Origin of the sequence: Pseudomonas sp. PDM02, assembly GCF_014852285.1 — a bacterium.
In the GTDB taxonomy this organism is placed as follows: domain Bacteria; phylum Pseudomonadota; class Gammaproteobacteria; order Pseudomonadales; family Pseudomonadaceae; genus Aquipseudomonas; species Aquipseudomonas migulae.
Genome location: NZ_JACVBL010000005.1, coordinates 54,846 through 111,723 on the forward strand (window position 1 = coordinate 54,846; position 56,878 = coordinate 111,723).

At 59.5% G+C, this 56,878-nt stretch carries 52 protein-coding genes, 1 other RNA gene and 1 pseudogene (2 of these 54 only partly in view); 34 read left to right on the forward strand and 20 right to left on the reverse strand.

Annotated elements, in window-relative coordinates; translation table 11 throughout:
* Nucleotides 1–1,262, reverse strand: the 5' portion of a protein-coding gene (gene glpT, locus IB245_RS10335) for a glycerol-3-phosphate transporter (protein WP_008024279.1). 88 nt of this gene lie to the left of the window's left edge; only the first 1,262 of its 1,350 coding nucleotides appear in the window; the start codon lies at nt 1,260–1,262; the stop codon falls past the left edge of the window.
* Nucleotides 1,263–1,646: 384 nt separating this feature from the next.
* Entirely contained in the window at nt 1,647–2,624 is a 978-nt protein-coding gene (locus IB245_RS10340; RefSeq protein ID WP_192227497.1) for an NADPH:quinone oxidoreductase family protein, read from the reverse strand.
* A 150-nt stretch (nt 2,625–2,774) separates the two neighbouring features.
* Between IB245_RS10340 and IB245_RS10345 the strand changes: the two genes are divergently transcribed.
* Nucleotides 2,775–3,185, forward strand: coding sequence for a flagellar basal body-associated protein FliL (locus tag IB245_RS10345; RefSeq protein ID WP_192227498.1), 411 nt, complete (start codon nt 2,775–2,777; stop codon nt 3,183–3,185).
* A 108-nt stretch (nt 3,186–3,293) separates the two neighbouring features.
* Here IB245_RS10345 and IB245_RS10350 read toward each other — a convergent pair whose 3' ends face one another.
* A complete protein-coding gene (locus IB245_RS10350; RefSeq protein ID WP_008024269.1) occupies nt 3,294–3,743 on the reverse strand; it encodes an EVE domain-containing protein in 450 nt (149 codons plus the stop codon).
* A 201-nt stretch (nt 3,744–3,944) separates the two neighbouring features.
* Between IB245_RS10350 and IB245_RS10355 the strand changes: the two genes are divergently transcribed.
* Entirely contained in the window at nt 3,945–4,097 is a 153-nt protein-coding gene (locus tag IB245_RS10355; RefSeq protein ID WP_008024268.1) for a hypothetical protein, read from the forward strand.
* A gap of 35 nt (nt 4,098–4,132) precedes the next feature.
* Here IB245_RS10355 and IB245_RS10360 read toward each other — a convergent pair whose 3' ends face one another.
* The 4 genes from IB245_RS10360 to IB245_RS10375 form a co-directional block, all read right to left on the reverse strand.
* Nucleotides 4,133–4,738, reverse strand: coding sequence for a 5-formyltetrahydrofolate cyclo-ligase (locus tag IB245_RS10360; protein WP_008024267.1), 606 nt, complete (start codon nt 4,736–4,738; stop codon nt 4,133–4,135).
* 86 nt (nt 4,739–4,824) lie between these two features.
* Nucleotides 4,825–5,003, reverse strand: a non-coding RNA gene (ssrS, locus tag IB245_RS10365) — 6S RNA.
* 30 nt (nt 5,004–5,033) lie between these two features.
* Nucleotides 5,034–5,351: a cell division protein ZapA gene (locus tag IB245_RS10370; RefSeq protein WP_008024266.1), complete on the reverse strand. Its 318-nt coding sequence runs from the start codon at nt 5,349–5,351 to the stop codon at nt 5,034–5,036.
* Nucleotides 5,348–5,557, reverse strand: a complete 210-nt coding sequence (locus tag IB245_RS10375; protein ID WP_003177365.1) for a TIGR02449 family protein — start codon at nt 5,555–5,557, stop codon at nt 5,348–5,350. The genes IB245_RS10370 and IB245_RS10375 overlap by 4 nt, the downstream gene beginning before the upstream one ends.
* A 130-nt stretch (nt 5,558–5,687) precedes the next feature.
* Between IB245_RS10375 and IB245_RS10380 the strand changes: the two genes are divergently transcribed.
* The 9 genes from IB245_RS10380 (at nt 5,688) to gcvH (ending at nt 15,224) form a co-directional block, all read left to right on the forward strand.
* The gene (locus IB245_RS10380) at nt 5,688–6,248 is read left to right on the forward strand and encodes a YecA family protein (RefSeq protein WP_192227499.1); all 561 of its coding nucleotides are present in this window, start codon (nt 5,688–5,690) and stop codon (nt 6,246–6,248) included.
* 27 nt (nt 6,249–6,275) lie between these two features.
* Nucleotides 6,276–7,610, forward strand: a complete 1,335-nt coding sequence (gene pepP / locus IB245_RS10385) for a Xaa-Pro aminopeptidase (protein WP_192227500.1) — start codon at nt 6,276–6,278, stop codon at nt 7,608–7,610.
* Nucleotides 7,607–8,794 carry a 2-octaprenyl-6-methoxyphenyl hydroxylase gene (gene ubiH, locus IB245_RS10390; RefSeq protein WP_008024259.1) on the forward strand — a complete coding sequence of 396 codons (1,188 nt, stop codon included), beginning with the start codon at nt 7,607–7,609 and terminating at the stop codon, nt 8,792–8,794. Before pepP ends, ubiH begins: the two co-directional genes overlap by 4 nt.
* Nucleotides 8,787–9,272: a DUF4442 domain-containing protein gene (locus tag IB245_RS10395; protein WP_008040698.1), complete on the forward strand. Its 486-nt coding sequence runs from the start codon at nt 8,787–8,789 to the stop codon at nt 9,270–9,272. The genes ubiH and IB245_RS10395 overlap by 8 nt, the downstream gene beginning before the upstream one ends.
* A 9-nt stretch (nt 9,273–9,281) precedes the next feature.
* Entirely contained in the window at nt 9,282–10,499 is a 1,218-nt protein-coding gene (locus tag IB245_RS10400) for a 2-octaprenyl-3-methyl-6-methoxy-1,4-benzoquinol hydroxylase (protein ID WP_192227638.1), read from the forward strand.
* A 243-nt stretch (nt 10,500–10,742) separates the two neighbouring features.
* Nucleotides 10,743–11,747: an extracellular solute-binding protein gene (locus IB245_RS10405; RefSeq protein ID WP_192227501.1), complete on the forward strand. Its 1,005-nt coding sequence runs from the start codon at nt 10,743–10,745 to the stop codon at nt 11,745–11,747.
* A gap of 187 nt (nt 11,748–11,934) precedes the next feature.
* Complete coding sequence (locus IB245_RS10410; RefSeq protein ID WP_008024249.1) at nt 11,935–13,551, forward strand: ABC transporter permease; 1,617 nt, start codon at nt 11,935–11,937, stop codon at nt 13,549–13,551.
* Between the two features lie 156 nt (nt 13,552–13,707).
* Complete coding sequence (gcvT, locus tag IB245_RS10415) at nt 13,708–14,790, forward strand: glycine cleavage system aminomethyltransferase GcvT (RefSeq protein WP_192227502.1); 1,083 nt, start codon at nt 13,708–13,710, stop codon at nt 14,788–14,790.
* Nucleotides 14,791–14,840: 50 nt separating this feature from the next.
* Nucleotides 14,841–15,224 (forward strand): glycine cleavage system protein GcvH, encoded by a 384-nt coding sequence (gcvH, locus tag IB245_RS10420; RefSeq protein ID WP_008040704.1) that lies wholly within the window; start codon nt 14,841–14,843, stop codon nt 15,222–15,224.
* A gap of 114 nt (nt 15,225–15,338) precedes the next feature.
* On the opposite strand, the gene IB245_RS10425 is transcribed toward gcvH, so the two are convergent.
* Entirely contained in the window at nt 15,339–16,034 is a 696-nt protein-coding gene (locus IB245_RS10425) for a hypothetical protein (RefSeq protein WP_008040705.1), read from the reverse strand.
* Nucleotides 16,035–16,207: 173 nt separating this feature from the next.
* A complete protein-coding gene (locus IB245_RS10430) occupies nt 16,208–16,897 on the reverse strand; it encodes a hypothetical protein (RefSeq protein WP_008040706.1) in 690 nt (229 codons plus the stop codon).
* A 439-nt stretch (nt 16,898–17,336) separates the two neighbouring features.
* On the opposite strand from IB245_RS10430, the gene gcvP reads away from it, so the two are divergent.
* Nucleotides 17,337–20,210 carry an aminomethyl-transferring glycine dehydrogenase gene (gene gcvP, locus IB245_RS10435; RefSeq protein ID WP_192227503.1) on the forward strand — a complete coding sequence of 958 codons (2,874 nt, stop codon included), beginning with the start codon at nt 17,337–17,339 and terminating at the stop codon, nt 20,208–20,210.
* Between the two features lie 172 nt (nt 20,211–20,382).
* Here gcvP and IB245_RS10440 read toward each other — a convergent pair whose 3' ends face one another.
* From IB245_RS10440 to IB245_RS10450, 3 genes are all read right to left on the reverse strand, one after another.
* Nucleotides 20,383–20,703, reverse strand: a complete 321-nt coding sequence (locus tag IB245_RS10440; RefSeq protein WP_192227504.1) for a DUF2388 domain-containing protein — start codon at nt 20,701–20,703, stop codon at nt 20,383–20,385.
* Between the two features lie 75 nt (nt 20,704–20,778).
* Nucleotides 20,779–22,563: a GspE/PulE family protein gene (locus IB245_RS10445; protein ID WP_192227505.1), complete on the reverse strand. Its 1,785-nt coding sequence runs from the start codon at nt 22,561–22,563 to the stop codon at nt 20,779–20,781.
* Between the two features lie 90 nt (nt 22,564–22,653).
* A complete protein-coding gene (locus IB245_RS10450; RefSeq protein WP_192227506.1) occupies nt 22,654–22,992 on the reverse strand; it encodes a hypothetical protein in 339 nt (112 codons plus the stop codon).
* 126 nt (nt 22,993–23,118) lie between these two features.
* Here IB245_RS10450 and IB245_RS10455 point away from each other — a divergent pair, with 126 nt between their 5' ends.
* Complete coding sequence (locus IB245_RS10455) at nt 23,119–23,583, forward strand: Lrp/AsnC family transcriptional regulator (RefSeq protein ID WP_057398760.1); 465 nt, start codon at nt 23,119–23,121, stop codon at nt 23,581–23,583.
* A 99-nt stretch (nt 23,584–23,682) separates the two neighbouring features.
* Here the strand turns inward: IB245_RS10455 and IB245_RS10460 are convergent, their stop codons facing one another.
* On the reverse strand, nt 23,683–25,050 hold the full coding sequence (locus IB245_RS10460) for an inorganic triphosphatase (protein ID WP_192227507.1): 1,368 nt from the start codon (nt 25,048–25,050) through the stop codon (nt 23,683–23,685).
* 156 nt (nt 25,051–25,206) lie between these two features.
* Between IB245_RS10460 and argE the strand changes: the two genes are divergently transcribed.
* Nucleotides 25,207–26,367 carry an acetylornithine deacetylase gene (gene argE, locus IB245_RS10465; RefSeq protein ID WP_192227508.1) on the forward strand — a complete coding sequence of 387 codons (1,161 nt, stop codon included), beginning with the start codon at nt 25,207–25,209 and terminating at the stop codon, nt 26,365–26,367.
* A 228-nt stretch (nt 26,368–26,595) separates the two neighbouring features.
* Nucleotides 26,596–27,894 (forward strand): amino-acid N-acetyltransferase, encoded by a 1,299-nt coding sequence (gene argA / locus IB245_RS10470; RefSeq protein WP_008026003.1) that lies wholly within the window; start codon nt 26,596–26,598, stop codon nt 27,892–27,894.
* 114 nt (nt 27,895–28,008) lie between these two features.
* Here argA and tauA read toward each other — a convergent pair whose 3' ends face one another.
* The gene (tauA, locus tag IB245_RS10475) at nt 28,009–28,998 is read right to left on the reverse strand and encodes a taurine ABC transporter substrate-binding protein (protein WP_192227509.1); all 990 of its coding nucleotides are present in this window, start codon (nt 28,996–28,998) and stop codon (nt 28,009–28,011) included.
* 361 nt (nt 28,999–29,359) lie between these two features.
* Between tauA and IB245_RS10480 the strand changes: the two genes are divergently transcribed.
* The 9 genes from IB245_RS10480 to IB245_RS10520 all read left to right on the forward strand — a co-directional run bounded on the left by IB245_RS10480 (nt 29,360) and on the right by IB245_RS10520 (nt 38,467).
* Nucleotides 29,360–30,694 (forward strand): OprD family outer membrane porin, encoded by a 1,335-nt coding sequence (locus IB245_RS10480; RefSeq protein ID WP_008040737.1) that lies wholly within the window; start codon nt 29,360–29,362, stop codon nt 30,692–30,694.
* A 373-nt stretch (nt 30,695–31,067) separates the two neighbouring features.
* The gene (locus tag IB245_RS10485; protein WP_192227510.1) at nt 31,068–32,429 is read left to right on the forward strand and encodes an OprD family porin; all 1,362 of its coding nucleotides are present in this window, start codon (nt 31,068–31,070) and stop codon (nt 32,427–32,429) included.
* Between the two features lie 294 nt (nt 32,430–32,723).
* Nucleotides 32,724–33,362, forward strand: coding sequence for a peroxiredoxin (locus IB245_RS10490; protein WP_192227511.1), 639 nt, complete (start codon nt 32,724–32,726; stop codon nt 33,360–33,362).
* Nucleotides 33,363–33,672: 310 nt separating this feature from the next.
* Entirely contained in the window at nt 33,673–34,266 is a 594-nt protein-coding gene (gene ssuE / locus IB245_RS10495) for an NADPH-dependent FMN reductase (RefSeq protein ID WP_008026012.1), read from the forward strand.
* 218 nt (nt 34,267–34,484) lie between these two features.
* Nucleotides 34,485–35,450 (forward strand): sulfonate ABC transporter substrate-binding protein, encoded by a 966-nt coding sequence (locus IB245_RS10500; protein WP_008026015.1) that lies wholly within the window; start codon nt 34,485–34,487, stop codon nt 35,448–35,450.
* Between the two features lie 25 nt (nt 35,451–35,475).
* Nucleotides 35,476–36,624: an FMNH2-dependent alkanesulfonate monooxygenase gene (gene ssuD, locus IB245_RS10505; protein ID WP_008026018.1), complete on the forward strand. Its 1,149-nt coding sequence runs from the start codon at nt 35,476–35,478 to the stop codon at nt 36,622–36,624.
* 8 nt (nt 36,625–36,632) lie between these two features.
* Nucleotides 36,633–37,415 (forward strand): aliphatic sulfonate ABC transporter permease SsuC, encoded by a 783-nt coding sequence (gene ssuC, locus IB245_RS10510; RefSeq protein WP_192227512.1) that lies wholly within the window; start codon nt 36,633–36,635, stop codon nt 37,413–37,415.
* Entirely contained in the window at nt 37,412–38,218 is an 807-nt protein-coding gene (gene ssuB / locus IB245_RS10515; RefSeq protein ID WP_008040746.1) for an aliphatic sulfonates ABC transporter ATP-binding protein, read from the forward strand. Before ssuC ends, ssuB begins: the two co-directional genes overlap by 4 nt.
* A 33-nt stretch (nt 38,219–38,251) precedes the next feature.
* On the forward strand, nt 38,252–38,467 hold the full coding sequence (locus IB245_RS10520; protein WP_003229256.1) for a TOBE domain-containing protein: 216 nt from the start codon (nt 38,252–38,254) through the stop codon (nt 38,465–38,467).
* A gap of 188 nt (nt 38,468–38,655) precedes the next feature.
* On the opposite strand, the gene IB245_RS10525 is transcribed toward IB245_RS10520, so the two are convergent.
* Complete coding sequence (locus IB245_RS10525; protein ID WP_008040751.1) at nt 38,656–39,294, reverse strand: TetR/AcrR family transcriptional regulator; 639 nt, start codon at nt 39,292–39,294, stop codon at nt 38,656–38,658.
* Nucleotides 39,295–39,495: 201 nt separating this feature from the next.
* On the reverse strand, nt 39,496–40,872 hold the full coding sequence (locus IB245_RS10530; protein ID WP_008026026.1) for a glutamine synthetase family protein: 1,377 nt from the start codon (nt 40,870–40,872) through the stop codon (nt 39,496–39,498).
* A 278-nt stretch (nt 40,873–41,150) separates the two neighbouring features.
* Between IB245_RS10530 and IB245_RS10535 the strand changes: the two are divergent.
* The 8 genes and pseudogenes from IB245_RS10535 to IB245_RS10570 form a co-directional block, all read left to right on the forward strand.
* Nucleotides 41,151–41,468, forward strand: a pseudogene (locus tag IB245_RS10535) (gamma-glutamyl-gamma-aminobutyrate hydrolase family protein); the annotation flags it as partial.
* Between the two features lie 100 nt (nt 41,469–41,568).
* On the forward strand, nt 41,569–42,927 hold the full coding sequence (locus IB245_RS10540) for a glutamine synthetase family protein (RefSeq protein WP_008026030.1): 1,359 nt from the start codon (nt 41,569–41,571) through the stop codon (nt 42,925–42,927).
* A gap of 58 nt (nt 42,928–42,985) precedes the next feature.
* Nucleotides 42,986–44,350 carry an aspartate aminotransferase family protein gene (locus tag IB245_RS10545; protein ID WP_008026032.1) on the forward strand — a complete coding sequence of 455 codons (1,365 nt, stop codon included), beginning with the start codon at nt 42,986–42,988 and terminating at the stop codon, nt 44,348–44,350.
* 170 nt (nt 44,351–44,520) lie between these two features.
* Complete coding sequence (locus tag IB245_RS10550) at nt 44,521–45,633, forward strand: polyamine ABC transporter substrate-binding protein (protein ID WP_008026034.1); 1,113 nt, start codon at nt 44,521–44,523, stop codon at nt 45,631–45,633.
* Nucleotides 45,634–45,877: 244 nt separating this feature from the next.
* Nucleotides 45,878–46,975, forward strand: a complete 1,098-nt coding sequence (locus IB245_RS10555; protein WP_008026036.1) for a polyamine ABC transporter substrate-binding protein — start codon at nt 45,878–45,880, stop codon at nt 46,973–46,975.
* A gap of 71 nt (nt 46,976–47,046) precedes the next feature.
* Complete coding sequence (locus IB245_RS10560; protein ID WP_192227513.1) at nt 47,047–48,189, forward strand: ABC transporter ATP-binding protein; 1,143 nt, start codon at nt 47,047–47,049, stop codon at nt 48,187–48,189.
* Between the two features lie 35 nt (nt 48,190–48,224).
* A complete protein-coding gene (locus IB245_RS10565; RefSeq protein WP_177318183.1) occupies nt 48,225–49,106 on the forward strand; it encodes an ABC transporter permease subunit in 882 nt (293 codons plus the stop codon).
* Entirely contained in the window at nt 49,103–49,996 is an 894-nt protein-coding gene (locus IB245_RS10570; protein ID WP_008026042.1) for an ABC transporter permease subunit, read from the forward strand. Before IB245_RS10565 ends, IB245_RS10570 begins: the two co-directional genes overlap by 4 nt.
* Before the next feature lie 124 nt (nt 49,997–50,120).
* Here IB245_RS10570 and IB245_RS10575 read toward each other — a convergent pair whose 3' ends face one another.
* Nucleotides 50,121–50,762 (reverse strand): HD domain-containing protein, encoded by a 642-nt coding sequence (locus IB245_RS10575; RefSeq protein WP_192227514.1) that lies wholly within the window; start codon nt 50,760–50,762, stop codon nt 50,121–50,123.
* A gap of 304 nt (nt 50,763–51,066) precedes the next feature.
* Here IB245_RS10575 and IB245_RS10580 point away from each other — a divergent pair, with 304 nt between their 5' ends.
* Nucleotides 51,067–52,032 carry a GlxA family transcriptional regulator gene (locus IB245_RS10580; RefSeq protein ID WP_008040757.1) on the forward strand — a complete coding sequence of 322 codons (966 nt, stop codon included), beginning with the start codon at nt 51,067–51,069 and terminating at the stop codon, nt 52,030–52,032.
* 117 nt (nt 52,033–52,149) lie between these two features.
* On the opposite strand, the gene IB245_RS10585 is transcribed toward IB245_RS10580, so the two are convergent.
* Together IB245_RS10585 and IB245_RS10590 are read right to left on the reverse strand one after the other, a co-directional pair.
* Entirely contained in the window at nt 52,150–54,561 is a 2,412-nt protein-coding gene (locus IB245_RS10585) for a penicillin acylase family protein (RefSeq protein WP_192227515.1), read from the reverse strand.
* A 107-nt stretch (nt 54,562–54,668) separates the two neighbouring features.
* Nucleotides 54,669–55,250 carry a DUF6436 domain-containing protein gene (locus tag IB245_RS10590; protein WP_192227516.1) on the reverse strand — a complete coding sequence of 194 codons (582 nt, stop codon included), beginning with the start codon at nt 55,248–55,250 and terminating at the stop codon, nt 54,669–54,671.
* A gap of 97 nt (nt 55,251–55,347) precedes the next feature.
* On the opposite strand from IB245_RS10590, the gene IB245_RS10595 reads away from it, so the two are divergent.
* Nucleotides 55,348–56,295 carry an alpha/beta hydrolase gene (locus tag IB245_RS10595; protein WP_008026053.1) on the forward strand — a complete coding sequence of 316 codons (948 nt, stop codon included), beginning with the start codon at nt 55,348–55,350 and terminating at the stop codon, nt 56,293–56,295.
* Between the two features lie 119 nt (nt 56,296–56,414).
* On the opposite strand, the gene IB245_RS10600 is transcribed toward IB245_RS10595, so the two are convergent.
* Nucleotides 56,415–56,878, reverse strand: partial view of a DUF2059 domain-containing protein gene (locus IB245_RS10600; RefSeq protein WP_192227517.1) — the 3' portion only. It continues 289 nt past the right edge of the window; only the last 464 of its 753 coding nucleotides appear in the window; its start codon lies beyond the right edge, outside the window; the stop codon is at nt 56,415–56,417.

Sequence of the window (56,878 nt, forward strand, 5' to 3'; positions counted from 1 at the left end):
ATCAGCAAGACGAAACCGCCGTCCCAGCCGAAATGGTCCACGGTGTAGCCCATGGCTGCACTGGCCGCGACTGAACCACCCAGGTAACCGAACAGACCCGTGAAGCCCGCTGCCGTACCGGCGGCTTTCTTCGGCGCCAGTTCCAGCGCTTGCAAACCGATCAGCATCACCGGGCCGTAGATCAGGAAGCCAATCGAGATCAGCGCGATCATGTCGACCGTCGGGTTGCCGGCCGGGTTGAGCCAGTAAACCAGCGTCGCCACGGTCACCAACGCCATGAACACCATGCCGGTCAGGCCACGGTTGCCGCGGAAGATCTTGTCCGACATCCAGCCGCACAGAAGCGTCCCGGGAATACCTGCCCACTCGTAAAGGAAATAGGCCCACGAGGTTTTATCCACGCTGAAACCTTTGGCTTCCTTGAGGTAGGTCGGTGCCCAGTCCAGCACGCCGTAACGCAGCAGGTAGACAAAGACGTTAGCCATGGCGATGTACCAGAGCATTTTGTTGCGCAGCACGTATTTGACGAAGATTTCCTTGGCACTGAATTCTTCTTCGTGACTGGCGTCGTAGCCTTCCGGGTAGTCGTTCTTGTACTTCTCGATCGGCGGCAGGCCAACCGATTGCGGCGTGTCGCGCATGGTAGCGAAGGCAAACACCGCCACGGCCATGGCCACTGCCGCAGGCACGTAAAACGCCGCGTGCCAGTCATTGAACAGGCCCATGCCGAGCAGGAACAGCGGGCCGATCAAACCACCGCCCACGTTGTGCGCCACGTTCCACAAGGACACCACGCCCCCGCGTTCCTTCTGCGACCACCAGTGGACCATGGTCCGGCCACTCGGCGGCCACCCCATGCCCTGCGCCCATCCATTGATAAACAGCAGGATGAACATGATGGTCACGCTGGACGTGGCCCAGGGCGCAAAACCGAAAATGAACATCACGCCAGCCGAAACCAGCAAGCCGAACGGCAGGAAAAAGCGTGGGTTGGAACGGTCGGAAACAATGCCCATCAGGAACTTGGACAAGCCGTAGGCGATAGCAATCGCCGACAACGCCAGGCCCAGCTCACCGCGGGTATAGCCCTCTTCGATCAGATAGGGCATGGCCAGGGAGAAGTTTTTGCGCAGCAGGTAGTAACCCGCATAGCCGATGAATATGCCGGCGAAGATCTGCCAGCGATGCCGTCGGTAGGCGCTGTCTATTTTTTCTTCAGGCAATGGAGCCTGATGTGCGGCAGGACGAAAGAAAGCAAACATTCAAGAGCTCCAGATTTCTTGTTTTGACTGCGGATGCGAATGTTACAGTTTCGTTACCGAAAATAGCACTGGTTCACATCGACCAAACAGCGGAAATGTTGGAGATTGCATGTTCTTTTACGAACATGTCGCTCAGGTATAAGTGAAGGGCGCTGTGGGAATTGTTACCTCGCAACCTTTTATGACGCAGCGATGCCCGGCGTAGGGCGGGACTTTGGGAAATGAATACGCATCAAGCGACGCGGTACGTGCATTTTCTTCCGAAGGAAATTCGCGAGTTGCTTTGACGAAAAGTATGGAACGCAGCCTTTCTGCTAGTCACGTAATCGAAAAAGCCAGAACAACCTAATCAGTTGTCCTGGCCTTTTTGTATCCTGCGGCGATTCAGCGAACCTGCACCACCACTTTCCCGACCGCCTTGCGCTGGCCAAGATCATTGATCGCCTGTGCCGCGTTGCTCAGCGGGTACACCTGCGACACCAGCGGCTTCAACTTGCCCTCGGCGAACCAGCCAAACAATTGCTGGAAGTTCGCCGCGTTGTCTTGCGGTTGGCGTTGGGCGAAGGAGCCCCAGAACACGCCGACCACAGCCGCACCCTTGAGCAGTGCGAGGTTGACCGGCAATTCCGGAATGCGGCCGCTGGCAAAACCGACCACCAGCAAACGGCCGTTCCAGGCGATGGCGCGGATGGCCTGGTCGAACAGGTCACCACCGACAGGGTCGTAGATCACGTCCGCACCCTGGCCATCGGTCAGGCGTTTGATTTCGTCCTTGAGGCTGGTTTCGGTGTAGTTGATCAGTTCATCGGCGCCGGCAGCCTTGGCCACGGCCAGTTTTTCGGCGCTGCTGGCGGCGGCGATCACGCGGGCGCCCATGGCTTTGCCGATTTCCACGGCGGCCAGGCCGACACCGCCGGAAGCACCGAGCACCAGCAAGGTTTCACCCGGTTGCAGGTTGCCGCGCTGCTTGAGCGCGTGCATCGAGGTGCCGTAAGTCATGCTGAACGCGGCAGCGGTGTTGAAGTCCATGGAGGCCGGGATCGGCAGCACGTTGTAGCCTGGCACCGCGACCTGTTCGGCGAAGCTGCCCCAGCCGGTCAGCGCCATGACCCGATCGCCGACTTTCAGGTGGCTGACCTTTTCGCCCACTGCGCTGACCACGCCAGCCGCTTCGCCGCCCGGCGAAAACGGGAAGGGCGGCTTGAACTGGTATTTGCCCTCGATGATCAGCGTGTCCGGGAAATTCACCCCGGCGGCGTGCACGTCCAGCAGGATTTCATTCTTCTTCGCGACAGGACTGGCGACGTCTTCCAGCACCAGCGATTCGGCAGGGCCGAAGGCTTTGCACAGCACGGCTTTCATCAGGGCTATTCCTTTGGGAGTGATGGCCGATAAGTGTAGGTGTGTGAGTCGACGGGTCAACGAGCATGCCCCGCCCTGATAGTCAGCCATAAGCTTGTGCTTGCGCGGCGGGTCGTTATGCTAGGCCGCAAACCGGATAAGGAGCGAATTGTGAAAGCGTGGATCATGTTGTTGCTGGCCCTGTCTCTGCCTGTGGCAGCAGTGGCTGAAGAAGCCGCCAAAGAAGGTGAAGCCCCGAAAGTCAGCTACCTCACCCTGAGCCCGCCATTCGTGGGCAACTACGGGTTGGATGGCACGGCGAAGTTGAAGGTCTTCAAGGCTGACGTGGCGTTGCGGGTCACCGGTGATGAGGCGGCCAAACAGGTGAAGGCCAATGAACCGTTGATTCGCAATCAACTGGTGGCGTTGTTCACCCAGCAAACCACCGAGGCGATGAACAGCATCGAGGGGAAGGAAAAGCTGCGTCAGGAAGCGTTGAAGCAGACCCAGCAGATCATGAGCGATGAAACCGGCAAACCGGTGGTTGAGGATTTGTTGTTCAACAACCTGATTATCCAGTAATGCTGGATTTGTAGGAGCCGGCTTGCTGGCGATAGCGGTTTAACATTCAACATCCATATTGATTGTTACATCGCTATCGCCAGCAAGCCGGCTCCTACAAAAAGCGTGTCAGCGCAGTGCAATCACCGCCGCCCACTGTTCGGCCGTCACCGGCATCACCGACAACCGCGAACCCTTCTGCACCAGCGGCATCTCCGCCAACGCCGTCTGCTGCTTCAAATAATCCAGCTTCAACACCCTGGAAAACGTCTCCACATGCGCGACATCAATCGCGCTCCAGGCGTTTTTCTCGGCGCTGGCCTTCGGGTCGTAATAATGGCTCTCCGGCTCCAGCGCCGTCGGGTCTGGATACGCCGCTTCGACAATCTTCCCGATCCCGGCAATCCCCGGCTCCGGGCAGCTGGAGTGATAGAAGAAGAACTCGTCGCCGACCGCCATCGCCCGCAAAAAGTTACGCGCCTGATAGTTGCGAACCCCATCCCAGCGCGCTTTGCCGAGCTTCTCCAGACCTTTGATCGAGAGCTCGTCGGGCTCGGATTTCATCAGCCAATAGGCCATGGTTTTTGCTCCTTGCGAGTCAGGTGGACAAGTTGTCGGGCGTTTTTATGACAAACCGACGGTCGGTTGACGCCAGCGTTTGCGTGTCGGTTCACGTTGTCGCAAAATGCCGGCCTTCTAAGCTTGACGCTGCTGCACGGCCTACACCTACAACGGAAACCGCTGCTGTCATCGTATTGATGTGCCTTTGGGGGGCAATCGATGAAACGCAAACCGGATTTACTATGGATTTTGGTTATTTTGTTCGGCCTTGGCGTCGTGACCACTGGCTATGCCCAAAGCTTGTGGAGCAACAAGACCGATGCGCCGATTGAAATCGCGCAGCAACAACAGCCGTCAGCCTTCAAGCGCTGAACCTGTCTTTTCGACGCCGCTGATTCGAGTGGCGTCTAGTCTGCGAAATACCACGCCTTGTCTGTAACCGTTCCTTGCAACGGCACATCCCAGCTCGCCTGAGCCAGTCTTCCGACCTTCTGACATTCATGGGCCAGCCCCAATAGCGTCGGCTTGCGCCAGTTTTTCCGCCGCGCCAGATACGCCAGGCTCCGGTCGTAGAAACCACCACCCATGCCGAGTCGGCCACCGACATCGTCGAAACCCACGAGCGGCAACAGCACCAGATCGAGCGCCCAGACTTTGCGTTGTCGGGCGAGGTTGTGTCTGGGTTCGAGAATACGGAAGCGATTGGGTTGGAGCTTTTCGCCGGGGCGAATCCGCTGGAACACCATTTTGGTTCGCGGCCAGGCACTGAGCACCGGCAGGTAAGTCGCCTTGCCCCGACGTTGTGCGGCGCGCAGCAACAGGCGCGGATCGATTTCACCGTCGGTGGGTAAATAGAGCGAGATGTGTTTGGCGCGGCGAAACAACGGCTGCTGGGCCAATTGCTTGTACAGCCCGCGAGCGGCCTGGCGCTGCTGACTGGCTGTCAGTGCGCGGCGGGCCTTGCGCAGCATGCGTCGAAGTTGCGGGCGGGGCAGCAGCGCAGGTTCGGTCATGGATTCGGGCTTCGGCAGTGCGGGTACACAAAGCGTACCCGTAAAAAAGCCGATGCCGGTATTTAAACCGGCATCGGACTGGAATCAGGCTCCCCGGATGAACCGCTGCTGACTTAGCCCTTGAACCCGAAAGTTCAAGGTGGAAGATGCAGTAGGCTTTAAGGCTTTCCGTCTAGCGGACATGCACACCAGCCCAACGTGCAGCCTCCAGGGTAGTGCGAATCGGCTCAGGGACGTGGTCAACTGGCAAGCACCCCAGGGAGTGTTGCGAGTATAACCCAAGCGGTCGGACGAATCAGCCCTTGGTGACGTCTGGATCGGTGGCGAGCACCAGATCGACGCGATCCAGCAGGTCGCGCACCTGCTCGCGGGTCGAACCGCTGACCTGAACATCCGGCCGTTCTTCCTTGTGCAGAAGGTCGTGCGTGATGTTCAGCGCAGCCATCACGGCGATGCGATCGGCGCCGATGACTTTGCCGCTGCTGCGGATCTCGCGCATCTTGCCGTCCAGGTAACGGGCGGCGCTCACCAGGTTGCTGCGCTCTTCCTGGGGGCAAATGATCGAATATTCTTTGTCGAGGATCTGCACGGTGACGCTATTGCTTGAACTCATGAGTCTTGCTCCAGGGCCTTGAGGCGCGAAATCATCGATTCGACCTTACGCCGGGCGATTTCGTTCTTTTCAATGAGGTGAGCGCGTTCCTCGCGCCAGGTTTTTTCCTGAGCTAGTAGGAGTCCATTTTGACTCTTAAGTTGCTCGACTCGATCAATTAGCAGTTCGAGTCTGGCCATCAGCGCTTGCAGGTCGGTGTCTTCCATTGTGTCCACTGAATATGTAACTGATGGAGGTAGTCGCGGCCGGACAGCCTTTAATAGTCTTGGCGAGTCTGTCGATGTAGGATACAAGGCCTTCATTCTAGACATAGCGCCGTCTGGCGCCTAGCTGCCCATGCCCATTCAGAATTCTCCGTACCAAGCCTTCGCCACCCTGCTGACTTCCAGCGGTCACAACGTCTCGCCTGCCGAACTGCATGGCTTGCTGCTCGGCCGCAGTTGCGCCGGTGCCGGTTTCACTGCCGAAGAGTGGCTTATCGATGCTGCCGAGCTGCTCGAAAGCGAGCCGCAAGACAACGTTCGCAATGCCTTGATCGGCCTGCAAGAGATGGTCAAGGGCGAACTCACCGGCGACGACGTGACCGTCGTTCTGCTGCTGCCGACCGATGACGCGCCGCTGGCTGACCGTGCCGCCGCACTGGGCCAATGGTGCCAGGGCTTCCTCAGCGGTTTCGGCCTGAACTGCCGCGACAGCAGCATGCTCAGCACCGAAGCCACCGAAGTGTTGCAGGATCTGGCGGCGATTTCCCAGGTGCAAGACGCGCTGGAAGAGTCCGACGACGGCGAAAGCGACTACATGGAAGTCATGGAGTACCTGCGTGTCGCGCCGCTGCTGTTGTTCTCGGAAACCCGCAAGCCAGACGCGCCGGCTGCCGCCAAACCGTCGTTGCATTAATCGCGAGCCAGGAAAAGCCATCTGCCCATGATTCATATCCCGAAATCGGAATACAGCCGTCGCCGCAAGGCCTTGATGGCGCAGATGGAACCCAACAGCATCGCGATTCTGCCCGCCGCCGCGGTCGCCATCCGCAACCGCGACGTCGAGCATGTTTACCGCCAGGACAGCGACTTCCAGTACCTCAGCGGCTTCCCCGAGCCTCAAGCCGTTATCGTGCTGATGCCGGGCCGTGAGCATGGCGAATACCTGCTGTTTTGCCGTGAACGCAACGCCGAGCGAGAACTCTGGGACGGCCTGCGCGCCGGTCAGGAAGGCGCGATCCGCGATTTCGGTGCCGACGACGCGTTCCCCATCACTGACATCGACGACATCCTGCCGGGCCTGATCGAAGGGCGCGACCGGGTGTATTCGGCCATGGGCAGCAACCCGGAATTCGACCGCCACCTGATGGAATGGATCAACGTGATCCGCTCCAAGGCGCACCTCGGCGCTCAGCCGCCGAACGAATACGTTGCGCTGGATCATCTGCTGCACGACATGCGCCTGTATAAATCGGCGGCAGAAGTGAAGGTGATGCGCGAAGCCGCGCGGATTTCCGCTCAGGCGCATATTCGTGCGATGCAGGCCAGCCGGGCCGGGTTGCATGAGTACAGCCTTGAAGCCGAGCTTGATTACGAGTTCCGCAAGGGCGGGGCGAAGATGCCGGCGTATGGTTCGATCGTCGCGGCGGGGCGCAACAGCTGCATCCTGCATTACCAGCAGAATGACGCGGTGCTCAAGGACGGCGATCTGGTGCTGATCGACGCCGGTTGCGAGATCGACTGCTACGCCAGCGACATCACGCGCACCTGGCCGGTCAACGGCAAGTATTCAGCGGAACAGAAGGCGATCTACGAGTTGGTGCTGGCTTCACAGGAAGCAGCCTTTGCCGAAATCGCCCCGAACAAACACTGGAATCAGGCGCACGAAGTCACGGTCCGGGTGATTACCACCGGTCTTGTGAAGTTGGGCCTGTTGCAGGGCAACGTCGACGAACTGATCGCCAGCGAAGCCTATAAAGCGTTTTACATGCACCGCGCCGGCCACTGGCTGGGCATGGATGTGCATGACGTCGGCGAGTACAAGGTCGGCGGCGAATGGCGCGTGCTGGAAGTCGGCATGGCGCTGACCGTGGAACCGGGGATCTACATCGCCCCGGACAACCAGAACGTAGCGAAGAAATGGCGCGGCATTGGCGTGCGCATCGAGGACGACGTCGTGGTCACCAAAACCGGCTGTGAAATCCTGACCAATGGCGTACCGAAAACGGTCGCCGAGATTGAAGCCTTGATGGCGCAAGCGCGGACAAAAGCAGCATGAGTCGAGTCAATCTGGCAATTATCGGTGGCGGCCTGGTCGGTGCCAGCCTGGCGTTGGCCTTGCAGGCCGGAGCCAAGGCGCGCGGCTGGAAGATCGTGCTGATCGAACCGTTTGCCCCCGGCCACACCTATCAACCGAGCTACGACGCCCGTTCTTCGGCGTTGTCCTACGGTGCCAAACAGATTTATCAACGGTTGGGCGTGTGGCAGGAAATCTCCCGCCGTGCCGAGCCGATCAAGCAGATTCACGTTTCCGACCGTGGCCGTTTCTCCACCGCGCGCTTGTCGGCGATGGAAGAGGGCGTGCCGGCGCTGGGTTATGTGGTGGAAAACGCCTGGCTTGGCCAATGCCTCTGGCAAGGTCTGGACAAGGACGTGGTCACTTGGCGCTGCCCGGCGGAAGTCACGCGCATGGAACCGCTGACCGACGGCTATCGCCTGACCCTCAGCGACGAAACAATGCTGGAGTGCGACCTCGCAGTGCTCGCTGATGGCGGCCGTTCCGGCCTGCGCGAGCAACTGGGGATCGGCATCAAAAAGCGCCCGTACAACCAGAGCGCGCTGATCGCCAACATCACCCCGAGCGAAGCGCACAACGGCATGGCGTTCGAGCGTTTCACCGACGACGGTCCGATGGCGTTGTTGCCGTTGCCGGAAAATCGTTGCGCATTGGTCTGGACCCGTCTGGGCATGGACGCGCAACGGCTTGCGGCCCTGGATGAACGCAGCTTCCTCAGCGAATTGCAGGGCGTGTTCGGTTACCGCCTCGGCACGTTGAAACAGGTCGGCGCACGGCATCTTTATCCGTTGACGCTGATCGAAGCCGAAGAGCAGGTGCGTCCGCATCTGGCGATCCTCGGCAACGCCGCCCACAGCCTGCACCCCATTGCCGGCCAGGGTTTCAACCTGTCGCTGCGTGATGCGCAAGCGTTGGCGGACGCGCTGCTGGCGAGCGAGACCTCGCTCGGCGATTTCGCGACCTTGCAGGCTTACCGCGAACGCCAGCGGATGGATCAGAACCTGACCGTGGGTTTCTCCGATCAGGTCACGCGGTTGTTCGGCAGCACTCAACCGCTGGTTTCGCTGGGCCGTAACATCGGCCTGCTCGGCCTCGATCTGCTGCCGCCGGCCAAGCGCTGGTTCGCCCGACAGGCCATGGGCCTGGGTACGCGTCCCGATGCGTAAGTGGCTGACGAGCAGGTTCGGCAAAGCGCGGTTGATGCGTTGGATCATGACCTTCTACCCGCCGTACCTGGGCGCCGGGGTTCGCGTGCGGCACATCAGCGATGATTTTCGGGACATCACGGTGTCCATGGGCCTGGGCAGGTACAACCGCAATTACGTCGGCACGCAGTTCGGTGGCAGCCTGTATTCGATGGTCGATCCGTTCTACATGCTGATGCTGATGGAAAACCTCGGACGCAATTACATCGTCTGGGACAAAACGGCAGACATCGATTTCATCTCGCCGGGCAAAGGCCCGGTGTTCGCCAACTTCAGGGTCGACGAGACCTTGCTCGACGAAGTCCGCCGGCAAACGGCGAACGGCGAAAAATACCTGCCGCAATTGCAGGTCGATATCCACGACGGCGCCGGCACCTTGGTGGCGCGGGTCCAGAAAACCCTTTACGTGCGGCTCAAGCCGCAAGCGAGACAGGCTTAAAGCATGGACATGCGCGCAGATCTGCTGATTGTCGGGGCCGGAATGGTCGGCAGCGCCCTGGCGCTGGCGTTACAGGACAGCGGGCTGGAAGTCCTGCTGCTGGACGGCAGCCCGATGAGCGTCAAACCCTTCGACGGGCAAGCGCCGTTCGAACCGCGCGTGAGCGCGTTATCGGCGGCCAGCCAGCGGATTCTTGAACGCCTCGGCGTGTGGGATGGCATTGCCAACCGGCGCAGCAGCCCCTACACCGACATGCACGTCTGGGACGGCAGCGGCACCGGTCAGATCCACTTTTCCGCCGCCAGCGTGCATGCCGAGGTGCTTGGGCATATCGTCGAGAACCGCGTGGTTCAGGACGCCTTGCTCGACCGTTTGCACGACTGCGACCTCGGGATGCTGGCCAATGCGCGCCTGGAGCAGATGCGCCGCTCCGGCGATGACTGGCTGCTGACGCTCGCCGATGGCCGCACCTTGCGTGCGCCGCTGGTGATTGCGGCGGATGGTGCCAACTCGGCGGTTCGGCGCCTGGCCGGGGTGGCCACGCGCGAGTGGGATTATCTGCACCACGCGATCGTGACCAGTGTGCGCAGCACCAGGCCTCATCAAATGACGGCCTGGCAGCGCTTCACCGACAACGGTCCCTTGGCGTTTCTGCCACTGGAACGCGACGGTCAGCAGGATTGGTGTTCGATCGTCTGGTCGACCACGCCGAGCGAAGCCGAACGGCTGATGGCGCTGGACGACACAGCGTTTTGCCTCGAACTGGAACGCGCCTTTGAAGGCCGGCTCGGCACGGTGCTGAGCGCCGACCCACGTCTGTGCGTGCCGCTGCGCCAGCGTCATGCCAAGCGGTATGTGGCCGAAGGTCTGGCGCTGATCGGCGACGCGGCGCACACCATTCACCCGTTGGCCGGGCAGGGGGTGAACCTCGGTTTCCTGGATGCCGCGGTCCTGGCTGAAGTGCTGCTGCAAGCGGCCGAACGGGGTGAGCGGTTGGCGGATGCGAAAGTGCTGAGCCGTTACGAGCGTCGGCGCATGCCGCATAACCTGGCGTTGATGGCAGCGATGGAAGGCTTCGAGCGCTTGTTCCAGGCGGATCCGCTGCCGGTGCGCTGGTTGCGTAATACCGGGTTGAAGATCGTCGAGCAGATGCCGGAGGCCAAGGCGTTGTTTGTGCGTGAGGCGTTGGGGTTGACCGGGGATTTGCCGGCTCTGGCCAAGGCCTGACTTTCGTTGGAGCTGGTGGCCCCTTCGCGGGCAAGCCCGCTCCCACAGGTTCTGTGTCGCTCACAGTTGTGTTGATCGGCTCAATACGTGTGGGAGCGGGCTTGCCCGCGAAGGCGTCGGCACATCCACCACACATTTCAAACCACGCAACATCTGGTAACTCCTCCGCAAACTGATCGATTGAGAAGGTAAATGTGAGTCCTTATCATTTGCCCTCACTTTTCGAATCGAGAGATCGCTCCCATGTTGGCACCGAAGCGTCTACTGACAGCACTCGCCCTGACCCTGATCGGCAGCACCGTCGCCCAGGCCGCTGACGAGGTGGTGGTTTACTCCTCGCGTATCGACGAGCTGATCAAACCGGTGTTCGACGCCTACACCGCGAAAACCGGCGTACAGGTGAAGTTCATCACCGACAAGGAAGCGCCGCTGATGCAGCGCATCAAGGCCGAGGGCGAGAACGCCACCGCCGACCTGCTGCTGACCGTCGATGCCGGCAACCTGTGGCAAGCCGAGCAGATGGGCATCCTGCAACCTTTCACTTCGAAAACCATCGACGCCAACATCCCGCCGCAATACCGTGCGGCTTCTCATGCCTGGACCGGCCTGAGCCTGCGGGCGCGGACCATCGCGTACTCCACCGACCGGGTGAAACCGGGCGAGTTGAGCACTTACGAAGGTCTGGCCGACAAGAACTGGGAAGGCCGCCTGTGCCTGCGTACGGCGAAGAAGGTCTACAACCAGTCACTGACCGCCACCATGATCGAAGTGAATGGCGCCGAGAAAACCGAGAAGATCCTCAAAGGCTGGGTCAACAACCTGTCCACCGACGTGTTCTCCGATGATGTCGCGGTATTGGAAGCAATCAACGCCGGCCAGTGCGACGTCGGCATCGTCAACACTTACTACTACGGCCGTCTGCACAAGCAGAAGCCTGACCTGGCGGTGAAGCTGTTCTGGCCGAATCAGGCTGATCGAGGCGTACACGTCAATCTTTCGGGCATTGGCCTGACCAAGCACGCGCCGCACCCGGAAGCGGCCAAGGCGTTGGTGGAGTGGATGACCACGCCTGAGGCGCAGAAAATTTTCGCTGATGTGAACCAGGAATTCCCGGCCAACCCTACGGTGGCGCCGTCCGCGGAAGTCGCCGCTTGGGGCAAGTTCGTCGCCGATACCTTGCCGGTGGAAGTCGCTGGCAAACGTCAGGCTGAAGCGATTCGCATGATGGATCGGGCTGGCTGGAACTGAGTCTGTCGATATACTGCGCCCCGCCTGTGTGCAGACACCGCTGACCCTGTAGGAGCGAGCCTGCTCGCGAAAAACGTCAACGATAACGCGGGGTGCCTGACGGTCCGCGGTGTCGTGACGTTCATCGCGAGCAAGCTCGCTCCTACAATGGCCTCTGTATATCGTCCATCCGCTCGAGAGCTTTTCCTTGGCCCACCCCGCCCAACGCCGCTGGTATCCCCTGGTCTTCGCCATCGCTGCGCTGGTCTTGCTGCCCCTCAGCGTTCTGTTGCTCTCCTGGCAAACCATCGATCATCAAATCTGGTCCCACCTCTGGGACACGCAGATGCCGCGGCTGCTGGGCAACACGCTGACCCTGGTGCTTGGCGTCGGTGCCGGCGTAACGCTGCTGGGTGTCAGCCTCGCCTGGCTCACCAGCCTCTGCGAATTCCCCGGTCGGCGCTGGCTGGATTGGGCGTTGATGCTGCCGTTCGCGATTCCGGCCTACGTGTTGGCGTTCGTCTTCGTCGGATTGCTGGATTTTGCCGGTCCCGTTCAAACGTTGATGCGCGAATGGTTCGGCACGGGCCTGCGACTGCCGCGAGTCCGCTCGACCGGCGGCGTCATCCTCGTTCTGGTACTGGTCTTCTATCCCTACGTTTACCTGCTGGCGCGCACGGCGTTTCTCGCTCAAGGCAAAGGCCTGATGGAAGCGGCGCGAGTCCTGGGGCAATCGCCGTGGCAGGCGTTCTGGCGTGTCGCATTGCCGATGGCACGCCCGGCCATCGGTGCGGGCGTGGCGTTGGCGCTGATGGAAACCCTGGCGGATTTCGGTGCGGTGTCGGTGTTCAACTTCGACACGTTCACGACGGCGATCTACAAAACCTGGTACGGCTTCTTCAGTCTTTCGACGGCTGCACAACTGGCCAGCCTGTTGCTGTTGGTGGTGATGGTCGTGCTGTACGGCGAGCGCCGAGCACGCGGGGCCAACCGCGCAAGCAATGAACGACCGCGGGTCAAAGCGTTGTATCACCTGCGCGGCTTCAAAGCGCTGGCAGCGATGAGCTGGTGTGGTCTGGTGTTTGCCTGCGCCTTCGTGATCCCGGTGCTGCAATTGGTGGTGTGGTTCTGGCAGCGCGGGCGTTTCGACCTGGATGAGCGTTACACCGGCCTGATCGTCCACACCTTGTATCTGGGCGGCATGGCGGCGCTGATTACCGTCAGCGTTGCATTGGTGCTGGCGTTTGCCCGGCGACTGGCGCCGACCCGGGCGATCCGCTCCGGTGTCAGCCTGGCCAATCTCGGCTATGCGCTACCGGGTTCGGTGTTGGCGGTGTCGATCATGTTGGCGTTCAGTTATCTGGATCGCGAGCTGGTGATTCCGCTGTCGGGATGGTTGGGTGGTGCCGGCAAGCCGTTGCTGTTGGGCAGCCTGTCGGCCTTGCTGCTGGCCTATCTGGTGCGATTCATCGCGGTGGCTTACGGGCCGCTGGAAAACAGTCTGGCGCGTATACGGCCATCTTTGCCCGAAGCGGCACGTAGCCTTGGGGTCGGTGGTCCGCGACTGTTTTTCAAAGTGTATCTGCCGTTATTGCTGCCCGGCACATTGAGCGCTGCGTTGCTGGTGTTCGTCGACGTACTCAAGGAAATGCCCGCGACCCTGCTGATGCGGCCGTTTGGCTGGGATACGCTGGCGGTGCGCATCTTCGAAATGACCAGCGAGGGCGAGTGGGCGAGGGCGTCATTGCCGGCGCTGACCCTGGTTTTGGTCGGGCTGTTACCGGTCATCGGATTGATTCGACGTTCAGCGCATCGAAACACCTAGGTGTCAGTCCTACACCTTGAGGCTACAATGCGCGGCATTCGGTGCGGTCCGTCCTACAGACCCGGTTGCTGAAATCGGCTGAAAGCCTTCTATTTCAAGGCGTTCACTCCGTGCAGCACCGGCCCGCACCTTCGCCACGCCCGGAAGGAGAAACCCATGGGACAGCGTACGCCTCTGTATGACCTTCATCTCGCCCTCGGCGCGAAGATGGTCGATTTTGGCGGTTGGGATATGCCTCTGCATTATGGCTCGCAGGTCGAGGAACACCATCAGGTGCGCCGCGATTGCGGGGTTTTCGATGTATCCCACATGACCGTGATCGATGTCAGCGGCGGGCAGGCCAAGGCCTGGCTCCAGCATTTGCTGGCCAACGACGTCGAACGCCTGCACAGCCCCGGCCGTGCCTTGTACAGCACCATGCTCAATGAACGTGGCGGCATCGTCGACGACATGATCGTCTATCGCCTCGAGGACGGTTATCGCCTGGTGGTCAATGCCTCCACCCGCGATCAAGACCTGGCGTGGATGCAGGCGCACCTCGACGGCTTCGATGTGCAGCTCAACGAGCGCTCCGAGCTGGCGATGCTGGCCATTCAAGGCCCGCATGCCCGACACAAAATCTCCGAACTGGTCACCCAGTCTCGCGGCAACCTGATCCAGTTGCTCAAGCCGTTCGAAGGCCAGCCTGACGGTGACTGGTTCATCGCACGTACCGGCTACACCGGCGAAGACGGTCTGGAAATCATTTTGCCGGCCAGTCAGGCGCCAGGTTTCTTCAACGATCTGGTGGGTGCAGGCATCTCGCCGATTGGCCTTGGCGCACGGGATACGCTGCGTGTCGAAGCCGGCATGAACCTGTACGGTCAGGACATTCATCAAGATGTTTCGCCGCTGGCCTCGAACATGGCCTGGAGCATTGCCTGGGAGCCGGCCTCTCGCCAGTTCATCGGCCGTGTCGCTCTGGAAGCTGAAAGGGCAGGCGGCGTACAGCACAAACTGGTGGGGCTGGTCCTTGAGGAACGTGGGGTTTTGCGCGCTCATCAAGTGGTCCGCATCGCCAATGTTGGCGAAGGAGAGATCACCAGTGGTAGTTTCTCTCCTACGCTTAGCAAGTCGATTGCACTGGCGCGCGTGCCAATGGCGACTGCCGACCGCGCAGAAGTGGAAATCCGTGGCAAGTGGTACCCGGTCCGAGTGGTCAAACCGACCTTCGTACGCCATGGCAAAACCTTGATTTAACCTTTTCTGGCGGGCAACGACCGCTGACAATTTTCTTGAGGACACAGAATATGAGCGATATCCCTGCCGACCTGCGTTTTGCCGAAAGTCACGAATGGGCCCGTCTGGAAGCCGATGGCACCGTCACTGTGGGCATCAGCGATCACGCTCAGGAAGCCTTGGGCGATGTGGTGTTCGTTGAGCTGACTGAAGTAGGAAACGTCTTTGCAGCTGGTGATCAATCCGGCGTGGTTGAGTCGGTTAAAGCTGCGTCCGACATCTACTCCCCGGTTGCCGGTGAAGTGATTGCGATCAACGAAGAGCTGAGCGCCAATCCGGAACTGCTCAACTCCGACCCGTACGGTGCCTGGATCTTCAAGCTCAAGCCAAGCAACACCGCCGATCTGGACAAGCTGCTTGATGCGGCTGGCTACAAGGCCGCCATCGGCGAGTAAACATCGCCAAAAGCGGATCCGCTACAAGAGCGCCGCGTTTTCCTTGCCTGGAGAACGCGGCGTTTTTGTTTAATGCCGTGCGGTGAAGTCTTGCTGTGACGGTTTGCTGACCAATCATGCCGCCATTGCTACCGCTTTGTTTACCCTGGCATGAAGTGCCGTTATCTGGTCGTCTGTCAGACGTGTTGCCGGTTCGCCCGGAACCCAAACACCGCTGTCGTTGTAAGTGATTGTTTTGGTCTCTCCGTCATTGACCGTGACGACGTAAGAGTTAGATACATTTCCGGCGATTAAAGACCCCGCCGCCTGGGCTGTGCCGAACCATAGTTGGAACTGGTTTTTTGGTGTCATGGTGGTTGCACCGATGCTCATGCCGCCTGAACAGTTCACCCAAATACTGTTACCTTTGGAGTCCAGCAATATTTCGCTTGGATTGGCCAGTAGTTGGTTGTTGATTAAAATATCTCCAGAGACACCGCCATTTGTGGCAGGGCTGAATACGCCATATTCATCGAGTGTCGTTTTTTGTCCCGTATTGATAGGAAGGTTTTTGCCTCCCGAGGTAAATGTAATATCGCCTTGTTGTATTGGGGAGTTTGTAAAATTGACCATAAAAGAGTTGCTGGATATGTCGAATGTGTTTTTGTATTGATAGCTGGGCTGGCCTGTTGTGGCTTTGGCGGGCTTTGCTAACCATATGGCGGTAAAGCTGTTATTTACCATTTTTGCAAGGTAGAGGCTGTAATTGTTGGTTTTCTGGGCGATCAGTTGTGCCTCTTCGATATAAACAATAATTTGCTGTTCGCTCATGGCTGTTTTCCATTCGGTCCGGTATTTCTACCGCGTTGCTAGTGTCAATAAAAAACCCTGTAGATCCAGGATTTACAGGGTTTTTTGAACATGTCTGCGCGTTCAAGACTGTCAACGGTAAAACGAAAGGCTTTCAGTCCATTGTGCAAACGGTGCTCGATCCACCCTCCATACTATGCCGCTACTTTGATCCCCACCCGGGCATGCAGCGCCGCGACTTCCTTGTCGCTGAGGCGGTTGGCCGGCTCGCCAGTCACCCAGTCGCCACTGTCGTTATAGGTGAGGGTGATGCTGCCTCCATTCTGCAAGGTTGCCACATAGGCATTGGATAGGTTTTGGGCAATCAGTGAGCCAGTTTCTTGAAGGTTTCCGAACCACAGTTGGTATTGGTCTTTGGGTGTCAGCGTTGCGGTGCCGATGTTCATACCGCTCTGGCGATTTACCCAGATATTATTGCCATCGGAATCCAGCAGTATCTGGTGGGGATTGCCTTGGAGTTTATTGTTGATAAGAATATCTGACTTCACGCCGCCGTTTTGGGCCGGTGAAAAAACACCGTTTTGATCCAGTGTTGTAATCTGGCCGGTACTGATGGGCAGGTTTTTTCCGCCGGAAGTGAAGGTGACATCGCCTTGTTGAACCGGATCGTTCGTGAAGTTGACATTGAAGGATGGTGTCGTGATATCGAATGTGTTGCGGTATTGATAGCTAGGATTACGAACGGTGGCCACAGCACCTTTTGATTGCCAGATAACAGTAAAATCATTATTTACCTTTTTGGCCAGGTAAAGACTGTAGTTGTTTTCTTTTTGTGCAATCAGTTGCTGTTCTTCAATATACAAAATTATTTGTTGGCTGCTCATTTTTGAACTCCATTTCGAATAAAGCGTAGCTTGGGTTGTTTGTAACTGGGTAGTGGCTTTTTGGTTCCGTTGCCCAGTCCTCAACAAACATAGCATGCGGATTATTGCGCTATAGATCTATTGGCTATGCTTTGATTCTATCTATCGCGATTGGTTTTTTTAAGAGTTTGGTTGTTTTTATAAGTGTTGGCTTTTCACATATTTGCGGGCGCTGTTGCACGGGTGATTATGTTCGGACTTATTTTTGGCGAGTAAGAATAACTATATATAACTATCGGCGATGCATATATCGCTGAAATGAAAGAGCCTCTAAGTCTTGGCGTGTTTTGTATGCTTCAGGGACGGGCCGCGTCCAAAGACGCCATGCCTCGCACAGGGGAGCTATGCTGGTTTGACCGTGTTGCATCGACGTTGAGCGCCAGTCAAGAGAGAGCCCGTCATGTCCCAGTTGCCGTCCTTGAGCCAGTTACGCGATCCCAATGCCTTCCTCCTCCGTCACCTCGGGCCCGATGCCGCCGAGCAGCAGGCGATGCTCGACAGCCTCGGCGTTGGTAGCCGTGTCGAGCTGATCGAGCAGACGGTACCGCCGGGAATCCGCCTTAACCGGGCGCTAGACCTGCCACCCGCCCTCGACGAACAGGCGGCGTTGGCCAAGCTGCGGGGCTACGCCGAGCAAAACCAGGTCTGGACCAGCCTGATCGGCATGGGCTACCACGGCACGCTGACGCCGACCGTCATTTTGCGCAATGTCCTGGAAAACCCCGGTTGGTACACCGCCTACACGCCGTATCAACCGGAGATCGCCCAAGGTCGGCTCGAAGCGCTGCTGAACTTCCAGCAATTGACCATCGACCTCACGGGCCTGGAACTGGCCAATGCCTCGCTGTTGGACGAGGCCACGGCGGCGGCGGAAGCCATGGCCCTGGCCAAGCGTGTCGCCAAGTCCAGGAGCAATCTGTTCTTCGTCGATGAAAACTGTCATCCGCAGACCATCTCCGTGGTGCAGACCCGAGCCGAAGGTTTCGGTTTCGAGCTGATCATCGACGCTGTGGATAACTTGAAACAGCACCAGGTATTCGGAGCGCTGCTGCAGTATCCCGATACCCACGGTGAGATTCGCGATCTGCGTCCGTGGATTGATCACCTGCACGCCCAGCAAGCCCTGGCCTGCGTCGCCACCGATCTGCTGAGCCTGCTGTTGCTGACGCCGCCGGGAGAATTGGGCGCCGACGTGGTGTTCGGCTCGTCCCAGCGGTTTGGCGTGCCCATGGGTTACGGCGGCCCCCACGCGGCGTTTTTTGCCAGTCGCGATGAATACAAACGAGCGATTCCGGGGCGAATCATCGGCGTCTCGAAAGACGCGCGCGGCAACATTGCGTTGCGCATGGCCCTGCAAACCCGTGAGCAACACATCCGCCGGGAGAAGGCCAACTCGAACATCTGCACCGCCCAAGTGCTGCTGGCTAATATCGCCAGTTTCTACGCGGTCTACCACGGTCCGGAGGGGCTGAAGCAGATTGCCCAGCGTGTTCACCGGCTGACCTGCATCCTCGCCACGGGTCTGGAGCGCCGTGGCATTAGCCGCCTGAACAAACACTTCTTCGACACGTTGACGCTGGAAGTCGGTGGCACTCAAACCGCGATCATCGAAAGCGCGCAGGCCGCGCAGATCAACCTGCGGATTCTGGGGCGCGGGCAATTGGGCCTCAGCCTCGACGAAACCTCTGACGAAAGTACCGTGGCGAAATTGTTCGATGTCTTCCTGGGTGCCGATCACGGGCTCAACGTCGACGAACTGGACGCTGAAACCCTGCCTTCCGGCATTCCTGACGGGCTGCTGCGCACTTCGCCTTACTTGCGTCATCCGGTGTTCAGCGCCCATCACAGCGAAACCGAAATGCTGCGTTACCTCAAGCAATTGGAGAACAAGGACCTGGCGCTCAACCAATCGATGATTCCGCTCGGTTCTTGCACCATGAAGCTCAACGCCACCAGCGAAATGATCCCCATCACCTGGCCGCAATTCGCCAACTTGCACCCCTTTGTGCCGAAAGAGCAGGCGGCCGGTTATACGCTGATGATCGAAGAACTGGAGCGCTGGCTCTGCGCGATCACCGGTTTCGATGCGATCTGCATGCAGCCCAACTCGGGTGCCCAGGGCGAGTACGCGGGGTTGCTGGCGATTCGCAAATACCACGAGAGTCGGCATCAAGGCGGGCGGGATATCTGCCTGATCCCGTCCTCGGCCCACGGTACAAACCCCGCTTCAGCGCAAATGGCCGGAATGCGCGTGGTGATCGTCGAATGTGACGAGGCGGGCAACGTCGATCTGGAAGATCTGAAAGGCAAGGCTGCCGAAGCGGGCGACAAACTCGCCTGCCTGATGGCGACGTATCCTTCGACCCACGGCGTGTACGAAGAAGGCATCAGCGAGATCTGTGAAGTTATCCACAGTCACGGCGGTCAGGTGTACATGGATGGCGCCAACCTCAATGCACAAGTCGGGTTGGCGCGGCCGGCGGACATCGGTGCCGACGTTTCCCATATGAATTTGCACAAGACCTTCTGCATTCCCCATGGCGGTGGCGGGCCCGGCATGGGACCGATTGGCGTGCGGGCGCACTTGGCGCCGTTCGTGGCCAACCACCCGGTAGTGGCGATTGACGGCCCGCTGCCGGAGAACGGCGCAGTCAGCGCAGCGCCCTGGGGCAGCGCGAGCATTCTGCCGATCAGCTGGATGTACATCGCGATGATGGGGCCGCAACTGGCGGACGCCAGTGAAGTGGCGATCCTTGCCGCGAATTATCTGGCGCAGCATTTGTCGGGGGCGTTCCCGGTGCTCTACACCGGGCGCAACGAGCGTGTGGCCCACGAATGCATCCTTGATCTGCGACCGCTCAAAGTGCTGACCGGCATCAGCGAAGAGGATGTCGCCAAGCGCCTGATGGACTACGGCTTTCATGCGCCGACCATGTCCTTTCCGGTACCGGGCACCTTGATGGTCGAGCCGACCGAAAGTGAATCGAAGGCGGAACTGGACCGTTTTATCGGGGCGATGCTGAGTATCCGCGCGGAAATCACCGAGGTGCAAAACGGCAATTGGCCGGCGGAAGACAATCCGCTGAAACGGGCGCCGCACACGTTGGCCGACATCACGGGGGTTTGGGAGCGGCCGTACACCATCGAACAGGGCGTCACGCCGGACGCGCACACCAAGGCGTATAAATATTGGCCGGTGGTGAATCGTGTCGATAACGTCTACGGCGACCGGAACCTGTTTTGCGCGTGTGTCCCGGTGGACGATTACCGCTGAAACACACGTCCTCCTGTAGGAGCGAGGCTTGCCCGCGAAGGCGGTGTGTCAGTCGATATAATTGCTGAATATCCTGCCGTCTTCGCGGGCAAGCCTCGCTCCTACAAGGGGTTTTGTGTCGGGCACAAAAAATGCCGCTCAAGTGAGCGGCATTTTTGTTCAGCCGTAAATCTTACTTCGACGCGACGGCATTCTTCGCCAGGATCGCATTCGCCAGTTCCATATCCGTGGCCTGCAGGCCTGGGTTGTCGGCGCGGACTTTCTGCATTGCGGCTTCCAGATAGGGGCCGCGAATAACGCCGTCACTGGCGACAAAGCTGCCGGCGTCGTCCTGGGCGGCGACGATCAGCTTTTGATCCCTGGAGGTCAGGTAGGACGAACCGGTGGTGGCACCGGAAGTAAGGACGTTACGCCAAAAGCTGTCATCAGCCATCGCCGAACCGACTGGAAGGGACAACACGGCGAGGGTAGCAACAGCAAGTTTGAAACGCATGATGGGTGACTCCACTGGGTTAACTACGCGGGGTTGGATTGCCAATGACCCTGCCGAGTTCCATCACGGTCGCAGCTACTTTTGTTCACTCTGCGGTGTCACCCGCAGCACCTCCTCGATCGTCGTCAAACCCGCCGCCACCTTCTGTGCGCCCGACAGTCGCAAGCTGCGCATGCCTTCCTTGAACGCCTGACGCCGTATCGCCAGCAAGTCGGTGTCGGGGTTGATCAGCGCTTTGAGGCCATCCGTCAGTTGCATGATTTCGTACACCCCGGCGCGGCCGCGATAGCCGGTGTCGCGGCATTCCAGGCAACCGATGGCGCGTTGCGCATTGCCGGGCAATGGCGCTTGCCAGGGTTTGGTCAGGGTTTGCCAGTCTTCTTCACTCAGGGTCAGCGGGGCTTTGCAGTGCGGGCACAACGTACGGACCAGCCGCTGCGCCATGACGCCGAGCACCGTGGCCTTGATCAGGTAATGCGGTACGCCGAGTTCCAGCAGGCGGCTGATGGCGCTGGGTGCGTCATTGGTGTGCAGCGTCGATAGCACCAGGTGGCCGGTGAGCGCAGCCTGAATCGCCATTTCGGCCGTCTCCAGGTCCCGGATCTCGCCGATCATGATGATGTCCGGGTCTTGCCGCATCAGTGCGCGCACACCGGCAGCGAAGGTCAGGTCGATGTTGTGCTGGACCTGCATCTGGTTGAAGGCCGGCTCGACCATCTCGATCGGGTCTTCGATGGTGCAAAGGTTGACCTCCGGCGTCGCCAGTTTTTTCAGCGTGGTGTAAAGCGTGGTGGTCTTGCCCGAACCGGTCGGGCCGGTCACGAGGATGATGCCGTTGGGCTGGCTCGTCATGTCCTGCCAGCGGCGCAGGTCTTCGGCGGAAAACCCAAGCTGATCGAAATCCTTGAGCAGCACTTCCGGGTCGAAGATCCGCATGACCATTTTTTCGCCGAACGCCGTCGGCAACGTCGACAGCCGCAGTTCGACTTCGCCGCCATCCGGGGTCTTGGTTTTGACCCGGCCGTCCTGGGGTTTGCGTTTTTCCGCGACGTTCATCCGCCCCAGGCTCTTCAGGCGACTGACAATCGCCATGGTCACCTGCGGCGGGAATTGATAGACGTTGTGCAACACACCGTCGATGCGAAAACGCACCGTGCCTTGCTCGCGTCGGGGCTCGATGTGGATATCGCTGGCGCGCTGCTGGAAAGCGTACTGGAACAGCCAGTCGACGATATTGACGATGTGCGCGTCGTTGGCGTCCGGCTCCTGATCGCTGGCACCGAGGTTGAGCAGTTGTTCGAAATTGCCCAGGGTGCTGGTTTGATGATCGTTGTTGGTTGCGCCGCTGACCGATTTGGCCAGGCGAAAGAACTCCACGCTGAAGCGCTGGATATCCACCGGGTTGGCCACCACCCGCTTGATCGGCAGCTTCAACACATGGGTCAGGTCGGCTTCCCAACCCTTGACGTAAGGCTGGGCGCTGGCCACGGTCACGGCGTCGCGATCGATGGACACCGCGAGAATCTTGTGGCGCTGGGCGAAGGCATAGGACATCAGCGGCGTAACGGCCGCGACGTTGATCTTCAGCGGATCGATGCGCAGATAAGGCTGACCGGCCTGCTGCGACAGCCACAGGGTCAGGCTTTCCAGATCGAGGTGTTTACCGGGACGGCTGAGGTCATCCAGCTGTTGGCTGGCGATGAACTCCAGCGGGTGCATCTGGCCATTGGCGGCGTGACGGCGGCGGGCATTCAGTGCGTGCTCGGCCGAATCCTGGCTGATAAAGCCCTGGGCGACCAGCTCGCGCAGCAAATCATTGAGATCCAGCCAGCGGTCCTGAAGGGCAAGTTGAACGGACATGCGGGCTCCTCGTGAACAACAGTTCGCAAAGGATAGTCGTGGACCCACCGACCGTTGGGCCACTACCCGACGAATCCATATCGGGTTTTTTCAGCCAGTCGCCTGAGCGGCTTCAGCCCACGCAGAATCAGACGCTTGCAGGTCCACCGAGCAGACGCTGATCAGGTTACGCAGTTTTTCCGCGATCACTTGAGCGCGGTGCCAGCTCAGTCCGTCCATGACGATGTCGATCGCCAGCAGATCGTCCGTGCGCTGCACGTTGACCTGTTGCGGCGTCAGGAACTGCAACGCGAACAGGTTGAGCGCCCGGCACAGCAGGTCCGGTTCGGCTTCGGCCAGCAGTTGGTAGTGCACACGACACTGGGCGTTGCTGGTGTTCCAGACATCGGCGCGGGTGGGTGGGGTGTTCACGGCTTCAAGATGCGGCATGGTCGGTCTCCAAAATCACTGGAGGAATTTTTACATTCGATGCCGGGCATTTCTTATCTATGATGGGGCTAATTAACGATTTATCGAATCGTGTGATTCAACAAGACATCGATTACAGGTTTTTCTATGCAAAGCGAACTGGATGGCTACGACCGCAAGATTCTCGCGTTGCTGCAAGAGGACGCTTCGCTCTCCAGCGCGCAGATCGCCGAGCAGGTGGGGCTCTCGCAGTCGCCGTGCTGGCGGCGGATTCAGCGGATGAAGGAGGAGGGGATCATTCGCGGCCAGGTGACGCTGCTGGACCGCAAGAAAATCGGGCTCAACACGCAGATCTTTGCCGAGGTCAAACTCAACGCGCACGGGCGTTCGAACTTCACTGAGTTCACCGAGGCGATTCGCGGTTTTCCCGAAGTGCTGGAGTGTTATGTGCTGATGGGGGCGGTGGATTTCTTGTTGCGGATTGTCACGGCGGACATCGAGGCGTATGAGCGGTTTTTCTTCGAGAAGCTGTCGATGGTGCCGGGGATTCAGGAGGTGAACTCGATTGTGGCGTTGTCGGAGATCAAGTCGACGACGAGTTTGCCGGTCTGAGATTTTGTGGTGAATGCACGGGCCACTTCGCGGGCAAGCCTCGCTCCTACAGGATCTGCACAGTACCTGTAGGAGCGAGGCTTGCCCGCGAAGGCGGTTTTACATACGCAGCAGCATTTTCCAGGCACGATTCTGATAAACGGCAATCGCCTGCTGCTTGCGCGCATCCAGCAGTTCATCGGTGATCGGCTCGTTAGCCAGCAACGCCAACTGTTTCAGCTCGCCGTACAGTCGATCCATTTCCGGGACCTCCAGCACGTTGCGCGCATGGTGCAACCAGGACTGGATGCGCTCGATGCGCGGCAGTTGCTCGGCCAGATCTTCCGGCTGCTGCTGGTAACGCTGCAATTGCAGGGACGTCGCATCTTCACCAAGCAAGCGCGGCAACCAGCTACCCAGTTGCGCAGCGCCCTGGCGATTGCCGCGAACATTACGATCGGCCGCCCAGGTGCGGGCCAGCAGCCAGCGCGAGGTGTTCAGCGAGAACAGGCCCCAGCGTGGGTCTTCGAGTTCTTCGAGGAACTGCTCCGGCGCGGCTTTGCGCACGTCTTCGTCGTCCAGACCGGCTTGAACCAGCGGACGCCAGTCTTCAAGCAAGGCATCCAGCGCGAGACGCAGATCGTGCGTCGACTGACGCGGCGCGGCCTGGCCAAGGCTGCTCAGCAGGGCGCGCAATTCAGCAAGGTTTTCGACCCAGTCCTGCAGCAGACGCCAGTGGCCATTGAAGCGATATTGCTCGGCCAGACGCTGGCTGCTGCTCAGCAAGTGCCAGCTCAACGCGGCGAACGCGTCGTCCAGCGGCATTTCGGCGCTGATCTGCGGAGCCGGCAGGCTCAACGAATAGCTGTTGGCGTCGTACAAGCGATAACCGCGTTCGGCCTTGCTGATGTCACACGGCATCAGGGCGAGGGTCGCGGCCAGTTCGGCGGCCAACTCCAGCAATGCAGCCGGTTCACCTTCGCGCAGTTCCAGTTCCAGCTCGCAGATTTCTTCTTTCTGTTTGCCGACCACCACGTGGCCCAGGTCCAGCGCGGCTTCGATGACCACTTTGGTCTTGCCACGGCCCCAGGCGATTTCAGCGCGTTCGCGGACGAAATCGGTGGTGAAGATCGGCTTCAGGGTTTTCTTGTCCAGCTCGGCCAGCTCTTCAGGCCAGCATTCGCCGTCGAGTTTCTTCACGTCGAGCTTGGCTTTGGGCAGGTTCCAGTCGTATTCGTTACGCTCGGACAAACCGGCGACGCTCTGGCCACGGGTCTTGAGGGTCTGAATGACTTCTTCGCCGTCCTTGCGCAGGCGCAGGGCAACCTTGGCGCGGGCCAGGTCGCGCTCAGGCGTGTCGAAGTACTGGTTCATCAGTTCACGGCGTTCCCAGCCACTTTTGTTGCGTTTTTTCAGGAGCGGGTGCTCGCGCAGTGCGGCGAGGGTTTCGCGGCTGACGCGGAGTTTGATTTCAGTTTCTTTCTGCATGGCCGGAAAATCCAGGATCGGGAGCGCAGCCGGGGGAATGTGTGGCTGCCAAGGTCGTGCAGTGTACAGCACTGCTCAGGCCTACGCGCCGCGACGGTTTATTCCTGTCACCGGATGGTTCTATGATGGACTTCAATTCGGGAGTTGGAGTCAGCGATGCCGTTGCCGTCGATGAAAGATCAGTTCGCTGCGCTGATTGCCGCACCATCGGTCAGTTGCACTCAGGCCAGCCTCGATCAGACCAACCGTCCAGTGATCGATTTGCTGGCGACGTGGCTCGGTGATCTGGGTTTTGCCTGCGATATCCAGCAGGTCAGCCCTGGCAAATTCAACCTGCTGGCCAGTTTTGGTTCCGGCCCCGGCGGTCTGGTGCTCGCCGGGCATAGCGACACGGTGCCGTTCGATGGCGCGTTGTGGCAGACCGATCCGCTGAAGCTGACTGAAGTCGATGGCCGCTGGGTCGGGCTGGGCAGTTGCGACATGAAAGGCTTTTTTGCCCTCGCCATCGAAGCCGTCCTGCCGTTGCTCGACCAGCCGTTCAAACAACCGTTGCTGATCCTCGCCACCTGCGACGAAGAAAGCTCGATGTCCGGCGCGCGTGCCTTGGCCGCAGCAGGACGCCCGTTGGGCCGAGCGGCGGTGATCGGCGAGCCGACCGGGCTCAAGCCGATCCGCATGCACAAAGGCATCATGATGGAGCGCATCGACATTCTCGGTCAGAGCGGCCACTCCTCCGATCCGCGCCTGGGCCATAGCGCCCTCGAAGCCATGCATGATGCGATTGGCGAATTGCGCGGCCTGCGTCTGCTGTGGCAACGTGAATTTCGCAATCCGCAGTTCGGCGTGCCGACTCCGACCATGAACTTCGGCTGTATCCATGGCGGGGATAACCCCAACCGGATTTGCGGTCAGTGCTCACTGGAATTCGACCTGCGTCCGTTGCCGGGCATGGACCCCAAGGTGTTGCGCGCGGAGATTCTGCAGAAACTCCAGCCGGTTGCCGAGCGCCACCAAGTGAAGATCGATTACGCGCCGCTGTTCCCTGAAGTGCCGCCCTTCGAGCAGGCTGAGGACGCTGAATTGGTCCGCATCGCGGAGCAGCTCACCGGTCATCGCGCCGAAGCAGTGGCGTTCGGGACGGAAGCGCCTTATCTTCAACGCCTTGGCTGCGAAACGCTGGTGCTGGGCCCGGGTGACATCGCGTGTGCGCACCAACCGGGGGAATACCTCGAAATGTCACGTTTGCAGCCTACCGTGCATCTATTACGGCAGTTGATTGAACATTACTGCCTGACACCGGCCAGCAACCCCCTGTAGGAGCGAGGCTTGCCCGCGAAGCAGACGACTCGAATAATCGGTTGTCCTTGATGACGCCTTCGCGGGCAAGCCCCGCTCCTACAGGTCATGTAAATTGCCGATGTTTAAACCCGTATTCATGAGGAGAGCGCGCGTGTCGCCAAGCCTGTTCCGACGATAACCATCAGCCCGCTGTGCGTTTTCTGTTTCGCCCATTTTTTGGCTGCTATTTATTACAGGCCCAGGTTCATGCCCGAATACGTTAATTGGCTTCGTCACGCTTCGCCTTACATCAATGCCCACCGTGATTGCACCTTCGTCGTCATGCTGCCCGGCGACGGCGTGGAGCACCCCAACTTCGGCAACATCGTCCACGACCTGGTGCTGCTGCACAGCCTCGGCGTGCGATTGGTGCTGGTTCACGGTTCCCGTCCACAAATCGAAACCCGTCTCGCTGCACGCGGCCTGACCCCGCATTACCACCACGGCATGCGCATCACCGATGCCGCGACCCTTGAGTGTGTGATTGATGCGGTTGGCCAGTTGCGTATCGCCATCGAAGCGCGCCTGTCCATGGACATGGCTTCGTCGCCGATGCAGGGCTCGCGCCTGCGAGTGGCCAGCGGCAACCTGGTGACCGCCCGGCCGATCGGCGTGCTCGAAGGTGTCGACTATCACCACACCGGCGAAGTGCGTCGGGTTGACCGCAAAGGCATCAATCGCCTGCTGGACGAGCGCTCCATCGTGCTGCTGTCGCCGCTTGGCTACTCGCCGACCGGGGAAATTTTCAACCTCGCTTGCGAAGACGTCGCCACCCGCGCGGCCATCGACCTGGGCGCCGATAAACTGTTGCTGTTCGGCGCGGACCTGGGCTTGATCGATGAAAACGGTCGTCTGGTGCGCGAACTGCGCCCGCAACAAGTGCCGGCGCACTTGCAGCGTCTGGGCAGCAACTATCAGGCGGAACTGCTGGATGCGGCGGCTGAAGCCTGCCGTGGCGGCGTGGCGCGCAGCCATATTGTCAGTTACGCCGAAGACGGCGCGCTGCTGACCGAACTGTTCACCCGTGACGGCGGCGGTACGCTGGTGGCACAGGAGCAATTCGAGGTCGTGCGCGAGGCCGCAATTGAAGACGTTGGCGGTTTGCTGGACTTGATCAGCCCGCTGGAAGAGCAGGGCATTCTGGTGCGGCGTTCCCGCGAAGTGCTGGAGCGTGAGATCGAGCAGTTCAGCGTGGTCGAGCGCGAAGGCATGATCATCGCTTGCGCGGCGCTGTATCAGATTGCCGATTCGGATGCCGGGGAGTTGGCGTGTCTGGCGGTGAACCCGGAGTACCGTCATGGCGGTCGCGGGGATGAGCTGCTGGAGCGCATTGAAACCCGTGCCCGGGCTCAGGGGTTGAAGACGCTGTTTGTCCTCACGACCCGCACGGCTCACTGGTTCCGCGAGCGCGGGTTTGTGCCAAGCAGCGTCGAGCGCCTGCCGTCGGCGCGGGCGTCGCTGTACAACTATCAGCGTAATTCGAAGATCTTCGAAAAAACCTTGTGATTGCAGGAGCCCCGTAGGAGCGAGGCTTGCCCGCGAAGGCGTCATTCGGGACAACCGATTAATCGAGTTGTCTGCTTCGCGGGCAAGCCTCGCTCCTACAGGGAGATAGCGGTGTTACTCAGCGACAAACTTGGCGCTGACATACGGCGAATAGTCCGGCAGCACCGTCTCAACCTTGCCTTGTTCCTTCAAGAACTTCGCCGTCTCACCAATCGCCTTCGCCGTGCCGCCCTCCAGCAGCGCGGTGGTTTGTTGCGCCTTGGCGTCCGGGAATGCAGAACCGGCCAGCAGTTCCGGCACATCGGCGGCATTGGCACCGGTCAGTTTGGCGATTTTCTGTACCGGCACCGAATCGGCGGTCCAGCTGTCTTTATGTGCCGCATAGTCGGCGAACGAGTCCAGCGTCACCTTGGCGAACTTGGCGACGACGTCTGGATGTTTCTCGGCGTAATCCTTGCGCGCTACCCACACTTCAAAAGTCGGCGCACCCCACTGACCCACCTGTGCGGCGTCAGTCAACGTCTTGCCAGTCTTGCGAATTTCCCCCAGGGCGGGCGACCAGACGAACGCACCGTCGATGTCCCCACGCTTCCAGGCGGCAGCGATTTCCGCTGGTTGCAGGTTCACCACTTTGACTTTCGAGGCGTCGAGGCCCCAGTGCTTCAAGGCGCCGAGCAAGCTGTAGTGAGAGGTTGAAACGAACGGTGTGGCGATGGTCTTGCCGATCAGATCTTCCGGTTTATCGATGCCGCTGCCGTTGCGTACCACCAACGCTTCGGCGGCGTTGATCTGGGCAGAAACGATAAACGCGACGATCGGCAAATTGCGCGAGGCGGCCGCGGCCAGTGGGCTTGAACCGAGGTTGCCAATCTGTACGTCGCCCGAGGCGATGGCGGTTACTACTTCCGGTCCACTGTTGAAACGACGCCAGTCAATTTTTTGGCCGATGGTTTTCTCGTAGAGTCCATCCGCCTGGGGAACTTTGCTGGGGTCTATTCCGGTTTGATAGCCGACGGTGAGGTTCGCGGCATGGGCGGAAAAAGAAAATAATACCGATACACAAACTGTAACAATTGGGTTGGATAGTGCGCGCTTGGTCGTCATGGCGTAGGCCTTATCGATAGGAATTGTTGCGGAATTGCTTCCAAACCTAATCGATCTAAAAAACGCCTAATAAATACCATTTAGGAATTAGCTTATGAGCTGGCCGCTCTAGTCCGCGGGGCAGCAAACGGTGAGCAAAATTCCTAAACGGTATTAGAAAAGAATCCATTCATTCTTTTCAGGTTTATGACGAAATCATGACCCTGCACGGACCAAAAAACGGGGATTAGACCATGGTCGTAGACACACATGGTTACGATTGACTTGTGGGTCACGCTCTGGCGCTAATCGCGCATCTTAGGACTTGGGACATTGATTCCGGGCCAGGAATACAAGAATTAGAGACGAGAGGAGTTTAACAATGAACAAGTCCACCTTGGCGCTGGCCGTGGCCCTAGGGGTTATGGCGCAGCAGGCAGGCGCCGCCGGTTTCATCGAAGACAGCAAGGCTTCCGTCAGTTCGCGTACCTATTATTTCGACGCCGATGTCCGTGAAGGCGCCAAGACCCCAGCTAACCGTCAGCGCGAAGCCGCTGAAGGCCTCAAATTCGATTACCAGTCGGGCTTCACCCAAGGTGTCGTAGGTTTCGGTATCGATGCCCAGGCATTGGTCGGTATCCATCTGGACGGCGGCAAGGGCCATCACCCGGACAATAACTCCTTCAGCCCTAGCGATACCGATGGTTCGGCAGAGAGTTCGTGGAGCCGCGTGGCGGGCAACGTCAAGGCACGCTTCTCGAAGACAGAGGCCCACTACGGTGGTGCCCTGCAGCCAAACATGCCGATCCTGATCGCGAACGACAGTCGCGTACTGCCGCAAACCTTTGAAGGTGGCACCATCACCTCGAAGGAAATCGACAACGTGACCTTCAACGTAGGTCAGCTGGAGCACGCGACGGGTCGCGCGTCCAGCAACAGCACTGGCCTGTCTGTGGCTGGCGCTACTCAGGACAGCAATCAGTTCCGTTATGCCGGTGCGGACTGGAAAGTCACCAAAGACCTGATGCTGCAGTACTACCACGCGAACCTGGAAGACTTCTACAAGCAGGACTTCCTCGGCCTGGTGCACGTCTACCCGATCGCACCCAACCAGTCGTTCAAGACCGACCTCCGTTATTTCGACAGCAGCTCCGACGGCAAGAACGGTCAGGCTGGCTACCAATTCAACAACAACGGTGGTTTCGCCAAGAACAAGGGCGAGGTCGATAACAAGACCTGGAGCGCCACGTTCACCTACACCCTGGGCGGCAACGCGTTCCTGCTCGGGCATCAGCGTGTCAACGATGACGGCGGCTTCGTCTTCTTGAACCAGGGCAACGTTGTCGATGGCAACGGTCGCAACGAAGGTGGTGGCGGCGCCAGCTTCTACTCGTTCACCGATGCCACCGTGGGCAGCTTTATCCGTGCCGGTGAAAACACCACGTACGGTCAGTACACCTATGACTTCGCGTCTTTGGGTGTACCAGGCTTGAAAGCTTCGGCCGCTTACTTGTATGGCCGGGATATCAAGACCGTCAGCGGCGCGGGTGAAGACCTGAACGAGCGGGAAACCGACCTGCGCGTAGACTATGTGATTCAAACCGGTCCGCTTAAAGGGTTTGGCACGACGGTGCGTCACGGTGCTTATCGTGGCAACACCAACGCTGACCAAGACCAGACCCGTCTGATCTTCAACTACACCTACAGCTTCCTGTAAGAGATTGCGCAAAAGAGCCTCGCCGTTTGGCGGGGCTTTTTTGTGTTTTTTTCACATATGCCAATTAGGTATTACTTAGGAATTTATTATTCTTTTTGGCTTTTAAAATAAAGCCCTAAAGTGCATCCCGCCGGGGCCGATATCGAGTGTCCCGTAGCGATTAAAATGCCGCTTTTTATTCCCGCACGGCATGAAAAAGAATGAAATAAATGTATTTACGTTTACCATGCCGGCCCATTCGCCGCGCTTAGACCCTTGACTTAGACACATCAGTTGAGTGGCGCGCGGATTGCGGTTGGCGGTATCCGCACATTTCAGGATCCAGGGCATTCGACTCAGGACCGAAAAAATTAGAAACGAGAGGAGCGAAACAATGAACAAGTCCACCTTGGCCCTGGCTGTGGCCGTAGGGGTTTTGGCGCAGCAGGCAGGCGCCGCCGGTTTCATCGAAGACAGCAAAGCTACTTTGGGGCTGCGTAACTTCTACATCAACACTGATAACCGTGACCACGATGCCGCCACCGCTTCTGGTGTGCAGAGCAAAAACGAAGAATGGGGCCAAGGCTTCGATCTGCGCTTCACCTCCGGTTACACCCAAGGCACCGTCGGTTTCGGTATCGATGCTATCGGCCTGCTGGGCGTGCGTCTGGATTCGGGCGGCGGTACTAACGGCGCCACTTCGACTTCGTACGGCGGCACTGTTTTCCCAAGCAAATCCAACGGCGAAGCGGTTGATAACTTCTCCAGCCTGGGCCTGACTGCCAAAGCCAAGATCTCCCAGACTGAACTGAAGCTGGGCACCCTGCAGCCAAAACTGCCGGTTATCGTGACCAACGACGGTCGTCTGCTGCCACAAACCTTCCAAGGTGGCCAGATCACTACGAACGAGATCAAAGACCTGACACTGGTCGGTGGTCAGATCGAGCACGCCAAAGGTCGTAACTCCAGCAACAACGAAGAGTTGTCGATCGCTGGTGCCAACGCCCACACGGCTGCCGGTCGCGACAGCAACAAATTCATTTACGGTGGCGGTGACTACAAAATCACCAAAGACCTGACTGCCCAGTACTACTACGGCAACCTGGAAGACTTCTACAAGCAGCACTTCCTGGGTCTGGTTCACAACTGGGCCATCGGTCCGGGCGTGTTGAAGTCGGACTTCCGTTACTTCAACAGCCGTGATGATGGCGCTAATGGCCATGACTCGAGCTACTTCACTACCGGTAATGACACCGGTTTCGCTAACGGTCGAGGCAAAGTCGACAACAATCTGTACAGCGGCCTGTTCCTGTACTCCGTTGCCGGTCACACCTTCGGTGGCGGTTACCAAGCCAGCAACGGCAACAGCGACTTCCCTTGGTTGAACCAGGGCGACGGCTCGTCGGCTTACCTGACTACCGACAGTCAGATTGCCAAGTTCGCCCGCGCCGGTGAGCGCACCTGGCAAGCTCGCTACTCGTATGACTTCGCCAAAGTCGGCGTACCTGGCCTGACCGCCGGTGTGGTTTACCTGCGTGGCGACAATATCGACACCGTGGGTGCCAACGGTCGCGAAAACGGCTCTGACGGTTCCGAGTGGGAACGCGACCTGACCGTCGGCTACGTCGTACAAGAAGGCTCGCTGAAGAACCTGGGCGTGATGTGGAAAAACGCTACCTGGCGCAACGACATCCCTGGTCAGCGCGACCAGGACGAAAACCGCCTGATCGTCAGCTACTCGATCCCGCTGTTGTAATAGCGCTCGCGTAACCGCTGAAAAAAAGCCCCGCCCGGCATCACGCCGGGCGGGGCTTTTGCGTTTTCGGGGCGGGGTCACCCCCGTAATCCCGTCCCGAAACGTTCCCTCTTTTGCAGCGACTCAAGGCCTTCTCGAACCTTGGAAGCGATAGTCGTCGCGATGACTTTGCAGGTCCAGTGAACAGATCTTTAATATTCTATTTAGGCCTAATAATGGCTTTATTTATTCTTTTTCTAAACTCCCCAACACGAGCTACAGTTGAGTTCTACACCTACTCATCAGGAGCCCACCATGAGCATCAGACTCGGCGACATCGCACCCGACTTCGAACAGGATTCCAGCGCCGGCACCATCCGTTTCCATGAATGGCTGGGCGATAGCTGGGGCGTGCTGTTTTCCCACCCGGCGGATTTCACCCCGGTGTGCACCACCGAGCTGGGCTTCACCGCCAAGCTCAAGGATGAATTCACCCAGCGCGGGGTCAAGGCCATCGCGTTGTCGGTAGACCCGGTGGACTCGCACCACAAGTGGATCGAGGACATCAACGAAACCCAGAACACGATCGTCAACTTCCCGATCCTGGCCGACGCTGATCGCAAGGTATCGGACCTGTACGACCTGATTCACCCGAACGCCAACGACACCCTGACTGTGCGTTCGCTGTTCGTGATCGACCCGAACAAAAAGGTTCGCCTGACCATCACCTACCCGGCGAGCACCGGCCGCAACTTCCATGAAATCCTGCGGGTGATCGACTCGCTGCAACTCACCGACAACTACAAGGTGGCCACCCCGGCCAACTGGAAGGACGGTGAAGAAGTGGTGATCGTGCCGTCGCTTCAGGATCCAGATGAAATCAAGAAGCGCTTTCCAAAGGGCTATCGCGCGGTGAAACCGTACCTGCGCCTGACGCCACAGCCTAATCGTTGATCGACGTCCCTGTAGGAGCGAGGCTTGCCCGCGAAGGCGTCGTCAAAGCCAACATCAATGTTGGAGTCATGGCCTCTTCGCGGGCAAGCCTCGCTCCTACAAGGGCTGTGCAAATCCATATAGCAGGGGAATTTCGGGCCGTTTATACGGTCCATTTTTTTGCCCGGAGAAAGCGGTTTCGTATAGAACTACATCGAATAACCAAATGAATAAATATGATTTAAAGATATATAAATCACCTGTTAAGGTCTCTCCATCGAAGCGAGATCGCCCACTGCGAATCGCCTGCACCGTTCAAGGAATCGTCTGAATGCTGGTCGTCTCACTCGGTGGCAGTCCCAGCCAACGCTCCCGTTCCGGGGTGCTGCTGGAGCGCTCTCAACGCTGGTTGCAAGAGCAAGGTGTGGAAGTGGTGAGTTATCAGGTGCGGGACTTCCCGGCCGAAGACTTGCTGCACGCACGGTTCGACAGCCCCAAGGTGATCGACCTGTTGCAACAGATTGAAAACGCCGATGGCCTGCTGATCGCCACCCCGGTGTACAAAGCGTCGTTTTCCGGCGCTCTGAAAACCGTGCTGGACCTGCTGCCCGAACGCGCCCTGGCGCACAAAGTGGTTTTGCCCATGGCCACCGGCGGCAGCATCGCTCACATGCTGGCGGTGGATTACGCACTCAAGCCAGTGCTGTCGGCATTGAAAGCCCAGGAAATGCTCCACGGGATTTTCGCTGTGGACAGCCAGATCGCTTACGGCGAAGGCAGCGCCCAGGCGCAACTGGCGCCGGAGCTGGAACAACGACTGAATGAATCGCTGGAGCTGTTCTTCAGCGCCATGGCGCGACGGCCCAAGCCGATCGATCCGAACCTGCTGAATGATCGTTTGTTGAGTGCTCGCTGGAGCATTTAAAGCATTTTATTTTTTAGTTTGAAAAGTCGCCGAGCGAAGATCAGGCAAGGCAAAAGTTAGCGAGGAAGCGGAGTTGACGTTAGTCAATGAGCATTCCGAGCTGACTTTTAACGCAGCATGATCGAGCGCAGGCACTTTTCAGACAAAAAACTCACCTTACTCAGCCGTCAACGGTTTAGCAGGTGCAGCCAAAACCCAACTGCAAAAAGGAGAGCGCTATGCGCACTGTCATTTTGCGTCGTGGTCTGGTCGCTCTGTTTGCTGCGGCTGTAACCTTCGGCGCCATTACTCAAGCACAAGCTGAAACCCTGCGGATCGGCTATCAAAAGTACGGCACCCTGGTGCTGCTCAAAGCCAAAGGCACCCTGGAAAAACGCCTCGCCGCCCAAGGCGTCGATGTGCAATGGACTGAATTCCCCGGCGGCCCGCAGCTGCTTGAAGGCCTGAACGTCGGCTCCATCGACTTCGGTGTCACCGGCGAAACGCCTCCGGTCTTCGCTCAAGCGGCGGGCGCCGATCTGCTCTACGTCGCCTACGAACCGCCTGCGCCGCACAGCGAAGCGATCCTGGTGCCGAAGGACTCGCCGATCAAATCGGTGAAGGACCTCAAGGGCAAGAAAGTCGTGCTCAACAAAGGCTCCAACGTTCACTACCTGTTGGTCCGCGCGCTCGAAGACGCCGGCCTCAAATACACCGACATCCAGACCGTCTTCCTGCCGCCGGCCGATGCCCGCGCCGCGTTCGAGCGTGGCAGTGTCGATGCCTGGGTCATCTGGGACCCGTACCAGGCCGCCGCCGAGAAACAGCTGCAAGCGCACACCCTGCGCGATGGCAAGGGCATCGTCGACAACCATCAGTTCTACCTGGCGACCAAGCCTTACGCACAGAAAAATCCTGAGGTGATCAAGACCCTCGTGGAAGAAGTGCGCGCCGTCGGCGAATGGTCCAAGGCCAATCCTGAAGACGTGACCAAGCAGGTCTCGCCACTGCTCGGCTTGCCGGAAGACATCACCCTGACCTCGGTGAAACGCCAGGGCTACGGCGCGTTGTTCCTGACCCCGGAAGTGGTCGCTGCGCAACAGAAAATCGCCGACAGCTTCTACCAGCTCAAGCTGATTCCGAAGCCGCTCAGCATCAAAGACGTGATCTGGACGCCGCCGGCAGCCGTTGCCAAAGCGCAGTAATTCGATTCCCCAAGGAGACCACTCCATGAGCCTCAATATCTTCTGGTTCCTGCCTACCCACGGCGACGGCCATTACCTTGGCACCGCCGAAGGCGCTCGCGCCGTTGACCACGGTTACCTGCAACAAGTCGCGCAAGCGGCGGATCGCCTGGGCTTCGGCGGGGTGCTGATTCCCACTGGCCGCTCGTGCGAAGACTCGTGGCTGGTGGCCGCGTCGCTGATCCCGGTGACCCAGCGTTTGAAATTCCTTGTCGCCCTGCGCCCCGGGATCATTTCCCCGACGGTGGCTGCGCGTCAGGCCGCGACACTGGATCGTCTGTCCGGCGGTCGTGCGCTGTTCAACCTGGTGACCGGCGGTGATCCGGAAGAATTGGCCGGCGATGGTTTGTTCCTGACCCACGAAGAGCGCTATCAGGCTTCGGTGGAATTCACCCGCATCTGGCGTCGCGTGCTGGAAGGCGAAACCGTCGATTACGACGGTCAGCACATCAGCGTGAAAGGCGCCAAGTTGCTCTATCCGCCGATCCAGCAACCGCGTCCGCCGCTGTATTTCGGCGGCTCGTCGGAAGCCGCGCAAGACCTGGCCGCCGAACAAGTGGAAATGGTCCTGACCTGGGGCGAACCGCCGGCCGCCGTGGCCGAGAAGATCGAACAGGTTCGCGCCAAAGCCGCGAAGCTTGGCCGCACGGTGCGCTTCGGTATTCGTTTGCACGTGATCGTCCGTGAAACCAATGCCGAAGCCTGGCAAGCGGCGGATCGACTGATCTCGCACCTGGACGACGACACCATTGCCCGTGCCCAGGCTTCCCTGGCGCGCTTCGATTCCGTGGGCCAGCAACGCATGGCGGCGCTGCATGGCGGTAGTCGCGACAATCTTGAAGTCAGCCCTAACCTGTGGGCCGGCGTCGGCCTGGTGCGTGGCGGTGCCGGTACTGCACTGGTCGGCGACGGTCCGACCGTGGCCGCCCGCGTGAAGGAATACGCGGACCTGGGCATCGACACCTTCATCTTCTCCGGTTATCCGCACCTGGAAGAGTCGTACCGCGTCGCCGAGTTGCTGTTCCCGCACCTGGACATCGAGCGTCCGGAATTGCCGAAAAGCGCCGGTTACGTCAGCCCGTTTGGCGAGATGGTCGCCAACGACATTCTTCCCAAAGCAGCGTCCCAGAGCTGAGGCGCGCCATGAAGAGAATCATCCACAACCTAGCGCCCTGGGCGTTGCCGATTTTGCTGTTGGCGGTGTGGCAGTTGTCGGTGTCGGCGGGCTGGTTGTCGACACGGATTCTGCCGGCGCCGATCGCCGTGATCGAAGCCGGTGTGAGCTTGGTGCGCAGCGGTGAAATCTGGACGCACCTGGCCATCAGCGGCTGGCGTGCGGCGCTGGGCTTCACCATCGGTGGCGGCATCGGCCTGGCGCTGGGCTTCATTACCGGCCTGTCGAAATGGGGCGAGCGCCTGCTCGACAGTTCGGTGCAGATGATCCGCAACGTGCCACATCTGGCGCTGATTCCGCTGGTGATCCTGTGGTTCGGCATCGATGAGTCGGCGAAGATTTTCCTGGTGGCGTTGGGCACCTTGTTCCCGATCTACCTCAACACCTACCACGGCATTCGCAACGTCGACCCGGCGCTGGTGGAGATGGCGCGCAGCTACGGTTTGTCCGGTTTCAGTCTGTTTCGTCAGGTCATTTTGCCGGGTGCATTGCCTTCGATTCTGGTCGGCGTGCGTTTTGCGCTGGGCTTCATGTGGCTGACCTTGATCGTTGCTGAAACCATTTCCGCGAGCTCCGGCATTGGCTACCTGGCAATGAACGCCCGAGAGTTTTTGCAGACCGACGTGGTGGTGCTCGCGATCCTGATGTACGCGGTGCTCGGCAAACTGGCCGACCTCGCGGCCCGTGGACTTGAACGTGTGTGGCTGCGCTGGCATCCGGCGTATCAAGTTGCCAAAGGAGGTGCCGCATGACCGCTCAACAACCTCCACGCCTGCTGCGCGGGATTCCGCTGGTGGTGCGCAAGCTGCAAAAAACCTTCGGTTCGCGGCAGGTGCTGCGCGAGATCGATCTGCACATTCCGGCCGGCCAATTCGTCGCCGTGGTGGGTCGCAGTGGTTGCGGCAAAAGTACCTTGCTGCGATTGCTCGCCGGTCTCGACAAACCCACGGGCGGTGAATTGCTCGCCGGTTCCGCACCGCTGAGTGACGCACGGGAAGATACCCGGTTGATGTTCCAGGAAGCACGTCTGCTGCCGTGGAAAAAGGTCATCGACAACGTCGGCCTCGGGCTCTCGGGCAACTGGCGGCCACAAGCGCTGGAAGCGTTGGAGTCGGTGGGTCTGGCGGACCGCGCCAATGAATGGCCGGCGGCCTTGTCCGGCGGGCAGAAGCAGCGTGTGGCCCTGGCCCGCGCGCTGATTCATCAACCGCGCCTGCTGTTGCTGGACGAACCGCTGGGCGCGCTGGATGCCCTGACCCGGATCGAAATGCAGCAACTGATCGAACGGCTCTGGCAGAAGCACGGTTTCACCGTGTTGCTGGTGACCCACGACGTCAGTGAAGCGGTGGCGATTGCCGATCGGGTGATCCTGATCGAAGAGGGCGAAGTCGGCCTCGACCTGCACGTGGAACTGCCGCGCCCTCGGGTTCGGGGTTCGCATCGGCTGGCGGCGCTGGAGACCGAAGTCCTCAATCGCGTCCTCGCGTTGCCCGGCCAGCCGCCGGAACCGGAACCTGTTTCACCCTTGCCTACGCAATTGCGTTGGGCTCAATAACTCAAGCCTCATCCAACGACAGGAATCAACATCATGACTATCAAAGCCATCAACGTTCGTAACCAGTTCAAAGGCTCGATCAAGGAAATCGTACTGGGTGACGTGCTGTCGGAAATCGACGTGCAAACCGCTTCCGGCATCGTCACGTCGGTGATCACCACCCGCTCGGTGAAAGAGCTGGAACTGGTGGTCGGCAGTGAAGTGATCGCGTTTGTGAAATCCACCGAGGTGTCGATCGCCAAGTTGTAAGGGCGTGCACTGCACTCGACCCCGGAGGGCGTGAGCCCTTCGGGGTTTTTTATTCGCGTGAATCAGTCAGTTCGGCGGTGCGGCCATCGTCGGAACGCCGCCCGGAGCCGGCTCACTCCCACATTTGGAATGCATTCCCCTGTGGGAGCGAGCCTGCTCGCGATGAGGCCGGTGCAGCTGAAAAATAATCAGGCAGGAATAGCACGCTTGGGCAAATACGGCGGCAAATACAGCCCCAGATACGCATCAAACACCCGCATCCCTTCCTCGGCCATGCGCGGCGTGATCTGCCCATGCTGCTGCACCGACCGCGCATACACCCGATCACCCAGCTCCATGGCTAGCGCAAACACATCAACGTCAGTCGGCAATTTTGGCAGTTCGAAATGATGATCGAACAGCTTGTGCATCAGGTCGCCCAGCTCAATGTCGTGCTGACGATCGGCCTGGGTGACTTCGGTCAATCCGTGCTGCGCGAGGATCAGTTGGCGAGCGGCGGCGTCTTCGTCGTAGATGTCGAGCATGCGTTGTTCCACCAACCGCGACAGGTCGCGCCAGCCGTTGAGCGCATCGTGGTCGATGGGCGCTTGCAGGCAGGCGCGAAAAGCCGCGTGCACGTCGGCGGTCAGCGCTTCGAGCAGGGCCGGGACGCTGGCGAAAAAGTGGTAGACCGAGGAGGGCGGGATTTCCGCGCGTTCGGCAACGCTGTAGATCGACAGACTGGCCACGCCCTCGGCGGCCAGCAGCGTGCGGGCGGCATCGAGTATCGAATCGATCCGGGCCTGGCTGCGGGCGCGGGGTTTGCGTGGGGTGGCGAGTCGGGTCATTGAAGTCTCCTGCGGGGCAGCGGGCATTGTACGAGCAGGCATCTATGTTGTCTTGTCGGCCGCCTTCGCGGGCAAGCCTCGCTCCTACAGAGGAAACGTAGATCCCTGTAGGAGCGAGGCTTGCCCGCGAACCGCCGCAGGCGGCCATAAAAAAACGCCGCAAGCTTTGTCAGCCTGCGGCGTTCCTTTTACTGCAACCGCTTAAACGGTATGCAGATACCAGTTGTACTCAAGGTCGGAGATGGAGTGTTCAAACTCTTCCAACTCACTTTCCTTGCAGGCCACGAAGATATCGATGTATTTCGGATCGATGTACTTGGCCATGACTTCGCTGTCGTCCAGCTCGCGCAATGCGTCGCGCAGGTTGTTCGGCAGGCTTTGCTCGTTTTGCTCGTAGGAGTTGCCTTCCACCGGTGCGCCCGGCTCGATCTTGTTGGTCAGGCCGTGGTGCACGCCCGCCAGGACCGAAGCCATCAGCAGGTACGGGTTGGCGTCGGCGCCGGCTACACGGTGTTCGATGCGCACGGCATCGGCGGCGCCGGTGGGTACGCGAATCGCTACGGTGCGGTTGTCCAGGCCCCAGCACGGCGAGTTCGGCACATAGAACTGTGCGCCGAAACGACGGTAGGAGTTGACGTTCGGGCAGAGGAAAGCCATCTGCGCCGGTAGGGTCTCGAGCACACCGCCGATCGCGTGTCGCAGCGCGGCGTTCTGCTCGGGATCCTCGCTGGCAAAAATGTTTTTGCCGTCTTTATCAAGAATCGAAATGTGGACGTGCAGACCGTTGCCCGCCTGGCCCGGGTAAGGCTTGGCCATGAAGGTGGTGTCCATCTCATGGTCGTAGGCGATGTTCTTGATCAGGCGCTTGAGCAGGACCGCGTAGTCGCAGGCCTTGATCGGGTCGGCCACGTGGTGCAGGTTCACTTCGAACTGCGCCGGGGCACTTTCCTTGACGATGGCGTCGGCCGGGATGCCTTGCTCTTTTGCACCTTCCAGAATGTCCTGGAGGCAGTCGACGTATTCGTCGAGGTCGTCGATCAGGTAGACCTGTGTCGAGTGCGGGCGTTTACCGGAAACCGGTGAGCGAGGTGGTTGCGGACGGCCGTTCACGTTCTCCTGGTCGATCAGGTAGAACTCCAGTTCGAACGCGGCGCAGATGGTCAGGCCCATTTCGTCGAACTTGCGCACCACATTGGCCAGCACTTCGCGCGGGTCGGCGAAGAATGGCTCGCCTTCGAGTTCGTGCATGGTCATCAACAGTTGCGCGGTAGGGCGCTTCTGCCAGGGCTCATTGCACAGGGTGTCGGGGATTGGATAGCAGATTCGGTCAGCATCGCCGATGTCCAGGCCCAGGCCGGTGCTTTCCACCGTCGAGCCGTTGATATCCAGAGCAAATAGAGAGGCCGGCAGGTTGATGCCTTTCTCGTAAACCTTGTGGAGGCTGGTGCGTTCAATGCGCTTGCCGCGCACCACACCATTCATATCCGCAATCAGAAGGTCAACGTACAGAACCTCAGGATGTTCCTTAAGGAACGCGTTCGCTTCGTTAAGCTGAACGGCACGCGGGGGTACCGACATGATGCAACACCTTTGTTGTTAAAAATATCAATCATTGATCTCTTCGGATTCCAGTCAACCCGAACGGCATGCCGAAGTCAAGCGAGGCCTTTTTTGCCCTAAAAAAGCGCTCATGAGGCTTTTTTGAGGCACTTTGGGGCGTTTTTATGCCTTTGAATGCTTTGCCGTCCGCGGGCTTGAGCGGGCCGTGTTGTATTTTTTACGGGGGTGTTGTGTAAAAAAATGAACAAGGCTAAGCTCGATTCAAACCCATAACAGCAATAATACCGGGGTGCTTCATGTCTCGCCTGCCGTTAATCGGCGTCGCCGTCTGCTCTACGCAGATCGGTCTGCATGCTTATCACATCAGTGGCGATCGTTACGCTCACGCCAGGGCCCGTGTTGCCAAAGGCGTGCCGTCGACTCTTCCTTCCCCGGCAAACCGGCTGGTTCCGTCCGATATTCTGGACGGTCTGCGCGACATTCTCTTTACGGGTTGTCCTTCCAATATAGAACCGTTTTACCTGGCTGGCCCGACCAACGTGTCGGTCATCGCTCATGATTCTGCACGCCTTGCATTGTTCCCGTTCACCCATGCCGTCGTCGAGGCAGGTATTTGTGCGCGGCAATTGCAGTGGCAATCTGTACCAAGCGACGCCCGTGCGTCAAACAACGCCTGACTTATAAGAGTCAGGAAACTCAGCCTAAGAGGCATTTATGAGTAACAACCTCGACCAGCTCACCGATTGGTTGAAAGACCACAAGATCACAGAAGTCGAATGCATGATCGCCGACTTGACCGGGATCACCCGGGGCAAGATTTCGCCGACCAACAAGTTCATTGCTGAAAAAGGCATGCGCCTGCCCGAGAGCGTTCTGTTGCAGACCGTGACCGGCGACTATGTCGAAGACGACATCTATTACGAACTGCTCGACCCGGCCGACATCGACATGATCTGCCGTCCCGACTCGAATGCAGTGTTCCTGGTGCCATGGGCCATCGAGCCGACCGCCCAGGTGATCCACGACACTTATGACAAGCAAGGCAACCCGATCGAGCTGTCGCCGCGCAACGTGCTTAAAAAGGTTCTGAAGCTCTATTCCGACAAGGGCTGGCAGCCAATCGTGGCGCCGGAGATGGAGTTTTACCTGACCAAGCGTAGCGACGACCCCGACTACCCGCTGCAACCGCCAATCGGTCGCTCGGGGCGCCCGGAAATCGGTCGCCAGTCGTTCTCGATTGAAGCGGCTAACGAATTCGATCCGTTGTTCGAAGACGTTTATGACTGGTGCGAACTGCAGGAGCTGGACCTCGACACGCTGATCCACGAGGACGGCACGGCGCAGATGGAAATCAACTTCCGTCACGGCGATGCCCTGTCCCTGGCCGACCAGATCCTGGTGTTCAAACGCACCATGCGCGAAGCCGCGCTCAAGCACGACGTGGCCGCCACTTTCATGGCCAAGCCGATGACCGGCGAGCCGGGCAGCGCGATGCACCTGCACCAGAGCATCATCGACATTGAGACCGGCAAGAACGTCTTCTCCAATGAAGACGGGACCATGAGCCAGTTGTTCCTGCATCACATCGGTGGCTTGCAGAAACTGATCCCCGAGCTGTTGCCGCTGTTCGCCCCGAACGTCAACTCGTTCCGCCGCTTCCTGCCGGATACGTCGGCGCCGGTGAACGTGGAGTGGGGCGAAGAGAACCGCACCGTGGGCCTGCGGGTGCCGGATGCCGGGCCGCAAAACCGTCGGGTGGAAAACCGCCTGCCGGGGGCTGATGCCAACCCGTACCTGGCGATTGCCGCGAGCCTGCTCTGCGGTTACATCGGCATGGTCGAAGGCTTGAACCCAAGTGCGCCGGTGGTGGGGCGCGGCTATGAACGCCGCAACCTGCGCCTGCCACTGACCATCGAGGACGCGCTGGATCGCATGGAAAACAGCGCGACCATCGAGAAATACCTGGGCAAGAAATTCATCACTGGCTACGTCGCGGTCAAGCGGGCCGAGCATGAAAACTTCAAGCGCGTGATCAGCTCCTGGGAGCGGGAATTCCTGCTCTTCGCCGTCTGATGCGCCGGGCGCCGCTGCTTTTGGCGGCGCCTTTCACCGAAATCTTAGGAGAGTTCGCATGACCAGCAACAACCCGCAAACCCGTGAATGGCAAACCCTGAGCAACGATCACCACCTGGCCCCGTTCAGCGACTTCAAGCAGCTGAAAGAGAAAGGCCCGCGGATCATCACCAACGCCAAGGGCGTTTACCTCTGGGACAGCGAAGGCAACAAGATCCTCGACGGCATGGCCGGCCTGTGGTGCGTAGCGATCGGCTACGGTCGCGATGAACTGGCTGATGCCGCCAGCAAGCAAATGCGCGAGTTGCCTTACTACAACCTGTTCTTCCAGACCGCTCACCCGCCGGTGCTCGAGCTGGCCAAGGCCATTGCCGACATCGCGCCAGAAGGCATGAACCATGTGTTCTTCACCGGTTCCGGCTCCGAAGGCAACGACACCATGCTGCGTATGGTCCGCCACTATTGGGCGATCAAGGGCCAGCCGAAGAAGAAAGTCATCATCAGCCGCAAGAACGGTTATCACGGTTCCACCGTGGCCGGCGCGAGCCTGGGTGGCATGACGTACATGCACGAACAAGGCGACTTGCCGATCCCGGGCATCGTCCACATCGCCCAGCCTTACTGGTTCAGTGAAGGCGGCGACATGACGCCGGAAGAGTTCGGTGTGTGGGCAGCCAATCAGCTGGAAGAGAAGATTCTGGAAATCGGCGTGGATAACGTCGGTGCCTTTATTGCCGAGCCGATCCAGGGTGCCGGTGGCGTGATCATTCCGCCAGACACCTACTGGCCGCGCATCAAGGAAATCCTCGCCAAGTACGACATCCTGTTCGTGGCGGACGAAGTGATCTGTGGTTTCGGCCGCACCGGTGAGTGGTTCGGTACCGATTTCTACGGCCTCAAACCCGACATGATGACCATCGCCAAAGGCCTGACGTCCGGCTACATCCCGATGGGTGGCCTGATCGTGCGTGACGAAGTGGTGGCGGTGCTCAACGAGGGCGGCGACTTCAACCACGGTTTCACCTATTCCGGGCACCCGGTGGCGGCGGCGGTGGCGCTGGAAAACATCCGCATCCTGCGCGAAGAAAAAATTATCGAGCGCGTTCATGCAGAAACGGCACCTTACTTGCAGAAACGTTTGCGGGAACTGAGCGATCACCCGTTGGTGGGGGAAGTGCGCGGGGTGGGGCTGTTGGGGGCCATCGAACTGGTTCAGGACAAGGCCACGCGCAAGCGTTACGAAGGCAAGGGCGTCGGCATGATCTGCCGCACGTTCTGCTTCGACAACGGCCTGATCATGCGTGCCGTCGGCGACACCATGATCATTGCTCCGCCACTGGTGATCACCAAGGCTGAAATCGATGAGCTGGTGACCAAGGCACGCAAGTGCCTGGACCTGACCCTGAGTGCGTTGCAGGGCTAAGTGCTAGGCTCTGAGCGGGAGACATGAAACTTTCGCTCAGGGCAGTCGCAAACGGCGGCCTTTCCTTGAAAGACCGCCACCGATCTTGCCAGACTAGCCGCGGTTCCAGTTGCCCGGGTTTGGCCGCTGAACAAAGTGGTTCAAAAAAGAAAAAATTTGGAGCATTACGCATGAAGGCATTAGGAAAAAAGCTTGCTGGCAAGACACTTCTCGCCATGTCCCTGATGGGCATTATGGCGGGTGCGGTTCAGGCGGACGACAAGGTGTTGCACGTCTATAACTGGTCCGATTACATCGCTCCGGACACCATCAAGAAGTTCGAAACCGAGTCCGGCATCAAAGTCGTCTACGACGTATTCGACAGTAACGAAACCCTGGAAGCCAAGTTGCTGGCAGGCAAGTCCGGTTACGACATCGTCGTACCGTCGAACAACTTCCTGGCCAAGCAGATCAAGGCCGGCGTTTACCAGAAGCTGGACAAGTCCAAGCTGCCTAACTGGAAGAACCTGAACACTGACCTGCTCAAAGCGGTATCGGTGAGCGACCCGGGCAACGAACATGCCTTCCCGTACATGTGGGGTTCGATCGGTATCGGCTTCAACGCCGAGAAGGTCAAGGCTGCACTGGGCGCCGATGCACCGACCAATTCCTGGGACCTGTTGTTCAAACCTGAAAACATCGCCAAGTTGAAATCGTGTGGCGTCAGTTTCCTTGATTCGCCAACCGAGATGATTCCGGTGGCGTTGCACTACCTGGGCTATCCAACCGACAGCCAGGACAAAAAACAATTGGCCGAAGCCGAAGCGCTGTTCCTGAAGATTCGTCCTTCGGTTGGCTACTTCCACTCGTCCAAGTACATCTCCGACCTGGCCAACGGCAACATCTGCGTAGCCGTGGGTTACTCGGGTGACATCTACCAGGCCAAAGCGCGCGCCGCCGAAGCCGGTGACAAGGTGAAAGTCAGCTACAACATTCCGAAAGAAGGTGCCGGCAGCTTCTACGACATGGTCGCTATCCCTAAAGATGCCGAAAACGTCGAAGGCGCCTACAAGTTCATGACCTTCCTGCAAAAGCCGGAAATCATGGCTGAAATCACCAACGCGGTACGTTTCCCGAACGGTAACGCGGCGGCCACTCCTCTGGTCGAAAAAGAAATCACCGAAGATCCGGGTGTCTACCCGCCTGCCGATGTGCTGGCCAAGCTGTACGCGATTGCCGATTTGCCGGCCGCGACCCAGCGGATCCTGACTCGCAGCTGGACCAAGATCAAATCCGGTAAGTAAGTAGCAAAACCCCTGTAGGAGCGAGCCTGCTCGCGATGAACCTGAGAGCACCGCTGGGTGTCAGGCACCCAGCGTCATCGTTGACGACCATCGCGAGCAGGCTCGCTCCTACAGGTATCCGTATAAAAGTTTTGCTGGAACGGTTTTTCGAGGGTAAGTTGCGCGCCGGTTTTGTTGCTGGGCAGCTACGACTGTCATGTAACGCGGGGCAACTTGGGCCCAACTAATTTTAGAGGACCTCCACTTGCCTATTTTTTCTTTGTTGCGCAATGCATTGCTGGCCGGTGCCGGACTGACGATGGCTGTCAGTGTCCAGGCTGCCGGCACGGTGCATATTTATAACTGGTCGGACTACATCGGCGAGACCACCCTGGCCGACTTCCAGAAAGAGACCGGTATCAAACCGGTGTATGACGTCTTTGACTCCAACGAAACCCTGGAGGGCAAGTTGCTCGCCGGGCGTACCGGTTATGACGTGGTCGTGCCGTCGAACCACTTCCTCGGCAAGCAGATCAAGGCCGGTGCTTTCCAGAAACTCGACAAGTCGAAGTTGCCGAACTACTCGAACCTCGACCCCGTATTGCTCAAGCGTCTGGAACAAAACGATCCGGGCAACTTGTACGCCGTCCCTTACCTGTGGGGCACCAACGGCATCGGTTACAACGTCGACAAGATCAAGGCTGTGCTGGGCGTCGACAAGATCGATTCCTGGAGTGCGGTGTTCGAGCCGGAGAACATCAAGAAGCTGCAGAGTTGCGGCGTGGCGTTCCTCGACTCCGCCGATGAAATGATGCCGACGGTCCTCAACTACATGGGCCTGAACGCCAACAGCACCAACCCCGAAGATTACAAAAAGGCTGAAGCCAAGTTGCTGGCGGTGCGGCCTTACGTGACCTACTTCCACTCCTCCAAATACATCGCGGATCTGGCCAACGGCGATATCTGCATCGCGATCGGTTTTTCCGGCGACATGTTCCAGGCCCGCAACCGTGCGGCTGAAGCGAAGAAAGGCGTGAACATCGCCTACACCATTCCCAAAGAGGGCGGTGCGCTGTGGTTCGACATGCTCGCGATTCCGAAGGATTCGGGCAACGTCAAAGAGGCCCACGCCTTCATCAACTATTTGTTGAAACCCGAGGTGATCGCACAGGTCAGTGATTCTGTTGGCTATGCGAACCCCAACCCTGGCTCGGACAAATTGATGGAGCAGTCCATCCGCACCGACGAGTCGGTTTATCCACCGCAAGCAGTCCTCGACAAGACCTACGTGTCGGTCGAGTTACCACCAAACATTCAACGTTTGATGACCCGCAGCTGGACCAAGGTCAAGTCGGGCAAATAGCTTCAGGGCTCAAACTATCCAGGTTGGCTCACCTTGAGCGAACTGCACTCTTTTTTTTGGGAGTTTCGTAAATGGCAGTTGCCTCCGGCGCCTATAAGAAAGCCCTCGAGGGCGACCAGTCACCTAAACAGGTGCTGGTCAAAATCGACCGGGTCACGAAGAAGTTCGACGAGACGATTGCCGTGGACGATGTGTCCCTGGAAATCAAGAAAGGCGAGATTTTCGCCCTGCTCGGCGGTTCGGGATCGGGCAAGTCCACGTTGCTGCGCATGCTCGCAGGCTTCGAACGGCCCACGGAGGGGCGCATTTTCCTCGATGGCGTAGACATCACCGACATGCCGCCCTACGAGCGGCCGATCAACATGATGTTCCAGTCGTACGCCCTGTTCCCGCACATGACCGTGGCGCAGAACATCGCCTTCGGCCTCAAGCAGGACAAGCTGCCTGCGGCGGAAGTCGATGCCCGCGTGGCCGACATGCTCAAGCTGGTTCAGATGACCCAGTACGCCAAGCGCAAGCCGCATCAACTCTCCGGTGGTCAGCGTCAGCGTGTTGCCCTGGCGCGTTCGCTGGCCAAGCGACCGAAGCTGTTGCTGCTCGACGAACCGATGGGTGCGCTGGACAAGAAGCTGCGTTCGCAAATGCAGCTTGAGCTGGTCGAGATCATCGAGCGCGTCGGCGTAACCTGCGTCATGGTGACCCACGACCAGGAAGAGGCCATGACCATGGCCGAGCGCATCGCGATCATGCACCTGGGCTGGATCGCCCAGATCGGCAGCCCGATCGACATCTACGAAACCCCGACCAGCCGCCTGGTCTGCGAGTTCATCGGCAACGTCAACATCTTCGACGGTGAAGTGATCGACGACGCCGAAGGCCATGCGACCATCACCTGCAAAGACCTGGATCGCCAGATCTACGTGGGCCACGGCATCAGCACCTCGGTGCAGGACAAATCCGTGACCTACGCGATCCGTCCGGAAAAACTGCTGGTGACGCCGGACATGCCGACCTGCGAATACAACTGGTCCAGCGGCAAGGTGCACGACATCGCCTACCTCGGTGGCCACTCGGTGTTCTACGTCGAGCTGCCGAGCGGCAAGATCGTCCAGTCCTTCGTCGCCAACGCCGAACGCCGTGGTCAGCGCCCAACCTGGGGTGACCAGGTTTACGTGTGGTGGGAAGACGACAGCGGCGTGGTACTTCGCTCATGAACATGCGCAAATTCAAACGCCGCCTCAATCGAATAATTCCCGGTGGCCGTCAGCTGGTCATCGGGGTTCCGTTCCTCTGGCTGTTCATGTTCTTCATGCTGCCGTTCTTCATCGTCCTGAAGATCAGCTTCGCTGAAGCCGACGTGGCCATTCCGCCGTACACCGAAATCTATAACTTCGTAGACCAGAAGCTGCAGGTGCTGCTCAACCTCGGCAACTACGCGATGCTCGGCGACGATGAGTTGTACATCGCCGCTTACCTCGGTTCGTTGAAGATGGCGCTGATCAGCACCATCCTCTGCCTGCTGATCGGTTACCCGATGGCCTACGCCATTGCCAGTGCCCGCAAAGAGCTGCAAACGGTGCTGGTGCTGCTGATCATGATGCCGACCTGGACCGCGATCCTGATCCGCGTTTACGCGTGGATGGGCATTCTCAGCAACAACGGTCTGCTCAACGGTTTCCTGATGAGCATGGGCTGGATCGACGAACCGCTGCAGATCCTCAACACCAACCTGGCGGTGTACATCGGCGTGGTTTATTCGTACCTGCCGTTCATGATCCTGCCGCTCTACGCCAACCTGGTGAAGCACGACAACAGCCTGCTGGAAGCGGCGTCCGACCTCGGTTCGAGTACGTTCAACAGCTTCTGGAAGATCACCATTCCGCTGTCCAAGAACGGCATCGTCGCCGGTTGCATGCTGGTGTTCATTCCAGTGGTGGGCGAGTTCGTGATCCCGGAACTGCTGGGCGGTCCGGAAACCCTGATGATCGGTAAAGTGCTCTGGCAAGAGTTCTTCAACAACCGTGACTGGCCGGTGGCGTCTGCCCTGGCGGTGGTGATGCTGTTGATCCTGATTGTGCCGATCATCCTGTTCAACCGCAGTCAGGCCAAGGAAATGGAGGGTAAAGAATGAAGCGCTTCCGTTTCTCGAGTTTCATGCTGATCGCGGGTTTGCTGTTTATCTACGCGCCGATGCTGATCCTGGTGATCTACTCGTTCAACGCCTCGAAACTGGTGACAGTGTGGGGCGGCTGGTCGATCAAGTGGTACGTCGGCCTGATGGACAACACCCAACTGATGGGCTCGGTGGTGCGTTCGCTGGAAATCGCCTGCTACACGGCGATTGCCGCTGTGGCGCTGGGCACGTTGGCCGCATTCGTCCTGACCCGCATTACCCGCTTCAAGGGTCGTACGTTGTTCGGTGGCCTGGTCACCGCGCCGCTGGTGATGCCCGAAGTGATCACCGGTCTGTCGCTGTTGCTGCTGTTCGTGGCCATGGCGCAGATGATCGGTTGGCCGCAAGAGCGAGGCATCGTCACCATCTGGATCGCCCACACCACGTTCTGTGCGGCGTATGTGGCGGTGGTGGTGTCGGCGCGCTTGCGTGAGCTGGACCTGTCCATCGAAGAGGCCGCCATGGATCTCGGGGCGAAGCCGTGGAAGGTGTTCTTCCTGATCACCATCCCGATGATCGCGCCATCCCTGGGTGCGGGCGGCATGATGTCGTTCGCGCTGTCGCTGGATGACCTGGTGTTGGCCAGCTTCGTGTCGGGGCCGGGGTCGACGACCTTGCCGATGGAAGTGTTCTCGGCGGTGCGTCTGGGCGTGAAGCCTGAGATCAACGCCGTGGCCAGCCTGATTCTGCTGGCGGTGTCGTTGATGACCTTCCTGGTCTGGTTCTTCAGCCGCCGTGCCGAAGAAAGCCGCAAGCGTGCGATTCAGCAGGCCATCGAAGAAAGCGCTGCCGATTCGTGGAAGCAACCGGACGTGCGTCGCGCGCAGCAGGCGCCGGAAGCGGCTTAAAGCGTTGGCCACAATTACGTGGCCAACCCAAACCCACTGTAGGAGCCGGCTTGCTGGCGATGGTGTGTCAGTCGACATCAATGTTGCTGACCCTCCATCGCCAGCAAGCCGGCTCCTACAGGTTTTATGCAATCCAGGGAGACTTGCGGATGATCTCGACGAAGTTCATCGGCTTGAACCCTGGCTCGCTGTCCACCAGCACATCCGCGTTCACCGTACCGAACGTGGTGTCCGGCTTGTGCTTGAAGCCATTGGCGAACGCACACAGGATGCACTCCTTGAACCCCTCGCCCCGTGGATGCGCATGCACCACCGCCTCACGCTGCGCCGTGGGAAATGCCGCGTAGTCGATCCCCAGCACATCCATTTCAACGCCCGCCGTCACCAATGCCACGTTGGGGCGCAGGTGATGCACTACGTTCGGCGTGGTGTGCAGGGCAATCGACAACCACACCTGCTCAATGTCGTCATCGCTCAGGCCATAAGGCTTGAGAAATGCTTTGGCGGCGTTGGCGCTATCGACTTCGAAGCGTTCATCGTCGCTGCGATGACCTTCCACCAGACCCAAGTCATGGAACATCGCGCCGACGTACAACAGCTCCGGGTTGTAGGCCAGTTGCTTGCGTTCACCGCTCAAAGCGCCGAACAGAAACACCCGGCGCGAGTGGTGATAAAGCAGGTCGGATTCGACGTCGCGAATGTATTCCGTGGTGGCCCGGGCCAATGCACTGTCGGGGATTTTGATGCCGGCGATGGTGCTGCTCATGGTGCTGTCCTCGTGGGGTGCGCCGTGGCGGCGCTGATGGGACAAGTCTGTTCCCGGCCCCAAAACCGGACAATCGATCCATGGCTGCGATCCTTGCCAATGAGCATGCATATCGCGCCAACCTCGCTTGTTGGGCGCGGATTGGCTACGGTTGAGGTCCTGCGCATGGATTTACGTCATGCGCACACCTTGTAGGAGCCGGCTTGCTGGCGATGGTATGTCAGCAACATTGATGTCGACTGACCCTCCATCGCCAGCAAGCCGGCTCCTACAAAGTCTGCGTGCATTGAGGGTGTTCCTTGTTATGAGTAAAACCGTTGCCATCGTGGTGTTCGCCGGCGTTCAGTCCCTGGACGTCACCGGCCCCATGGATGTGTTTTCCGAGGCCAATCGTTTCCTCGCGCCGCAGGATCACTATCAACTGGAGGTGATCGGTGTCGAGCGCGGTGTGATGCCGTGTTCCAACGGTTTATCCCTTAATGCCCATCGGCATTTCAGCGAGGCGCTGGGGGCGTACGACTTGTTGCTGGTGGCCGGTGGGCCGCAGTTGCCGTTCATGGATTTCGGCGCGGCCTTCGATGCCTGGCTGCGCGATGCCAGCGCGCTGGCGCAACGGTTCGGCTCGATCTGCAACGGTGCATTCATGCTCGCCCGGGCAGGCTTGCTCGAAGGGCGGACGGTGACGACTCATTGGGGCGATGCCGCTGCACTTGCAGCGTTGTGCCCTTCGACGCAGGTCGAGGCTGATCGCTTGTACGTGCAGGACGGCGAGCTCTATACCTCGGCCGGGGTCACGGCGGGGATCGATCTGTCGTTGTACTTGTTGGCCCGGGATCATGGGCCGGAAGTGGCGCTCAGCGTGGCCAAGCGACTGGTGGTGTTCACGCAGCGCTCGGGCGGGCAATCGCAGTTCAGTCCATTCCTCACGCCCCACGCCGAGCCGACGTCGGCGGTGGCGATGGTTCAGCATTATGTGCTGGCCAACCTGACCGGCGATCTGACCATTGCTGACCTGGCCAACGCCGCCAACATGAGCGCCCGCAACTTTTCCAGGGTGTTTGCCAAAGAGGCGAAGGTCACCCCGGCGGAATTCGTCGAACGGGCGAGGGTGGATGCGGCGCGGGTGATGCTCGAAAGCACCGTTGCGCCGTTGAAGACGGTGGCGTATCAGTGCGGGTTTCGCGATGCGCAGCATATGCGCAGTGTTTTCAATCGCCGGTTGGGGGTAACGCCGCAGCAGTTCAGGTTGAATTTTGCGGCGATGGTTTGAGCTGACATTTGTGTGGTCAGTCAGGGCCTCTTCGCGGGCAAGCCTCGCTCCTACAGGAATAGGTCACTTGTAGGAGCGAGGCTTGCCCGCGAAGACATCAGCCCGGCCAACACAAATCTATGGCGCAGCCCGCGCCGGCAACAGCTTCAACGTACTCCGCGTATTCGCTGTCACCTCTTCATCATTGAGATGCGCCTGGAAATACACCCCTTCGACGTACGCCTCAGCCTGATCATCAAAATGCCGGTCAAACGGCACGCCACTCTGGCCCACCGGGTTGACGGTCAGGCTGTGCGCCGGGTCGGCGAAGTCGATCAGGCGTCGGGTCGACGGCCCATAAGTCACCGGCCATGGCGCCGGGCCGATCTTGGCCGAGAGGTTGTTTGGCACCTCGTGAGTGCCCGGCGCCGCGAACGGCCCGACATTGAAAATCCGGTCCAGCGGCTTCTGTTGCCCCAGCGGATGACCATGGGTCAGCGTATGCGCCTTGCCCCACTGCCATTGCGCGAAGTCCGCACCCAGCGTGCTCTTGAGGTGCGCGAGGCTCGCTTGCCACGCCACCTTGACCGTGTCGGCGCGGGTTTCCTTGCCGAGGGTGTTGCGGTTGTCCCACCACGGCGAGTCGGCGTTCGCCGCCAGGCGCGGCAGCGCAGCGTCGATCACCCGGGTCGAGAGCAGCGTCTCGAAAAAGTCGTTGCCCAGCTCATCGTGCATCGTCGCGTCAGCGAGGTTGAACAGGAACTGGTTGAACAGCGTGGCGCTGGTGGAATCCAGCGGGTAGTCGCCTGTCCACTGGGCCAGTTGTTCCACCAGTTTCAATTCGGCCGGATCGCTCACCACCTCGCGCAGCACCGGTAACAACGGCGCGAGCAAACGCGGGCCGTAGGCGGTGGTGGTGCCCAGTTGCAGCTTCTGGCTTGCCTCCAGATCCCACTTCACGGCCTTGTCGCTGAGCTGGCGATTGAGCTGCTGCCCACGATCGGCGAGGTTGTAGTAACCAGGGATCTCCATGCCGGTCGGCGACACGGGCTGGAAGTTGGCCGAGACAATGTAGCCCCGCGCCGGGTTCTCTTCCTGCGGGTTGGCGCTGAACGGGTAGAAGCCGTCCTTGTCCGCTTCGGCGCTGCTGCCGTCGAGGATGAACCACGGCCGCACACCTGCTGGACGCTTCGGCAGTTGCGCCGCCGCCCACCAGCCGATGTCGCCCTTGGCGTTGGCCCAGACGATATTCAGGCCCGGCGCCTGGACCTTGGCGGCGGCACTGCGCGCCTTGGCCAGGGTGTCGGCACGGTTGAGCTGGTAGAAACCTTCGAGGATCGGGTTCTGGCTTTCGAGAAAACCCCACCACATGGCGATGGGCGTCTTGCCGACGCTGTTGCCCAGCGCATCGTTGACGATCGGCCCGTGTGGCGACTGGCGCAGCAGCAACTTCACCGGCGGCTGCCCCTTGACCGCGATCTGCTGTTCGCTGGTGACCATGTCCACCCACTTGCCGCGATACCAGACCTGGTTGGCGTTGTCCGGGTTGACCTTCTCGGCGATCAGATCGAGGTCGTCGTTCTGGAACATGGTGATGCTCCAGCCGAAGTCGCGGTTCATCCCCAGCGAGGCGAACGGCATCAACGCCTGATAGTGGCCGTAGAGCTCGAAGCCCGGCGCCGAGAGCTGCGCTTCGTACCACACCGACGGCGCAGAGAAGCGAATGTGCGGATCACCCGCCAGCAGCGGCTTGCCACTTTTGGTCCGATTGCCAGCGACGACCCAGGCGTTGCTGCCCTCGAACTGCGGTAAACCGTTGTCGGCCAGAGCCTGTTCGCTCAGGCGGGCGAGAGTGTTGAGGTCTTTCCAGTCGGCGCTGGCGAGAGGCGGCGGGGTGCTGCTGTGGTTGTTCGCCAGCACGCCTTTGGACTGCCAGTCGAGATCGAAGACGTTCAGGTACTCGGCACCCAGTTGATCACGCACGTAGGTCAGCAAGGGTTCGGTGCGAAACGCCGCGGCAAAACTGTAGGCCATGTAACCGGCGATGCTGATGGTGTCCTGCGCGGTGAACGGGCGTTTTGGAATGCCCAGTACATCGAACTCCGCAGGTTTTGCATGGCTGTCCTGATACTGGTTGATGCCGTCCAGATAGGCTTGCATGGCGATGAAGGCCGGCGATTGCTTATCCATGTTCGCCTGGTAGGTTTCGGCGCGTTCGCGAATGCGCAGGCTGCGCATCAGCTTGTCGGTGTCGAGTAGTTTGGGGCCCAGCACTTCGGCCAGTTCACCACGGGCGAGGCGGCGCAGGACTTCCATCTGAAACAGCCGGTCCTGGGCGTGCACATAGCCGAGGGCGCGGTACAGGTCGGTTTCGTTTTCGGCGCGGATGTGCGGGATGCCGCGTTCGTCGTAACGGACGGTGACGGAGCCTTGCAAGTGTTGCAGCTCGACCATGCCCTGGCGCGTCGGTTGCTTGCTGTAGATGTACCCGCCGGCACCTGCGGCGAGCGCGACTATCAGCAGTGCGAGAACGGTCAGGCTACGTTTCATGGTGACTCCTTGTTGTTATTAGTGGCAGCAGTTCCCTGGCGCCACTGTTTAACACGGCTTGCCGAATCGGCCCATCGCCCTTAGGAGGGATTCGCGTCTGCGCGGTCTTACTGCTTTGTGTCGGCGGGCCACGGGCAGTAACACCCGACGGCCAGCGTGTGCGTGGCATTGACGGTGCGGCCCGCGTTTAACGCTTGTAGGATCGGCTCAATGAAGCTGTTGCTCGAATTACAGGTCAGGCCTTCGCTGTAAGGGCCGAAGTAGGCCAGTTTGCCGCTGCGGTCCCAGATCGCCACGGCCGGGCTGGCCGGGATCTGTTCGGAACCCGGGAGGACGGTGATGGTTTTCAGGCTGCTCAGCGTGCTCGGCAACTGGCCGTGGCTGCCGGGTTTTTGTACCGCATAAAACTCGACGCCCTGTGGCACATACTGCTCGACCAGTTCGCTCAGGTGTTGTTGATTGCCGACGTTGCACGGGCAGGCCGGGTCCCAGAAGTGCACCAGGCGAATGGCGCCGGGGCCGGCGAGGTTGTCGGGCAAGTGCAACGGGTCACCGGAAAACACCGCCGTGTGTTCGCTGAACGCTCGCAGGTAGCGTCCTTGAAACCAGTCGTACGCCGCCCATAAAACACCGGCGCACACGAGGGCGAGCAGGCAGGCAAGCAGTGGGGTGCGGTAGGGCGAACGCATGGGTGTCGATCCTCGAAGGTCGCCCAGCTTGCCATGCTTGCCGCGACAGATGAATATCGCAGGCTTATAAAGTCCGCTTCGTGCTCTGGAATCGCCCATGTCCGCCACTTTCGCCCCCGATCATTTGCGTGCCAGCCTGCGGCCCCTGGCCGAGTGGCAGCCGCTGTCCGAGGAGGCGCAGGCCTACCAGCGGTTCTACGGGCTGGATTTTCCGGGGCGTCAGTTGCGCAGGGGCCTGGGGCGTTTTGAAGTGGACGCTTATGACGTGGTCGGCCAGGTGTGGTGGCCGGAGCGGGCGAAGGCGACGCTGTTTGTGTTCCACGGTTTCTACGATCACACCGGGCTCTACCGGCACGTGATCGAGTGGGCGCTGAATCAGGATTTCGCGGTGATTGCCTGCGACTTGCCGGGGCATGGTCTGTCCAGCGGCGAGCGTGCGAGCATCAACGATTTCGCCGAGTATCAGGACACGCTGCAAGGGCTGTTCGCCGAGGCGAAATCTCTCGATCTGCCGCAGCCTTGGCACCTGTGCGGTCAAAGTACCGGTGGCGCCATCGTGATCGACCATGTGCTTAACGAAGGGGCGGGCAGCCCGGCCCAGGGCCAGGTGATCCTGTTGTCGCCGCTGGTGAGGCCGCGCGCCTGGGGCTGGTCGCAGCTCAGTTATTACCTGCTCAAGCCGTTCGTCAAAGCCATCGCCCGACGCTTCAGCGAGAACTCCAACGACCCGGATTTCCTGCCGTTCCTGCAAGCCGACCCGCTGCAACCGCTGCGCTTGCCGACGGCCTGGGTTGGGGCGCTGGCGCGCTGGATCAAACGCATCGAAGCTGCGCCGGACAGCACTCGACGGCCACTGATCGTGCAGGGGCAGGCGGACATGACGGTGGATTGGCAGCACAATCTTGAGGTGTTGAAAGCCAAGTTCGATCGGCCTCAGGTGTTGATGTTGCCTGAGGCGCGGCATCATTTGGCGAATGAGACGGTGGCGTTGCGCGGGGAGTATTTCGGGTTTTTGACGAAGCGGATCAAGGGCCGGAATTTGTAGTGCCTGTCAGGGCCTCTTCGCGAGCAAGCCCGCTCCCACAGTTGACCGAGTTGTTTGGGAAAACACGGTCAACTGTGGGAGCGGGCTTGCTCGCGAAGAGGCCCTTGCAGGCGCCGAGATTACTGACTGAGGTTCGAAGGGGTTTGCCCCACCGCCAACCCTGCCCGAATCGCCGCCAACGCCGCCTGGTAATACGCCTTGCCTTCCGCCGACTCGGCAAACGTGGCGAACTCTTCCAGCTCGTCATCCGACAGATCGCGATAGACATACAGCAACGTGTTGTTGAGGTCGCTGCCGATCTGGTCCATCAAGCGCTGACGCTGACCGTTCAACAGCCCCTGCGCCTGACCGCCACCGAGCAGGCCGGGGATCATCGAACTCAGGCTGTCGGCCGCGACGCCGGCAATCGCCAGGCTGACTTCCGCACCGGCCTCCCGCGCGGGCAAGGCCTGGGCGAGGTGACCGATGATCAGCGTGCGGCTGTCGCTGGCCTGAATCTTCGGCAGGCCTTTGGCGTTCTTCGCCAGTTGATCGCGACGGGTCGCCAGCAACTCGGCGGCGACGATCTTCTTGCCCAGCGGCG

Excerpts from the sequence above, each read along its gene's own strand:
- IB245_RS10340 (WP_192227497.1), bottom strand. The coding sequence starts at position 2,624 with ATGAAAGCCGTGCTGTGCAAAGCCTTCGGCCCTGCCGAATCGCTGGTG.
- IB245_RS10350 (WP_008024269.1), bottom strand. The coding sequence starts at position 3,743 with ATGGCCTATTGGCTGATGAAATCCGAGCCCGACGAGCTCTCGATCAAA.
- IB245_RS10355 (WP_008024268.1), top strand. The coding sequence starts at position 3,945 with ATGAAACGCAAACCGGATTTACTATGGATTTTGGTTATTTTGTTCGGC.
- IB245_RS10360 (WP_008024267.1), bottom strand. The coding sequence starts at position 4,738 with ATGACCGAACCTGCGCTGCTGCCCCGCCCGCAACTTCGACGCATGCTG.
- IB245_RS10370 (WP_008024266.1), bottom strand. The coding sequence starts at position 5,351 with ATGAGTTCAAGCAATAGCGTCACCGTGCAGATCCTCGACAAAGAATAT.
- IB245_RS10375 (WP_003177365.1), bottom strand. The coding sequence starts at position 5,557 with ATGGAAGACACCGACCTGCAAGCGCTGATGGCCAGACTCGAACTGCTA.
- IB245_RS10380 (WP_192227499.1), top strand. The coding sequence starts at position 5,688 with ATGCCCATTCAGAATTCTCCGTACCAAGCCTTCGCCACCCTGCTGACT.
- pepP (WP_192227500.1), top strand. The coding sequence starts at position 6,276 with ATGATTCATATCCCGAAATCGGAATACAGCCGTCGCCGCAAGGCCTTG.
- ubiH (WP_008024259.1), top strand. The coding sequence starts at position 7,607 with ATGAGTCGAGTCAATCTGGCAATTATCGGTGGCGGCCTGGTCGGTGCC.
- IB245_RS10395 (WP_008040698.1), top strand. The coding sequence starts at position 8,787 with ATGCGTAAGTGGCTGACGAGCAGGTTCGGCAAAGCGCGGTTGATGCGT.
- IB245_RS10400 (WP_192227638.1), top strand. The coding sequence starts at position 9,282 with ATGCGCGCAGATCTGCTGATTGTCGGGGCCGGAATGGTCGGCAGCGCC.
- IB245_RS10405 (WP_192227501.1), top strand. The coding sequence starts at position 10,743 with ATGTTGGCACCGAAGCGTCTACTGACAGCACTCGCCCTGACCCTGATC.
- gcvT (WP_192227502.1), top strand. The coding sequence starts at position 13,708 with ATGGGACAGCGTACGCCTCTGTATGACCTTCATCTCGCCCTCGGCGCG.
- gcvH (WP_008040704.1), top strand. The coding sequence starts at position 14,841 with ATGAGCGATATCCCTGCCGACCTGCGTTTTGCCGAAAGTCACGAATGG.
- IB245_RS10425 (WP_008040705.1), bottom strand. The coding sequence starts at position 16,034 with ATGAGCGAACAGCAAATTATTGTTTATATCGAAGAGGCACAACTGATC.
- IB245_RS10430 (WP_008040706.1), bottom strand. The coding sequence starts at position 16,897 with ATGAGCAGCCAACAAATAATTTTGTATATTGAAGAACAGCAACTGATT.
- gcvP (WP_192227503.1), top strand. The coding sequence starts at position 17,337 with ATGTCCCAGTTGCCGTCCTTGAGCCAGTTACGCGATCCCAATGCCTTC.
- IB245_RS10440 (WP_192227504.1), bottom strand. The coding sequence starts at position 20,703 with ATGCGTTTCAAACTTGCTGTTGCTACCCTCGCCGTGTTGTCCCTTCCA.
- IB245_RS10445 (WP_192227505.1), bottom strand. The coding sequence starts at position 22,563 with ATGTCCGTTCAACTTGCCCTTCAGGACCGCTGGCTGGATCTCAATGAT.
- IB245_RS10450 (WP_192227506.1), bottom strand. The coding sequence starts at position 22,992 with ATGCCGCATCTTGAAGCCGTGAACACCCCACCCACCCGCGCCGATGTC.
- IB245_RS10455 (WP_057398760.1), top strand. The coding sequence starts at position 23,119 with ATGCAAAGCGAACTGGATGGCTACGACCGCAAGATTCTCGCGTTGCTG.
- IB245_RS10460 (WP_192227507.1), bottom strand. The coding sequence starts at position 25,050 with ATGCAGAAAGAAACTGAAATCAAACTCCGCGTCAGCCGCGAAACCCTC.
- argE (WP_192227508.1), top strand. The coding sequence starts at position 25,207 with ATGCCGTTGCCGTCGATGAAAGATCAGTTCGCTGCGCTGATTGCCGCA.
- argA (WP_008026003.1), top strand. The coding sequence starts at position 26,596 with ATGCCCGAATACGTTAATTGGCTTCGTCACGCTTCGCCTTACATCAAT.
- tauA (WP_192227509.1), bottom strand. The coding sequence starts at position 28,998 with ATGACGACCAAGCGCGCACTATCCAACCCAATTGTTACAGTTTGTGTA.
- IB245_RS10480 (WP_008040737.1), top strand. The coding sequence starts at position 29,360 with ATGAACAAGTCCACCTTGGCGCTGGCCGTGGCCCTAGGGGTTATGGCG.
- IB245_RS10485 (WP_192227510.1), top strand. The coding sequence starts at position 31,068 with ATGAACAAGTCCACCTTGGCCCTGGCTGTGGCCGTAGGGGTTTTGGCG.
- IB245_RS10490 (WP_192227511.1), top strand. The coding sequence starts at position 32,724 with ATGAGCATCAGACTCGGCGACATCGCACCCGACTTCGAACAGGATTCC.
- ssuE (WP_008026012.1), top strand. The coding sequence starts at position 33,673 with ATGCTGGTCGTCTCACTCGGTGGCAGTCCCAGCCAACGCTCCCGTTCC.
- IB245_RS10500 (WP_008026015.1), top strand. The coding sequence starts at position 34,485 with ATGCGCACTGTCATTTTGCGTCGTGGTCTGGTCGCTCTGTTTGCTGCG.
- ssuD (WP_008026018.1), top strand. The coding sequence starts at position 35,476 with ATGAGCCTCAATATCTTCTGGTTCCTGCCTACCCACGGCGACGGCCAT.
- ssuC (WP_192227512.1), top strand. The coding sequence starts at position 36,633 with ATGAAGAGAATCATCCACAACCTAGCGCCCTGGGCGTTGCCGATTTTG.
- ssuB (WP_008040746.1), top strand. The coding sequence starts at position 37,412 with ATGACCGCTCAACAACCTCCACGCCTGCTGCGCGGGATTCCGCTGGTG.
- IB245_RS10520 (WP_003229256.1), top strand. The coding sequence starts at position 38,252 with ATGACTATCAAAGCCATCAACGTTCGTAACCAGTTCAAAGGCTCGATC.
- IB245_RS10525 (WP_008040751.1), bottom strand. The coding sequence starts at position 39,294 with ATGACCCGACTCGCCACCCCACGCAAACCCCGCGCCCGCAGCCAGGCC.
- IB245_RS10530 (WP_008026026.1), bottom strand. The coding sequence starts at position 40,872 with ATGTCGGTACCCCCGCGTGCCGTTCAGCTTAACGAAGCGAACGCGTTC.
- IB245_RS10540 (WP_008026030.1), top strand. The coding sequence starts at position 41,569 with ATGAGTAACAACCTCGACCAGCTCACCGATTGGTTGAAAGACCACAAG.
- IB245_RS10545 (WP_008026032.1), top strand. The coding sequence starts at position 42,986 with ATGACCAGCAACAACCCGCAAACCCGTGAATGGCAAACCCTGAGCAAC.
- IB245_RS10550 (WP_008026034.1), top strand. The coding sequence starts at position 44,521 with ATGAAGGCATTAGGAAAAAAGCTTGCTGGCAAGACACTTCTCGCCATG.
- IB245_RS10560 (WP_192227513.1), top strand. The coding sequence starts at position 47,047 with ATGGCAGTTGCCTCCGGCGCCTATAAGAAAGCCCTCGAGGGCGACCAG.
- IB245_RS10570 (WP_008026042.1), top strand. The coding sequence starts at position 49,103 with ATGAAGCGCTTCCGTTTCTCGAGTTTCATGCTGATCGCGGGTTTGCTG.
- IB245_RS10575 (WP_192227514.1), bottom strand. The coding sequence starts at position 50,762 with ATGAGCAGCACCATCGCCGGCATCAAAATCCCCGACAGTGCATTGGCC.
- IB245_RS10580 (WP_008040757.1), top strand. The coding sequence starts at position 51,067 with ATGAGTAAAACCGTTGCCATCGTGGTGTTCGCCGGCGTTCAGTCCCTG.
- IB245_RS10585 (WP_192227515.1), bottom strand. The coding sequence starts at position 54,561 with ATGAAACGTAGCCTGACCGTTCTCGCACTGCTGATAGTCGCGCTCGCC.
- IB245_RS10590 (WP_192227516.1), bottom strand. The coding sequence starts at position 55,250 with ATGCGTTCGCCCTACCGCACCCCACTGCTTGCCTGCCTGCTCGCCCTC.
- IB245_RS10595 (WP_008026053.1), top strand. The coding sequence starts at position 55,348 with ATGTCCGCCACTTTCGCCCCCGATCATTTGCGTGCCAGCCTGCGGCCC.